Source organism: Klebsiella planticola ATCC 33531, assembly GCF_000735435.1.
GTDB classification, from domain to species: domain Bacteria; phylum Pseudomonadota; class Gammaproteobacteria; order Enterobacterales; family Enterobacteriaceae; genus Klebsiella; species Klebsiella planticola.
On the sequence record NZ_JMPP01000047.1, the window covers coordinates 1 to 57,276 of the forward strand.

56 protein-coding genes and 2 pseudogenes (1 of these 58 only partly in view) are annotated in these 57,276 nt (G+C 53.4%); 26 read left to right on the forward strand and 32 right to left on the reverse strand.

Annotation, left to right across the window (positions count from 1 at the left end; genetic code table 11):
- The 7 genes and pseudogenes from GRPL_RS07285 to GRPL_RS07260 all read right to left on the reverse strand — a co-directional run.
- The coding region (locus tag GRPL_RS07285) for a phosphohexomutase domain-containing protein (protein ID WP_032700086.1) at positions 1-660 on the reverse strand (660 nt) is incomplete at its 3' end.
- Between the two features lie 105 nt (positions 661-765).
- The gene (gene glgP / locus GRPL_RS07280; protein WP_032700088.1) at positions 766-3,213 is read right to left on the reverse strand and encodes a glycogen phosphorylase; all 2,448 of its coding nucleotides are present in this window, start codon (positions 3,211-3,213) and stop codon (positions 766-768) included.
- Positions 3,214-3,231: 18 nt separating this feature from the next.
- Positions 3,232-4,665, reverse strand: coding sequence for a glycogen synthase GlgA (gene glgA, locus GRPL_RS07275; protein ID WP_032700090.1), 1,434 nt, complete (start codon positions 4,663-4,665; stop codon positions 3,232-3,234).
- Between the two features lie 89 nt (positions 4,666-4,754).
- Positions 4,755-6,038: a glucose-1-phosphate adenylyltransferase gene (gene glgC, locus GRPL_RS07270; RefSeq protein ID WP_032695945.1), complete on the reverse strand. Its 1,284-nt coding sequence runs from the start codon at positions 6,036-6,038 to the stop codon at positions 4,755-4,757.
- Positions 6,039-6,167: 129 nt separating this feature from the next.
- Positions 6,168-8,360: a 1,4-alpha-glucan branching enzyme gene (gene glgB, locus GRPL_RS07265; protein WP_032700092.1), complete on the reverse strand. Its 2,193-nt coding sequence runs from the start codon at positions 8,358-8,360 to the stop codon at positions 6,168-6,170.
- 600 nt (positions 8,361-8,960) lie between these two features.
- Positions 8,961-9,268: pseudogene (tnpA, locus tag GRPL_RS28595) on the reverse strand (IS200/IS605 family transposase); the annotation flags it as partial.
- A 235-nt stretch (positions 9,269-9,503) separates the two neighbouring features.
- Complete coding sequence (locus GRPL_RS07260; RefSeq protein WP_032695943.1) at positions 9,504-9,740, reverse strand: tautomerase family protein; 237 nt, start codon at positions 9,738-9,740, stop codon at positions 9,504-9,506.
- 61 nt (positions 9,741-9,801) lie between these two features.
- On the opposite strand from GRPL_RS07260, the gene GRPL_RS07255 reads away from it, so the two are divergent.
- Positions 9,802-10,260, forward strand: coding sequence for a winged helix-turn-helix transcriptional regulator (locus GRPL_RS07255; protein ID WP_032695942.1), 459 nt, complete (start codon positions 9,802-9,804; stop codon positions 10,258-10,260).
- 126 nt (positions 10,261-10,386) lie between these two features.
- On the opposite strand, the gene gstA is transcribed toward GRPL_RS07255, so the two are convergent.
- Positions 10,387-10,992, reverse strand: coding sequence for a glutathione transferase GstA (gstA, locus tag GRPL_RS07250; RefSeq protein ID WP_032700093.1), 606 nt, complete (start codon positions 10,990-10,992; stop codon positions 10,387-10,389).
- 128 nt (positions 10,993-11,120) lie between these two features.
- Between gstA and GRPL_RS07245 the strand changes: the two genes are divergently transcribed.
- Positions 11,121-11,996, forward strand: coding sequence for a LysR family transcriptional regulator (locus GRPL_RS07245; RefSeq protein WP_032700095.1), 876 nt, complete (start codon positions 11,121-11,123; stop codon positions 11,994-11,996).
- A 139-nt stretch (positions 11,997-12,135) separates the two neighbouring features.
- Here GRPL_RS07245 and GRPL_RS28300 read toward each other — a convergent pair whose 3' ends face one another.
- The 4 genes from GRPL_RS28300 to GRPL_RS07225 form a co-directional block, all read right to left on the reverse strand.
- Complete coding sequence (locus GRPL_RS28300; RefSeq protein ID WP_032700096.1) at positions 12,136-12,360, reverse strand: hypothetical protein; 225 nt, start codon at positions 12,358-12,360, stop codon at positions 12,136-12,138.
- Positions 12,361-12,615: 255 nt separating this feature from the next.
- Positions 12,616-13,155: an ester cyclase gene (locus tag GRPL_RS07235; RefSeq protein ID WP_032695941.1), complete on the reverse strand. Its 540-nt coding sequence runs from the start codon at positions 13,153-13,155 to the stop codon at positions 12,616-12,618.
- Positions 13,156-13,231: 76 nt separating this feature from the next.
- A complete protein-coding gene (locus GRPL_RS07230; protein ID WP_032700097.1) occupies positions 13,232-13,951 on the reverse strand; it encodes an SDR family oxidoreductase in 720 nt (239 codons plus the stop codon).
- 4 nt (positions 13,952-13,955) lie between these two features.
- Entirely contained in the window at positions 13,956-15,065 is a 1,110-nt protein-coding gene (locus GRPL_RS07225) for an alkene reductase (protein WP_032700099.1), read from the reverse strand.
- A gap of 100 nt (positions 15,066-15,165) precedes the next feature.
- Between GRPL_RS07225 and GRPL_RS07220 the strand changes: the two genes are divergently transcribed.
- Positions 15,166-16,077 (forward strand): LysR family transcriptional regulator, encoded by a 912-nt coding sequence (locus GRPL_RS07220; RefSeq protein WP_032700101.1) that lies wholly within the window; start codon positions 15,166-15,168, stop codon positions 16,075-16,077.
- 156 nt (positions 16,078-16,233) lie between these two features.
- Here GRPL_RS07220 and brnQ read toward each other — a convergent pair whose 3' ends face one another.
- From brnQ to GRPL_RS07200, 4 genes are all read right to left on the reverse strand, one after another.
- Entirely contained in the window at positions 16,234-17,403 is a 1,170-nt protein-coding gene (gene brnQ / locus GRPL_RS07215) for a branched-chain amino acid transport system II carrier protein (protein ID WP_032695937.1), read from the reverse strand.
- 83 nt (positions 17,404-17,486) lie between these two features.
- Positions 17,487-18,293 (reverse strand): PhzF family phenazine biosynthesis protein, encoded by an 807-nt coding sequence (locus GRPL_RS07210; RefSeq protein ID WP_032695936.1) that lies wholly within the window; start codon positions 18,291-18,293, stop codon positions 17,487-17,489.
- Positions 18,280-18,936, reverse strand: a complete 657-nt coding sequence (locus tag GRPL_RS07205) for a helix-turn-helix transcriptional regulator (RefSeq protein WP_032695935.1) — start codon at positions 18,934-18,936, stop codon at positions 18,280-18,282. The genes GRPL_RS07210 and GRPL_RS07205 overlap by 14 nt, the downstream gene beginning before the upstream one ends.
- Positions 18,937-18,949: 13 nt before the next feature.
- Complete coding sequence (locus tag GRPL_RS07200) at positions 18,950-19,312, reverse strand: RidA family protein (protein ID WP_032700102.1); 363 nt, start codon at positions 19,310-19,312, stop codon at positions 18,950-18,952.
- 376 nt (positions 19,313-19,688) lie between these two features.
- Between GRPL_RS07200 and GRPL_RS0125850 the strand changes: the two genes are divergently transcribed.
- Together GRPL_RS0125850 and GRPL_RS07195 are read left to right on the forward strand one after the other, a co-directional pair.
- On the forward strand, positions 19,689-20,141 hold the full coding sequence (locus GRPL_RS0125850; RefSeq protein WP_102047545.1) for a GNAT family N-acetyltransferase: 453 nt from the start codon (positions 19,689-19,691) through the stop codon (positions 20,139-20,141).
- A 37-nt stretch (positions 20,142-20,178) separates the two neighbouring features.
- The gene (locus tag GRPL_RS07195) at positions 20,179-21,270 is read left to right on the forward strand and encodes a helix-turn-helix domain-containing protein (protein WP_228134582.1); all 1,092 of its coding nucleotides are present in this window, start codon (positions 20,179-20,181) and stop codon (positions 21,268-21,270) included.
- Here GRPL_RS07195 and GRPL_RS27070 read toward each other — a convergent pair.
- Positions 21,212-22,273: an alpha/beta hydrolase family protein gene (locus GRPL_RS27070; RefSeq protein ID WP_077267085.1), complete on the reverse strand. Its 1,062-nt coding sequence runs from the start codon at positions 22,271-22,273 to the stop codon at positions 21,212-21,214. The two genes, GRPL_RS07195 and GRPL_RS27070, sit on opposite strands and share 59 nt — an antisense overlap.
- Before the next feature lie 247 nt (positions 22,274-22,520).
- Positions 22,521-22,862: a TonB family protein gene (locus GRPL_RS07190; protein ID WP_032700104.1), complete on the reverse strand. Its 342-nt coding sequence runs from the start codon at positions 22,860-22,862 to the stop codon at positions 22,521-22,523.
- 261 nt (positions 22,863-23,123) lie between these two features.
- Between GRPL_RS07190 and GRPL_RS28305 the strand changes: the two genes are divergently transcribed.
- Entirely contained in the window at positions 23,124-23,444 is a 321-nt protein-coding gene (locus GRPL_RS28305; RefSeq protein ID WP_064385402.1) for a hypothetical protein, read from the forward strand.
- An 81-nt stretch (positions 23,445-23,525) separates the two neighbouring features.
- Here the strand turns inward: GRPL_RS28305 and GRPL_RS07185 are convergent, their stop codons facing one another.
- Positions 23,526-24,413: a LysR family transcriptional regulator gene (locus GRPL_RS07185; protein WP_032700105.1), complete on the reverse strand. Its 888-nt coding sequence runs from the start codon at positions 24,411-24,413 to the stop codon at positions 23,526-23,528.
- A gap of 159 nt (positions 24,414-24,572) precedes the next feature.
- On the opposite strand from GRPL_RS07185, the gene GRPL_RS07180 reads away from it, so the two are divergent.
- From GRPL_RS07180 to GRPL_RS07170, 3 genes are all read left to right on the forward strand, one after another.
- Positions 24,573-25,154: an isochorismatase family protein gene (locus GRPL_RS07180; RefSeq protein ID WP_032700107.1), complete on the forward strand. Its 582-nt coding sequence runs from the start codon at positions 24,573-24,575 to the stop codon at positions 25,152-25,154.
- 80 nt (positions 25,155-25,234) lie between these two features.
- A complete protein-coding gene (locus GRPL_RS07175; protein WP_032700109.1) occupies positions 25,235-25,987 on the forward strand; it encodes a pirin family protein in 753 nt (250 codons plus the stop codon).
- A gap of 278 nt (positions 25,988-26,265) precedes the next feature.
- The gene (locus GRPL_RS07170) at positions 26,266-27,321 is read left to right on the forward strand and encodes an alkene reductase (protein ID WP_032700111.1); all 1,056 of its coding nucleotides are present in this window, start codon (positions 26,266-26,268) and stop codon (positions 27,319-27,321) included.
- A gap of 426 nt (positions 27,322-27,747) precedes the next feature.
- On the opposite strand, the gene GRPL_RS07165 is transcribed toward GRPL_RS07170, so the two are convergent.
- Both GRPL_RS07165 and GRPL_RS07160 read right to left on the reverse strand, forming a co-directional pair.
- Positions 27,748-28,365 (reverse strand): LysE family translocator, encoded by a 618-nt coding sequence (locus GRPL_RS07165; protein WP_032695925.1) that lies wholly within the window; start codon positions 28,363-28,365, stop codon positions 27,748-27,750.
- A gap of 285 nt (positions 28,366-28,650) precedes the next feature.
- Entirely contained in the window at positions 28,651-29,568 is a 918-nt protein-coding gene (locus tag GRPL_RS07160; RefSeq protein ID WP_032700112.1) for a LysR family transcriptional regulator, read from the reverse strand.
- Positions 29,569-29,671: 103 nt separating this feature from the next.
- On the opposite strand from GRPL_RS07160, the gene GRPL_RS07155 reads away from it, so the two are divergent.
- The 7 genes and pseudogenes from GRPL_RS07155 (at position 29,672) to GRPL_RS07130 (ending at position 37,193) form a co-directional block, all read left to right on the forward strand.
- A complete protein-coding gene (locus GRPL_RS07155) occupies positions 29,672-30,880 on the forward strand; it encodes an MFS transporter (RefSeq protein WP_032700114.1) in 1,209 nt (402 codons plus the stop codon).
- A gap of 445 nt (positions 30,881-31,325) precedes the next feature.
- Entirely contained in the window at positions 31,326-31,883 is a 558-nt protein-coding gene (locus GRPL_RS07150; protein ID WP_032700116.1) for a winged helix-turn-helix transcriptional regulator, read from the forward strand.
- Positions 31,867-32,910, forward strand: coding sequence for an HlyD family secretion protein (locus GRPL_RS07145; RefSeq protein WP_032695921.1), 1,044 nt, complete (start codon positions 31,867-31,869; stop codon positions 32,908-32,910). The genes GRPL_RS07150 and GRPL_RS07145 overlap by 17 nt, the downstream gene beginning before the upstream one ends.
- Positions 32,907-34,469, forward strand: a complete 1,563-nt coding sequence (locus tag GRPL_RS07140) for a DHA2 family efflux MFS transporter permease subunit (protein WP_032700118.1) — start codon at positions 32,907-32,909, stop codon at positions 34,467-34,469. Before GRPL_RS07145 ends, GRPL_RS07140 begins: the two co-directional genes overlap by 4 nt.
- 19 nt (positions 34,470-34,488) lie before the next feature.
- Positions 34,489-35,763 carry a beta-ketoacyl-ACP synthase II gene (gene fabF, locus GRPL_RS07135; RefSeq protein WP_032700120.1) on the forward strand — a complete coding sequence of 425 codons (1,275 nt, stop codon included), beginning with the start codon at positions 34,489-34,491 and terminating at the stop codon, positions 35,761-35,763.
- Between the two features lie 129 nt (positions 35,764-35,892).
- Positions 35,893-36,084 (forward strand): annotated as a pseudogene (locus tag GRPL_RS28600) (chloride channel protein); the annotation flags it as partial.
- Between the two features lie 158 nt (positions 36,085-36,242).
- Positions 36,243-37,193 (forward strand): AraC family transcriptional regulator, encoded by a 951-nt coding sequence (locus GRPL_RS07130; protein ID WP_032700121.1) that lies wholly within the window; start codon positions 36,243-36,245, stop codon positions 37,191-37,193.
- Between the two features lie 48 nt (positions 37,194-37,241).
- Here the strand turns inward: GRPL_RS07130 and GRPL_RS07125 are convergent, their stop codons facing one another.
- A complete protein-coding gene (locus GRPL_RS07125; RefSeq protein WP_032700123.1) occupies positions 37,242-38,297 on the reverse strand; it encodes an NAD(P)-dependent alcohol dehydrogenase in 1,056 nt (351 codons plus the stop codon).
- A 580-nt stretch (positions 38,298-38,877) separates the two neighbouring features.
- The gene (locus GRPL_RS07120; RefSeq protein ID WP_223306670.1) at positions 38,878-39,903 is read right to left on the reverse strand and encodes an alpha/beta hydrolase; all 1,026 of its coding nucleotides are present in this window, start codon (positions 39,901-39,903) and stop codon (positions 38,878-38,880) included.
- 273 nt (positions 39,904-40,176) lie between these two features.
- On the opposite strand from GRPL_RS07120, the gene GRPL_RS07115 reads away from it, so the two are divergent.
- The 9 genes from GRPL_RS07115 (at position 40,177) to GRPL_RS07075 (ending at position 48,036) form a co-directional block, all read left to right on the forward strand.
- Positions 40,177-41,343: an aldo/keto reductase gene (locus tag GRPL_RS07115; protein ID WP_210434732.1), complete on the forward strand. Its 1,167-nt coding sequence runs from the start codon at positions 40,177-40,179 to the stop codon at positions 41,341-41,343.
- Between the two features lie 14 nt (positions 41,344-41,357).
- Positions 41,358-42,038, forward strand: a complete 681-nt coding sequence (locus GRPL_RS07110) for a heavy metal response regulator transcription factor (RefSeq protein WP_032695915.1) — start codon at positions 41,358-41,360, stop codon at positions 42,036-42,038.
- A 15-nt stretch (positions 42,039-42,053) separates the two neighbouring features.
- On the forward strand, positions 42,054-43,523 hold the full coding sequence (locus tag GRPL_RS07105) for a heavy metal sensor histidine kinase (protein ID WP_032700125.1): 1,470 nt from the start codon (positions 42,054-42,056) through the stop codon (positions 43,521-43,523).
- Positions 43,524-43,587: 64 nt separating this feature from the next.
- Positions 43,588-44,244, forward strand: coding sequence for a flavodoxin (locus GRPL_RS07100; RefSeq protein WP_080718640.1), 657 nt, complete (start codon positions 43,588-43,590; stop codon positions 44,242-44,244).
- Between the two features lie 51 nt (positions 44,245-44,295).
- Positions 44,296-44,943, forward strand: coding sequence for a DUF4405 domain-containing protein (locus GRPL_RS07095; RefSeq protein WP_050500326.1), 648 nt, complete (start codon positions 44,296-44,298; stop codon positions 44,941-44,943).
- A gap of 108 nt (positions 44,944-45,051) precedes the next feature.
- Complete coding sequence (locus GRPL_RS07090) at positions 45,052-45,531, forward strand: (R)-mandelonitrile lyase (RefSeq protein ID WP_032688029.1); 480 nt, start codon at positions 45,052-45,054, stop codon at positions 45,529-45,531.
- Positions 45,509-46,270 (forward strand): carboxymuconolactone decarboxylase family protein, encoded by a 762-nt coding sequence (locus GRPL_RS07085; protein ID WP_032700128.1) that lies wholly within the window; start codon positions 45,509-45,511, stop codon positions 46,268-46,270. Before GRPL_RS07090 ends, GRPL_RS07085 begins: the two co-directional genes overlap by 23 nt.
- Before the next feature lie 9 nt (positions 46,271-46,279).
- Complete coding sequence (locus GRPL_RS07080; RefSeq protein WP_032700129.1) at positions 46,280-46,864, forward strand: flavodoxin; 585 nt, start codon at positions 46,280-46,282, stop codon at positions 46,862-46,864.
- Positions 46,865-46,971: 107 nt separating this feature from the next.
- Complete coding sequence (locus GRPL_RS07075) at positions 46,972-48,036, forward strand: alpha/beta hydrolase (RefSeq protein WP_032700130.1); 1,065 nt, start codon at positions 46,972-46,974, stop codon at positions 48,034-48,036.
- Positions 48,037-48,225: 189 nt separating this feature from the next.
- Here the strand turns inward: GRPL_RS07075 and GRPL_RS07070 are convergent, their stop codons facing one another.
- The 4 genes from GRPL_RS07070 to GRPL_RS07055 form a co-directional block, all read right to left on the reverse strand.
- A complete protein-coding gene (locus tag GRPL_RS07070) occupies positions 48,226-49,053 on the reverse strand; it encodes an aminoglycoside phosphotransferase family protein (protein ID WP_032700131.1) in 828 nt (275 codons plus the stop codon).
- 242 nt (positions 49,054-49,295) lie between these two features.
- Complete coding sequence (locus GRPL_RS07065; RefSeq protein ID WP_032700132.1) at positions 49,296-50,159, reverse strand: efflux RND transporter periplasmic adaptor subunit; 864 nt, start codon at positions 50,157-50,159, stop codon at positions 49,296-49,298.
- Positions 50,156-50,371 (reverse strand): DUF1656 domain-containing protein, encoded by a 216-nt coding sequence (locus GRPL_RS07060; RefSeq protein WP_004850424.1) that lies wholly within the window; start codon positions 50,369-50,371, stop codon positions 50,156-50,158. Before GRPL_RS07060 ends, GRPL_RS07065 begins: the two co-directional genes overlap by 4 nt.
- Positions 50,361-52,400: an FUSC family protein gene (locus GRPL_RS07055; RefSeq protein WP_032700134.1), complete on the reverse strand. Its 2,040-nt coding sequence runs from the start codon at positions 52,398-52,400 to the stop codon at positions 50,361-50,363. The genes GRPL_RS07060 and GRPL_RS07055 overlap by 11 nt, the downstream gene beginning before the upstream one ends.
- 77 nt (positions 52,401-52,477) lie before the next feature.
- Between GRPL_RS07055 and GRPL_RS07050 the strand changes: the two genes are divergently transcribed.
- On the forward strand, positions 52,478-53,272 hold the full coding sequence (locus tag GRPL_RS07050) for an AraC family transcriptional regulator (protein WP_032688040.1): 795 nt from the start codon (positions 52,478-52,480) through the stop codon (positions 53,270-53,272).
- Positions 53,273-53,468: 196 nt separating this feature from the next.
- On the opposite strand, the gene GRPL_RS07045 is transcribed toward GRPL_RS07050, so the two are convergent.
- The 5 genes from GRPL_RS07045 to GRPL_RS07025 form a co-directional block, all read right to left on the reverse strand.
- Positions 53,469-54,488, reverse strand: coding sequence for an NADP-dependent oxidoreductase (locus tag GRPL_RS07045; protein WP_032700136.1), 1,020 nt, complete (start codon positions 54,486-54,488; stop codon positions 53,469-53,471).
- A complete protein-coding gene (locus GRPL_RS07040) occupies positions 54,485-54,895 on the reverse strand; it encodes a hypothetical protein (RefSeq protein ID WP_032700137.1) in 411 nt (136 codons plus the stop codon). The genes GRPL_RS07045 and GRPL_RS07040 overlap by 4 nt, the downstream gene beginning before the upstream one ends.
- Positions 54,896-54,897: 2 nt before the next feature.
- Positions 54,898-55,716 (reverse strand): oxidoreductase, encoded by an 819-nt coding sequence (locus GRPL_RS07035; protein ID WP_032700172.1) that lies wholly within the window; start codon positions 55,714-55,716, stop codon positions 54,898-54,900.
- A gap of 132 nt (positions 55,717-55,848) precedes the next feature.
- Positions 55,849-56,631, reverse strand: coding sequence for an SDR family NAD(P)-dependent oxidoreductase (locus tag GRPL_RS07030; protein WP_032700139.1), 783 nt, complete (start codon positions 56,629-56,631; stop codon positions 55,849-55,851).
- A 72-nt stretch (positions 56,632-56,703) separates the two neighbouring features.
- Positions 56,704-57,276, reverse strand: partial view of an alkene reductase gene (locus GRPL_RS07025; protein ID WP_032700141.1) — the 3' portion only. The gene runs 513 nt beyond the window's last position; only the last 573 of its 1,086 coding nucleotides appear in the window; the start codon falls outside the window, past its right edge; its stop codon occupies positions 56,704-56,706.

Below are 57,276 nucleotides of genomic sequence, written 5' to 3' on the forward strand. Positions count from 1 at the left end.
ATCGACGATATCCGCCAGTCCTTCAATAAACGGCTGCACCAGATCCTGCTCTTTGACATGACCGGATGCCAGTGCCGCGTCGAGGGAGAGGCGCCTGACGCCCTGCAGACCCGAGGCCAGCAGTTCGTTAGCGCGATTCTCGACCACTTTGGTGACGTTGGTATCCGCCGGACCGCCGTTCGGCGGGTTGTACTTGATACCGCCATCTTCCGGCGGGTTATGCGACGGCGTAATCACGATGCCGTCCGCCAGCGGACCGCCTTTTTTGTTGTGCACCAGGATGGCATTGGAAATGGCCGGCGTCGGGGTAAAACCGTTGTTTTCCTGCACGATAACATCAACGCCGTTGGCTGCCAGCACTTCAAGAACCGAAATAAAGGCCGGTTCGGAGAGCGCGTGGGTATCTTTACCTACGTAGCAGGGACCGGTAATCCCGTTCTTCGCGCGGTCTTCCGCAATCGCCTGAGCGATCGCCAGAATATGCTGCTCATTGAAGTTATGGCGCCCTGCGCTGCCACGATGGCCAGAGGTGCCAAACTTCACCGCATGCTCCGCGTTGCCCGCTTCCGGCTTCAGTACGTAGTACTGCGCGGTCAGCTGAGCGACGTTAATCAAATCACTCTGTTGCGCAGGCTCCCCTGCGCGTTTACTGTCCGTCATTTTTCTCTCCTGTCATATCCGTCAGGCTTATTAATGTGTTTCTGCTGGGTCGCTCACCGATGGTGCCCCCCTTTCCCCCGGCGCTCCCGGAGGCGTGAATGTGGCCTAGAGCTGCGTTTTGTCGATATACCAGATCTTTTGCGCATACTCCCGCACCGTACGGTCCGATGAGAAATAGCCCATGTTGGTAATGTTGTGCATTGTTTTGGCGGTCCACTCTTCCGGGGTTCGGTAGAGCGCATCCACCCTGTCCTGACAGTCAACATAGCTGCGGTAATCGGCCAGAACCTGATAGTGGTCGCCAAAGTTAATCAGCGAATCCAGCAGACCGCGATAGCGGTCCGGCTCCTGTGGGCTGAACACCCCGGTCCCCATCTGGGTCAGCGCCTGGCGCAACTCTTCATCATGGTCGTAGTAATCATGCGGCTGGTAGCCGTTGCTGCGCAGCGCCTCAACCTGTTCAGCGGTATTACCGAAGATAAAGATATTCTCCTCCCCCACGTGCTCCAGCATTTCAACGTTGGCGCCGTCCAGCGTGCCAATGGTCAGCGCGCCATTGAGGGCGAATTTCATGTTACTGGTCCCGGAGGCTTCGGTCCCTGCCAGCGAAATCTGCTCAGAAAGATCCGCGGCCGGAATGATGGTCTGCGCCAGACTGACGCTGTAGTTGGGAATGAACACCACTTTTAACTTGTCGCCGATCTGCGGATCGCTGTTGATGACTTTGGCTACATCGTTAATCAGATGGATTATCTGTTTTGCCGTGTGGTAAGCGGATGCGGCTTTGCCGGCGAAAATCACCACTCGCGGCACCCAGTCGGCCTGCGGGTCAGCCTTGATACGGTTATAGCGGGTGATCACGTGCAGCACATTCATCAGCTGGCGTTTGTATTCGTGAATGCGCTTAATTTGCACATCAAACAGCGCCTTCGGATTAACCACCACCCCCAGCTGGCGGGCAATATAATCGGCCAGCCGCTGTTTATTCGCCAGTTTGGCTTCGCTGACGGCCTGGTTAACCAGCGGATAATCCTGATATTCCCCCAGTTCACTCAGCTGGCTTAAATCTGTGCGCCAGGTCTGGCCAATATAACGGTCCAGAACCCCGGAAAGGGACGGATTAGCGGCCGCCAGCCAGCGGCGCGGCGTGACACCGTTGGTGACGTTGGTGAAGCGTCGCGGAAAGATTTTGGCGAAATCGGCAAATAGCGACTCCACCATCAGCCGGGAGTGCAGTTCCGACACGCCGTTAACCTTGTGACTGACCACTACCGCCAGCCAGGCCATCCGCACGCGGCGACCGTTGGACTCATCGATAATCGAGGTCCGGCTCAGCAACGCCATATCATCGGGATAGTGCTCCTGCATCGTTTTCAGAAAATAGTCATTAATCTCGAAGATAATCTGCAAATGGCGCGGCAGGATTTTCCCCAGCATATCGACCGGCCAGGTCTCCAGCGCTTCGCTCATCAGGGTATGGTTGGTGTAGGAGAAGACCCGACAGGTCACCTCAAACGCGTCATCCCAGCTGAAGCGGTGTTCGTCAATCAGCAGACGCATCAGCTCCGGGATCGACAGCACCGGATGGGTGTCATTGAGGTGGATAGCAATTTTATCCGCCAGGTTGTCATAGGTTTGATACAGCTGGTAATGACGGGTGAGGATGTCCTGTACCGTCGCCGAAACAAGGAAATACTCCTGACGCAGGCGCAATTCACGCCCGGAATAGGTCGAGTCGTCCGGGTAAAGCACGCGGGAAACGTTCTCAGAGTGGTTCTTATCCTCCACGGCGGCGAAATAGTCCCCCTGGTTAAATTTACCGAGATTAATTTCACTGCTGGCCTGGGCACTCCACAAACGCAGGGTGTTGGTGGCATCGGTATCATAACCCGGGATAATCTGATCGTAGGCCACGGCAATAATTTCTTCGGTTTCCAGCCAGCGTGAGTTTTTGCCCTCATGTTGAACACGTCCGCCAAAGCGCACGGTATAGCGGGTTTTATGGCGCTCGAATTCCCACGGGTTACCGTACTCCAGCCAGTAGTCCGGTGACTCCATCTGCTGGCCGTCGATGATGTTTTGCTTGAACATGCCGTAGTCGTAGCGGATACCATAGCCGCGGCCTGGCAGCCCCAGTGTGGCCAGGGAATCGAGAAAACAGGCCGCCAGACGACCGAGACCGCCGTTGCCCAGCCCCGGATCGTTCTCCTCATCAATCAGCTCTTCCAGATCCAGCCCCATCCCTGCCAGAGCCGTTTTCACATCCTCATAGATGCCCAGCGACAGTAAGGCATTAGAGAGGGTACGGCCGATGAGAAACTCCATCGACAGATAATAAACCTGCCGGGCCTGCTGCGAGATCCTCGCCCGATGCGCCCGCAGCCAACGTTCTACCAGCCGATCGCGCACGGCGAACAGCGTGGCGTTGAGCCATTCATGCTTATTGGCAAGTGACGGATCTTTACCAAGAATAAACATGAGCTTATAAGCGATAGCATGCTGTAGCGCTTCTTCATTCAGACTGGGTGAAATATAACTTAAGCGTGGTTCCATTTTTCTTATCCGTAGCAATTAAATAATACGCTGATACAACTGGTGGAAAGACTTAGCGGCAATTTGCCAGCTAAAATCCATGCTCATTGCCTGACGTTGCACGTACCGCCACAGCGATGGACGGGACCACAGGACAAAGGCCCGGTGGATGGCATGTAATAGTGATTCAGTCTCGCCGTCGGTAAACACAAATCCGCTCGCGATCCCGTCAGCAAGGTTTTCGAGCGAACAGTCGGCGACGGTATCCGCCAGTCCGCCGGTGCGACGAACCAGCGGCAATGTGCCGTAGCGAAGGCCATAGAGCTGGGTCAGACCGCAGGGTTCAAAACGGCTGGGCACCAGGATGACGTCGGCGCCGCCAATCATCTGATGCGACAGCGCCTCGTCGTAACCGATCCGGATACTCACCTGCCCGGGGTATTGCGCCGCAGCGGCAAGAAAACGGGCCTGCAAATCCGGGTCGCCGGATCCCAGTAGCGCCAGCTGCCCTCCCTGCGCAATGATTCCCGGCAGTGCGCCAAGGAGCAGATCCAGCCCCTTCTGGCTGGTGAGCCGGCTCACGACGGTGAACAACAGCGCCCGGCCGTCCTCCTTCAGCCCCAGCGTCGTCTGCAGCTGCTGCTTGTTCTTCGCTTTCTCAGCCAGCGAGTTCCGATCGTAAGGCGCAGCCAGCAGCGGATCGCGGCGCGGATCCCAGATGCTTTCGTCGACGCCGTTAAGGATCCCCGACAGTCGCCCTTCCCGCTGACGTTGCCGCAGCAACTCTTCCAGACCGAACGCGTACTGCGGTTCGGTAATTTCACGGGCATACGTCGGGCTGACGGTGGTGATATGGTCAGCGAAATAGAGGCCCGCCTTAAGGAAGGAGATCTGTCCTTTAAACTCCACCCCATGCATCTGGAAGAATGACCACGGTAAAGCGATCTCCGCCATATGCCGGGCGAGGAACAACCCCTGATAGGCAATGTTGTGCACCGTAAACACTGACCTGGCGGGGTTGCCGCGGGCGGCCAGATAAGCCGGCGTGAGGCCCGCATGCCAGTCATGGGCGTGGACGATTTCAGGCCGCCAGAACGGATCCAGACCGCCAGCAAGCTCGGCCGCGACCCAACTCAACAGCGCGAAACGCAGGACGTTATCGGGATAGTCCTGCATCTGCGGGTCATGATAAGGATTACCCGGCCGGTCATAGAGATGCGGGGCATCAATCAGATAGATGCCCACGCCGTTAAAGTCGCCAAACAGCAGCGTCATCGGCCCGGCGAAGGTCTCCCTGCGGGCCACCACCTGCGGTTCCCCGACTCCGTCGCGGATCGCGGGAAACCCCGGCAGCAGCACGCGGGTATCCACGCCCTCGGCTATTTGCGCCGCCGGGAGAGCACCGGTCACATCAGCCAGCCCCCCCGTTTTCAACAGAGGGAACATCTCCGCTCCTACATGTAAAACTCGCATGGATGCTCCTTAATTATTCAGGCATGAAGGCGACGCGATGCCAATGACGGCAATCACAGCTGCGGCAGCTTTTATTTCCGCCAACGGCTTCATAGTTCAAGTCGGTTCAGCATTTCCTGGGTAACGAGGATGATCCCCTCTTCCGAACGATAAAAACGCTGCGCATCCTCAACGGCATTTTCGCCAATCACCATTCCCTCCGGAATAACACATCCCCTGTCGATCACGCAGCGTCTTATCCGGCAGGAGCGACCGACCCAGACGCCCGGTAATAAAACCGACGAATCAATATTACAAAACGAGTTAATGCGAACTTTGGAGAATAAAACCGACTGCACCACCACCGAGCCAGAAATAATACAGCCGCCGGAGACCAGAGAATTCATGGTCATGCCATGACTGCCGGAACGGTCCTGAACAAATTTAGCGCTGGGTAGCGACTCGACATAAGTCCGGATAGGCCAGTTACGATCATAAACATCCAGTTCAGGTACCACAGAGGCTAAATCCAGATTCGCTTTCCAGTACGCCTCCAGTGTTCCGACATCGCGCCAGTATGGCTCGGCATTATTATCGGACTGTACGCAGGAGCGCGGGAACGGATGCGCATACGCTTCACCTGCCGTCGTTATTTTGGGAATAATATCTTTGCCAAAATCATGGCTGGAGCCTTCATCCCGATCGTCTTCTGCCAGCAGCTGGTAGAGATATTCCGCATCAAACACATAAATGCCCATACTGGCAAGCGAGCGGGTTTCATCGCCAGGCATGGTGGGTGGATTAGCCGGTTTTTCAACAAATTCAATGATTTTGTCATTCTCATCCACGGCCATGACGCCAAACGCGTTTGCCTCTTCAACCGGGACCGGCATGCAGGCCACGGTGCAGCGCGCCCCTTTTTCAACGTGATCAAGCAGCATCCGCGAATAATCTTGTTTATAGATATGGTCCCCGGCCAGAATAACGACATATTCCGCATCATAGCGGCGGATAATATCCAGATTCTGGGTCACAGCATCCGCCGTCCCCCGATACCAGTTCTCCCCATGCACCCGCTGCTGTGCCGGTAATAAATCCACGAACTCATTCATTTCTTCGTTAAAGAATGCCCAACCGCGTTGAATATGCTGCACCAGTGAATGCGACTGATATTGTGTAATAACCCCAATACGTCTTATTCCTGAGTTAATACAATTTGATAAGGCAAAATCAATAATTCTGAATTTACCGCCAAAATGCACCGCAGGTTTTGCGCGAATAGTGGTCAGGTCTTTTAATCGGGTTCCGCGCCCGCCGGCGAGGATCAGGGCCACGGATTTAAGCGGTAACTGGCGCGACAGCATTACGTTGTCAGTATATTCAATTTTACTCATAATTATGTCCTGCTATTTAATAAAAGCCATAAAAGAAAATAATGAAGAAAAAGCCTCACTCTTCTGCAAATAAATTCAGAAGTGATCACCTCCGGTAATAAATAAACTGCAATAGATCGACTGCGTGTTTTATTGACCAGCAGACTCCCGCACCAGCCAGATTGTCGCCAGCGGCGGCAGCGTCACCGACAGCGAATGCTCCCGACCGTGGCTGGCGATCGCCTCGCTTGCCACGCCGCCGCCGTTGCCGGTATTGCTCCCGTGGTAGTGCATCGAGTCGGTGTTCAGCTCTTCACGCCAGCGCCCCGGCTGATTAACCCCGAAGCGATAGCCGTGACGCGGCACCGGCGTGAAGTTGCTGGCAACGATTATCTCGTTCCCGGCTTTATCGCGACGGACAAAGATAAATACCGACCGTTCGTGATCATCGACAACCAGCCACTCAAAGCCGTACGGGTCAAAATCCAGTTCGTGCAGCGCCTTATGATGACGATAGGTATGGTTCAGATCGCGCACCAGACGCTGCACCCCGTGATGCCAGTTGTCGTCCCCTTCCAGCAGATGCCAGTCGAGGCTGGCGTCGTGGTTCCACTCCCGTCCCTGGGCGAATTCATTGCCCATAAACAGCAGTTTTTTCCCCGGGAAGGCGAACATCCAGCCGTAGTAGGCGCGCAGGTTGGCGAACTTCTGCCAGGCATCGCCGGGCATGCGGTCGAGAAGCGATTTTTTACCGTGGACCACTTCATCATGCGACAGCGGCAGGACGAAGTTTTCGGTGTAGTTGTAGAGTATCCCGAAGGTCATCTTGTCGTGATGATGCCGACGATGGACCGGGTCGAGTTGCATATAGTCGAGGGTGTCGTGCATCCAGCCGAGGTTCCATTTGAACCAGAAGCCGAGGCCGCCCGTCGACGCAGGGCGCGAAACACCGGCAAAATCGGTGGACTCCTCCGCCATCGTCACTGCCCCCGGCGTCTGCTCGCCCAGCACCCGGTTGGTATTGCGCAGGAACTCGATCGCTTCGAGATTTTCCCGGCCGCCGTACTCGTTGGGCACCCACTCACCCTGCTTGCGGCTGTAGTCGCGGTAGATCATCGACGCCACCGCATCCACCCGCAGCGCATCGATGCCGAAGCGCTCGATCCAGTACAGCGCGTTCCCTACCAGGAAGTTGCTGACTTCACGGCGGCCGTAGTTATAGATCAGCGTGTTCCAGTCCTGGTGATAGCCTTCGCGCGGGTCGCTGTGTTCATACAGCGCGGTGCCGTCAAACAACGCCAGGGCGAAGTCATCGGCCGGGAAGTGGCCCGGCACCCAGTCGAGGATCACGTTCAGGCCCGCGGCGTGCGCGGCATGGAGGAAGTAGCGGAAATCTTCCCGGGTACCAAAGCGGCGGGTCGGCGCGTACAGCCCGGTGGGCTGATAGCCCCAGCTGCCGTCAAACGGATGTTCGTTAATCGGCAGCAGCTCGAGATGGGTGAAGCCCATCCACTTCGCGTAGGGCACCAGCCGATCGGCCAGTTCGCGGTAGCTCAGCCAGAAATGGTTGTCGGTATGACGACGCCAGGAGCCGAGGTGGACTTCATAAATCGAAATCGGTGCATCAAACTGGTTGGCCTGCTTACGGGCCGGCGGTTGCTCCACTTTCTCCGGCAGGCCGCAGATCAGCGAGGCGGTTTCCGGGCGCATCTGCGCTTCAAAAGCATAAGGGTCGGATTTCACCCGCAGGTGCCCGTGGGCGTCAATCAGCTCGAACTTATACAGCTGGCCGTTGTGCGCGCCGGGAACAAACAGCTCCCAGATGCCAGACTCTTTGCGCAGGCGCATCGGGTGGCGACGGCCGTCCCAGTAGTTAAACTGACCGACCACCGACACCCGACGGGCGTTCGGCGCCCAGACGGAAAAGCGCGTCCCGGTCACCCCGTCCATGGTGTCGGCATGGGCGCCCAGGGTTTCGTAGGGCCGTAGATGGGTTCCTTCGGCGAGCAGCCAGGCATCAAGCTCCTGCAGCACCGGGCCAAAGCGATAAGGGTCGTCAATCAGGTTTTGCTGGCCGTGCCAGGTGACCGCCAGTTGGTAACGAAAAGCATTTTTTCGCCGCGGCAGAACGCCGCTAAAGAATCCGCGTGAATCGAGGCATTCGAGCTTGCCAGCTTTACGCCCGGTTTTCGGCTCAATCACCCATACCTCGGTGGCATCGGGTAATAATGCGCGCACTTCCAGACCAGCAGCGGTTGAGTGCATGCCAAGCACAGAGAATGGATCGGAACAATGACCTGCGAGCAGTGCTGAAATCGCACTTTTTTCATTATAATCAGACATGTCAGTCACCCTACTATCATCCTGCGGAAAGAATTAAAACGCTTCTTTCTGCTTTATTGATCCGGTAATATTCCGCTGCAATGCTGCGCATCGAAATATCAACACGTTATTCCAGAGCCTTAAGACATGTCGGTCGTCCACAAATATAGAGCGATTAACCTCCTGAAAAGTGAATTAAATGGGCCGTACGCTTTTTGTATTATCTGACTCCAGAATAATTACTCCTAATTTTCTTTCTGTGAGTAAGTACTCATTTCTTTATGAATTGAAAAACTTATTTTTAAGTTATTATCAGAGGGGCAGCACCCTTAATGGCAACACCACTCGAATCTCATACAAAAAAATGAAAACAGGCCGCCTGAGTAGAATAAAAAACCTTTTAACCGCGCATTCAATAGCATTTATAACTGGTTGATGGGGCGTGCGGATACTCTGGAAACGGAAAGAACTCTATGCTAGAATTTTTTCGGATTTTTTTGACGGCCTCTCAGTATACTCAGTACTCAGGCAGTTCGCGGAAAGCCCCTTCCTTTTAAGCACGGGATGCAAAGCGGAGCCTCCGACAGGACGCCAGTGAAGGCGATTTGGCTCTTCAATTTATTATTTGCTCATCATAAAGGGCACACTTCCAACGCAGTAAGGCGGTGGCCAGAGCGCGTCTGATTTCCACACGGGTTTATGCCATTCGGGTCGTGTCATTTGATCTTGCGACGGCTAACCCCCTTTCAAGCTGTTAGCTTGCTGATAGCCGCTTTTGGGGAGGAGTTAATCAGCAGATGCGCGTGATCTCGCTCGCCATCCATTTCAACCAGCTCAACATCAAAATCAGCGCCCACACTGGCAAAGTATTTGCGTAGCTTTTCGATGGCATCCAGATTAAATATATTCCGTCGATATTGGGTAACAAACCGCGCGGTCGGGAATGTAAAGAATCAGAGAGCAGTATGGCGTTTTTTTTGCACTGGGATTATGCGCTTTGTTTTTTTATGCATTTGGCCTGTTGGTTTTATTAATAGCTGAAACCGTCAACCGAAAGAAAGTAAAAAAGGAGCGGACATGGATATAGTCCGCGAATTGATCGCAATTTAAATCTTTATATTGAATGTCGCAGTGGTGATTTTAGTAAAAACGACGACATGTGAGTCAGGACTGCTGTGGTGGTGCAAATTTTGCAGCAATCATTTGAGATGTGGGTTGCATTCCCCCCAGACTCCACTGCTCAGGCTCATGCTCATCAATCCGGATCCATACCGAACGCCGAAACTCCGGATCACCTTTCCCCTCAATTTCAACAATGAGGTCAGTCATACGACGTAACAGCTCATTTTTTTGTTCCGAACTCATAATTCCTTTAATGGTTTGCACATTTACGAAAGGCATATTATTCTCCTTAAATATCTGGGTCTAAAAATCATACTTATGGTAGAAGGCAAAAGAACACATGTCAAAAGATAATTCATTACCCTACTTGTCACCTGAGCTTTGCGGGCTAGCAGCGGCGGCGGAACTACTTGGAGATCAATGGGTGTTGTTGATCCTAAGGGAGGTTTTTTACGGGGTTACTCGCTTTGAAGCGATGCGTTCTCATACAAAAATGACGAAGCAGACATTGGCAAACCGATTAAAAAAAATGACTGAGCTCGATTTACTTTGCAAAATCCCCTATCAAGAAGAAGGCTCACGTGAGCGCTATGAGTATGTACTCACGCCAAAAAGCCGCAGTTTGGCGCCGATCCTTTTTTCCATAATGGAATGGGGGCATAAAAACCTATTGCACGATGAGCCGCATATTTCTTTAGTTGATAAGGAGAAAGGGGAATTAGTATACAGCGCTTTTATCTCAGCAACGGGGGCAGTTGTTGATGCTAAAAATATCCAGATAGTTCCTTTTAGACGTTAATTGCCACTAAGAACCTTTTTTAATGAGTTCTATCGCCAACACGCTAAACCCTCCTGATGTCCGCTCCTGGCACGGAGCGAACTTTCCCCTTTGCAGACGTTAAACGGTATTCAGCGGTTACCTACCCTACTGAGACGCTTCAGCCAGTAATGCGGCCTGTACAGCAGGACGGGCGTTAATTATATCCCGATATGCCGATAGCGCTGGCCAGCATTCCAGTTGGATTGAGAACAATTTACACCAGCCCAGCACAGTGAAAAGGTAGGCGTCAGCCACGCTAAAGGATGGACCAGTCAGATAGGTTTTTTCATTAAGGGTCGTCTGCAGGAAATCGAACCGTCGGAATAGCTTGTCACGAAAAATCGCTCTGATCTCTTCGGGCAGCGCAGGGTTGAACAACGGTGCCGAGCCGGCGTGTATTTCACTGGTGATAAAGTTAAGCCATTCCTGCAGCCGCAACCGCTCCCAGCTGCCCGCACGCGGCGCCAGGCCATGTTGTGGTTTAAGATCGGCGAGATACTGCACAATCGCCGGCCCCTCAGTGAGTATCTGCCCATCATCCAGCTCAAGTGCAGCAACATAACCTTTAGGGTTAATAGTGCGGAAGTCGCGACCATCAGCGGTGATCTTGCTGCTGTTGTTGACTTTAACCAGTTCAAACTCAAGTTCCAGTTCGCGCAGCACGATGTGCGGCGATAAGGAACAGGTATCCGGGGCGTAATAGAGTTTCATTTTGTCTCCGTTAATGTATAAAGGCGTCGGGCAACGTCCTGGCGATCATCAACTCACTGTATTTGACGCGGATAACACTGTAAAATTAATAGTACAGAAACAAACTATTAGCTGAGCTACTGATAATCATGATGAATCTTTTACACTGGCGCCTGGTGGTGGCCGTGGCCGATGCCGGCAACATCTCGCGCGCCGCAGAGGAGATAGGAATGACTCAGTCCGGTGCCAGCCAGGCCATCGCCCAGCTAGAGGCTTCCCTTGGATTTCCGGTATTTACCCGTGAGCGACGATATATTGGTATGACCGCGCTGGGTGCTCAGGTTGTTGAACATGCGAGAAACATGCTTTCGCAGCTGAGTGCCATCCGCGAACTGGCTGATAAGGGCCGCAATATAAATCGCGGGCACATTCGCCTCGCCAGTTTTCCATCCGTGACGTCTACATTGTTGCCCGGCCTGCTGCGCGACGTTAAGCGCCTGCATCCGGGTATTGAGGTCATCCTCCTGGAAGGTTCGGACGAGGAAGTCGAGGAGTGGCTTGCCGCAGACACCGTTGAACTTGGGGTGGTCATGAATCCCGGCCCCGGGCGTGCAGAGCTTGTAATAGGACAGGATGCATGGGTCGCGGTCATACCCGCCAGTCATCGGCTGGCACAGCATGCCAGGACTGATGGCATAACGCTGGCGGCGCTGGCAGACCAGCCCTTTATTCTGGCGACAGGCGGATGTGTCGTTAATGGAAAAAGCCTGATGGAAAAGGCAGGGTTCCCCCTCTCTGATATACGGGTGACAGTACGCGACTGGATTAGCGCCTGTAAGCTGGTCGGGGAAGAGATGGGCGTCGCCCTTGTACCTGAATCTGCCCTGCCGGAAACGTTGCGCAACCTCTGCGTAGTGCCTGTGACACCCGCTATACACCGTGAATTTGGGCTGGTTTGTTCGTCATCCGGAACCTCTTCTGATGCAACGCAGGCGCTACTTAATGCACTACGTAAACGAGGATGAACCATCAAGAGTTAATCATTTCGCCTTGCTAAACGACCGCTCCTGGCACTCAGGTATCTACACAACAGCGACCAGCGAGGCTCAGCCAGTCAGCCTGGTCAGTCATATATTTCCGTGCAGTCGTACCTGCCTGTGGCCTCTATCTCAGTACAAACTGCATCAAATGAACAAAGATATACACTGTCGCAGCCACCTGGATTGTCAGGAAACCCCATCTGAGATAGCGCCATTCATAGCGTTCTCTGGCATCAGCGGCTTCAATAGCGGGGTCAGAACGTTTTCTTTTCCTGCTCCTGAATTCATTGATTACCCATAGAATGAGAATAAAGATAATGATGGTTTTCTGAAGAATGGGATTATCCACAAAGAGAGACTCCGGCCCGCTCGCTGATACAGGCAGAATAGATGAGCCACCTTCACGCTGCCACCACTAAATGAAAGGATAAAATTAATTTTCGTCCTGATGTGACCTGCTCCCCGTTGATTAATACATCGTGATATCAGCAATGTCCGCTCCTGGCACGGAGCCGACCATCAGATTCGGCCCCGTTCAGTTCATCAACTTTATCAGTCAGTCTGCCTGGCTCCCGGGCAGCATGGTCCTTCCTGAGCCGTCATTTTATAACACGCCCAGTTGTTTCATCAGAGTCAGGTTATCTTCAAGATGCCAGTTGGCGATGATTTTATTATTTCTGACCTGATAGATATCCGTCGCGATAAAATCAACCTGCTGGCCCTTACCTTTCAGTTTGCCGAAGGTTCCCGTGAAATGTCCGCGGAAATGCAGATGTGATACGACTCGATCGCCTGCAACAATCATCTGCTCAACCTCGCAACTCAGATCCGGGACAGCGGTACGGAAGGCGCGAGAGGCCAGAAGTGCGCCTTCCGGTCCCTGTTTGCGGCCCTCAGGCGGCGTCTTATCGACAAAATTATCGGCCAACGCCTCACGGGCCAGGGCTTCATCACCCGTATTCCAGAATGTCGCGTAACGTCTCGCGACGGTTTCAAGCGCAGCCTCGCGAGCTGATAACAGGTTGTTTTCCGCAATCAATTCATGGGGTTTCACCAGCTCAAGCGGTGCAGAAAACGCAGCGCTGGCCACGGATAGCAGCATAAGCGCCGCCAGCCGGGAAAGATAAATCGTCAACTTTTTCATAAAAAAGTCCTGTGTGTTGCCTCAAAGAAACAGGTGACCCGGGCACATTCAACCGCTTGCGGGTAAAACGTGAGGATTAGTGAATCAGCGCGCCGCCTTCGATATCCAGCAGGGTTCCGGTGACAAAGGGATTGTCCATCACGAACAGATAGCCTTTTGCGATGTCCTCTGCCCGCCCGAAGGCTTTTGCCGGCAAATTTTCAGCGGCAGACGCAAGCAATTTTTCGCGGGCAGCGGGATCCATGCCTGCGTAGGCCTCGGTATCCGTCAGCCCCGGACTCACCGCGTTGACCCGCAGCGGAGAAAGCTCCTTCGCCAGCACCTTAACGGCTGACTCCAGGGCCGCGTTCATGGTGGTCTTGACGATAGCGCCCGCGACAGTGCGGCGGGAAACAAAGCCGCTGGTCAGCGTCAGGGTACCCCGGGCCTTAATATTTTTACTCAGATGCCTCGCGACATGGATACTGCCCCAGAATTTGGTATCGAAAGCCAGTCGGGCCTCGTTAAGATTCAGTGAAGCGAGCGCCCCGCCGGGTGCCTGCGATCCCGCCGTCACAATAACGTTATCTACCTCTCCGAGCGTCTGGCTAAGCTGAATCACCTCCTCCTCTTTGCTGATATCAAGGACGACAGTATCCACAGATGCGCTTTTCTGGCTCAGTAACTGTCTGGCCCGCGCCAGCTTTTCACTGTCCCGTCCGGCAAGGATCAGGCTTTCTCCCTGTTCAGCCAGAGCACTAGCCACAGCAAAGCCAATGCCGGAAGTCCCGCCAATGATTAATGTTTTTTTCACCATCACTTTATGCCTCGTCGGTTTTGTAGCACGGATAATCGGTATAGCCTGCGCTGCTTCCGCCAAAAAGCGTGGCGGGATTGCTTACCGTCGTTAATGGAAGGTTATTCCTGAGCCGGTACGGCAGGTCAGGGTTGGCAATGAACGGGCGGCCAAAGGCAAACAGGTCGGCCAGCCCCGCCTTCAGTAGTTTGTCCACTTTGTCCTGGGTATAATTTCCGGCGACAATGAGAGTGCCGCTAAAGGTGGCGCGTAATGCTTCACGAAAATCAGCAGGAACCTGAGGCGCATCGTCCCAGTCAGCCTCTGCCAGATGGATATAAGCGATACCTTTCTTTTCGCACCATGCAGCCAGCGCGAGGATCGCGTCAATCACCTGCGGGTCGTTCATTCCGCGCTGGGTGATGAACGGGGAAAGGCGTATGCCCGTGCGCGTCGCGCCGATGGCGTCGCTGATGGCTTCCAGCACCTCCTGCGCAAAACGGATCCGGTTAGCCAGGCTGCCGCCATACTCATCGGTACGTTGGTTCGATGTCCGGCGAAGAAACTGATCGATCAGATAACCGTTACCGCCGTGCACCTCAATACCATCAAAACCGGCGCTGATGGCGTTTAACGCGGCCTGCCGGTAATCAGCAATTATCTGCTGAATATCGGCATGCTCAAGTGCCCGCGGCTCCGGACAGTCGACCATATGTCCTTCCCCCTGCTCATCAACAACCCATACCTGAGCATCCGGCGCGAGCGCAGAGGGCGCGACAGGTTTGCCATCTGCATGGAAACCCGCATATGACATGCGCCCAACATGCCAGAGCTGGGAAAAGATAATGCCTCCTGCGTGGTGAACGGCTTCTGTGCTCAGCCGCCATCCTGCAACCTGTTCAGCGGAGTGCAGACCGGGTGTCCAGGAGTACCCCTGCCCCTGAGGTGAAATCTGCGTAGCTTCCGTAATGATCAAACCCGCGCTGGCGCGCTGCTGGTAGTACGCCGCCATAAGTGCTGAAGGCACGTTTCCCGGCTGTAACGCCCGCGCCCGGGTCATTGGCGCCATCACGATCCGGTTTTTCAGGCTGAGAGTCTTCAGCTGGTAGCTATCAAAAAGTGTACGATTTTCCATTTTCTATCCCCCGTAATGAATTGTTGAAAATACTTTACGTGGTGAGAGATATTTTGATAATGGCATTAAAATATGATTGTCTTTTCAGGATTACTGAATAATGGGAAAGCTTGAAGATATGGCTCTGCTGGTTGCAGTGGTGGAGGCAGGCGGGCTTTCAGCCGCTGGTCGCCATATGGGACTCTCGCCGGCCACCATGACCGCCAGGCTGAAGGCGATTGAAGAGCGTTATCAGACCCGTCTATTCCACCGCTCCACTCGCGCCATTACCATGACTCGTGCCGGTGAGGAGTTCTATCACGCTGCACTGCGCGTACTGGATGAAATGAACCATGCTGAGTCGCTACTTACGCAAAAAGAAGGGGTGCTCAGCGGTAATATCCGCATTTCGGCCCCCTCCGATTTTGGCCGACAGTATCTCAGCCCGGCCCTGCTCGATTTTTCCCGGCTGCATCCGGCAGTGAAAAGCTCGGTATACCTGGGCGAAAGCGTCAAAGATCTGGTAGCCAATCGTCTGGACATGAGCATTCGTTTCGGAAACCTGCCCGACAGCAGCCTGGTCGTCAGAAATATCCGCCCGAATCATAGGGTTCTGGTCGCCTCAGCCCACTATCTCCGGGCGGCAGGCACACCAGGTTCCATTGATGATTTACACAACCACCGATGCCTGGCGCTGGAACTGCGCGGAAGGGTCATGAACGAATGGCGTTTTGAGCACGACGGTAAACAGAGCACATTGCGCTTTACCCCAGCCATGGTATGCGACGATGGCGCGCTACTCCGCCAGTGGGTGCTGGCGGATGCGGGTATTGCCAGTAAGTCATGGTGGGATGTAAAGCGTGATGTGGAGCAAGGCAGACTGCAACTGTTGTTTGCTGAAAGTTTTATTGGGTTTAGCCGCCTTGATAAAAAAAATGTCGGGCTGCAATTTGTCTACCCGCAGCGACGGCTGCAGCCGCTGCCGGTTACCGCCTTCACCCAGTTCTTTATCGACTGGCTGGAAAATGAGTAGAAATCGACGGCCTGCTCCCCGTATTTTAATTCACCGTTACGTTACCTGGCTCGAAGCGCAGAGAAAGCAAGGCCATAAGATCCGCTATGAGCGAGGAGCGGAAGCTGAAGTTCACGTGCTAACTGAAGGACAACTTCCGAAGTCGCGGCTGTTCATTTAGGATTTTACGAACAGACTCATTATCCCCACTCCCAGGGCGCTATAGAAAAGCAACTGATACAGATTAGTCGGCACTTCTATCCATTTTCGAACGATGCCCAGCGCAACCACGACCAGCGCAGCAGGATAAATGGCGCACAGCACGGGAACCGCCATTTCGGTGAGAGAGTTCAGTCCCAGCACGGCAAGTGCTGCTGACACCATCAGGGATAGCGTCACCAGCAGCCCATAAGACGCGCCGGTCGTCTGGTTGAAATAGCGCGCCGTTCCGGTCGTCAGACCAATAGCCGTGACCAGACAGGCCAGGGTAATGATCGCCGCCAACAGCACCTGACCATAAACGCCAAAAACAGTTTCGACATAGGCGCTCATCACCTGCATACCGTTCATTGCGCCCTGCACCGGACTATGGGACCCCATCGACAGATAGCAGATATAAATCACAGCCAGACCCGCGGCAGCGATAAAGGCTGCGGCGGTGGAATGAGTGAAGATACCCCGCGGATGGTTGACCCCCCGCTCCTTGAGCGTATGAGTGATAATGGCGCCGAAGCATAGCGCACTGATCACATCCAGGGTCTGATAACCGTTGACGAATCCTGTACCGAACGCGCGAGTTTCATACGCGGCTGTTGCTGTTGTGAGTTCGCCAATAGGGTGTAACCAGGCACACACGCCGATAAAAATCAGGGCACTTATTTTAATCGGCGAAAGGAAGAAACCGACAATTTCCAGTAGTTTTCCCGGTTTTGCCAGCGTCGCGCCAGCAAGGCCAAAGAAAGCGGCGGAAAATATCATCTTCTGCATCAGGGAGCTACCCGTGCCGTCGGTGATGACTTCGTAGCTAATCGTCGCGGTGCGCGGCGTGCCAAAGAACACCCCCAGCGTTAAAAAGCAAATGCCAATAAAAATCAAGCCCGGCCATTTGCCTAAGGGTTTCGTTAATTCCGCAATATCACCGCCATTAATGGCAAGGGAAATAATCGCCAGCGCCGGGAATAAAACCGCTGTGATAATAAAGCCAAAGCCTGCATTAAAGGCGTTTGCGCCCGCCTGCATGCCGACCAGCGGCGGGAAAATAATATTGCCTGCGCCCAAAAAAAGCGCAAGTGTCATCCCGCCAAGAGCCATTGTCTCTGGCAATGAAAGTCTGGTGTTTGCTGTCATTATTAACTCTTATTATATAAATATCATACTCTGGAAGGTGTGGTCATTATCTGCCCGGTCACCGTTCCGGTCATACATCGTCATTACAACTGGAATATCCCTTCGATGGTCATGCGTGCGAAACCGTGCAGTTCCACGCGCCCGTCATCGCGAACCACACAGCGCAACGCCCCTTTACGCTTCCCGCCTTGTTGAGCGGTCAGAACATTTTTCCCCGTACGCGCCGCCCAGAACGGGGCGAGGAAGGTGTGTGCCGATCCCGTGACCGGATCTTCGTTCACGCCGACCTGCGGGCCGAACCAACGGGACACAAAATCAAACTGGTTATCAGCGGCGGTCACGATCACGCCACGGGTGTCGAATACAGCCAGCTTGTTGAAGTCAGGATTAAGCCCGTCGATGATAGTTTTGTCATCGACCAGTACAATCAGATCGTCCGATTTCCACACCCCTGTAACGCCGCCGGTAATGCCAAGGGCTTCCAGAAGTCCATCAGGCGTATCAATCTTCGTGGCCGATTTAGCCGGGAAGTCCATGCACAGCTCATCCCCGTTCTTACTCACCGTCAACAGGCCGCTACGGGTGTGGAAGCCGATAGTCTCTTGTTGGTAACCAAGCTTGTTGAACAGCACCCAGGATGCTGCGAGAGTGGCATGACCGCACAAATCCACTTCAACCGCAGGCGTACACCAGCGCAGTTGATACCCCTCCTCGACCGGCACAAAAAAAGCGGTTTCAGAAAGATTATTCTCCGTGGCGATGGCTTGCAGAACATCATCAGGCAGCCACTCAGTTAACGGGCAAACGCCCGCCGGGTTGCCGCCAAAAGGTTGAGTGGTGAAAGCATCAACCTGATAAAAAGGAATTACTGCGGTGTCAGGCTTTGTCATTTAATTTATCCAGATAGTTGTAAACGGTGTACCGGGTGACACCCAGCGCTTTAGCGACGTGATTAACGCTGCCTTTAATCTTGAAAAAGCCCTGAGCATGTATTTCAGAAATAACCCGCTTTCTGAAATCGATTTTACTTTCTGAACCCGTAGGTCTGAATTTCGAAATAACCTCATCCAGGGATTTATCCTGAATATCACCCAGCGGATTTTCTGGTGTTTCAGCCGCGGCGGCCGGATGGAGTAAATAGTCCAGATCGCGTTTGAGTTTTAACACCACGTCCATATCGACGTTAATGCAGAAAGCGACTAACGGCACGCCGTCATCGCTGTAATAAATCGTCGATGCGCTATTCAACGTGGTGCCAGAGAGTGTGGTGGTGGTATATCCACTGAATACCTGACTGGGAACACGCTTCGAGGCATCCAGTAAGCCTAAGAATCCCGTGTCATTTTCCGGGCCGGACAACAGCGCATCACCGGCTTTCCTGCCGCTGACGTGTCCATTAATGATGTTTATCACGGACGCTTCGGGACGGGTAAGGTCATGCAGCACCGCTTCTGTGTTTAAGGGAAGCGTGGTTCTCAATGCTTCAAGCGAAGCCGTCAGAATAGTGATTAAACGTTCACGTTCGTCTTTCATTTTGCTCTCCCCATCAGACTACGGCCTGGACTTCTATTTCGACGTCTAAATCAAAAGCAAGGCGGCTGGTGACAACGCTCCTTGCGGGGAAACCTTCCGGGAAGAACGCGCTGTAAGCGGCATTGAATTCGCTAAAGTGCTCCATGCTGCTTAGCCAAACCTGGACTTTCACAATGTTGTTCAGCGTGGTATGCGCTCGCGCCAGAGTTTCCCGGATGGCATGCATGATATGCCGGGTCTGCTGGGCGACAGAGCCATACAACGGCTCACCTTCGGGGCTCATGGCGACGTGCCCGGAAAGAAAAACAAACCCGTTCACCCTCACGGCGTCTGAAAAGGGAAACGGTTTGGTCGTGGGGTAGCGTACGATAGACATGTGTCAGATTTGCCCTAAAGAAAGTTGAGTAGCACGGTAGCATGACTTCATTTGCAATTAAACAAAATTATCATTTTAAACATTTGTTGATTTTATCACGGTCATTTATCTCCCCTCGCTGAGCATCGACAGATATTTTGTTGACGGGACTGGACATGCCCTGAACCCTGTTTGAGTACTCTAAGTCCGGGCATGCCCGCCTCTGGCACGAAGCGGACGAGTTAACTGAGTGGAAGGTGCGCTCTGAGCGAGGGGCAGATCAGACGTTGCCGCAACGGGAGATTTCGCTCCCGGATGTTAAGTCGCTGGAGTGGGACTGCAGCTTTTGCCGTCAAAATCCTTTATGCTGTGCCAAACTCCTGTACAGGGTATGACCATGATAATAGTAGAGAAAGCAGACCCGTTAGATGCAGAATCTCATCGGTTAATCGAAATGCTGTCATCAGAACTTGCCGCTATTACCGGTGATAATGGCAAAAGCCATTTTGCCATTGACGCAATAAATGGCGACAATTCATTATGGGTCCTGGCAAGGAATACTCGTGGCAATGCGATAGGATGTGGCGCTATCAGGCCAGTAACACAACATATAGCTGAGCTTAAGAGGATGTTTTCAGACCGAAGCGAGCCTGGTGTTGGCCATGCTTTACTCCGTTTTCTGGAAACATCGGCAAGGGAGATGGGATACAGCGAACTCTGGCTAGAAACCCGGCTCATCAATCATAAGGCTGTCCGTTTTTACGAAAAAAATGGATATGTCCGTATTGAAAATTATGGTCCCTACATAGGCAGGAAAGAGGCCGTTTGTTTCTCAAAGGCATTGCATTAATGGCGTCCTATGTCCGCTTATGGTTGAAGGAGACAGATTGCCTTCATGGGTGCAAATATTCCTCGTGAATTTTTATGATGGTACTGTGGTTATGTTTTCTGTTCCCTTCCCTGTTATTACTTTGTTTGCACTATTGTTTTTAATAGTCGTTGCGCTATTTCCTGAAAAAAATCGCCACAGCGGTACCCTGCGTTTTCTTATCGCCTGCACAGTCCTTCTTTCTGTAAGCACGCTGCGCTGGGAATACGAGTCATCCATGCTCAGGAATATTCAATCCGTCCTGGCAATACTTCTGCCCCCTCTCGCATGGCATAGTTTCATCTCAATGACTGAAACCAGTAAGCAACGTCGCTGGCTAGTGCTGCTTTTACCCCCGACCATTGCATTTTTGATCAGGATAGTTTGGCCGGTTGCGACTGATTTCATCCTGTTTATCCTGTTTATGGGATACGGATATGGTCTCTTTCGTATTGCATGGCAGGGGGAGCATCACTTCACGCTGAACCGACTGGCGGAGTCAGCACATACGGTAAAGATGGCTTTTTTCGCCGGCAGCTTTCTGTGTCTATCTGCGCTGACAGATCTTGCGATTATATTTGACTTCAACATCACCGGTGGAAAACAGGCCCCGGGTATGATTGTCATTTTCCAGATGGCGCTGCTTCCTCTCATCGCCGCGGCGATTGTCAGCGCGGGAAGGACAACGGTATCAGGAAATGATAACCGGGAAGAAACGCCCCCCGAAAGTGTTGTGAGATCCTCAGGAGAGTTTGAGGCGATTTATCGCAGACTCGAGAAACAAGTCCGTGAAACACAGATTTATCTTAATCCCGATCTGACGCTGAGTATTCTGGCCAGAAAAACAGGCATACCCGCGCGACATCTTTCAAGCGCCGTGAATTCTGTGAGTCAGTGCAATGTATCGCAGTGGATCAATGGCTTCAGGATTGAACGGGCAAAGGAGCTGCTGTTAAACCCCCTGCTGCCCGTGACGGATATAATGTTGGAGTCGGGATTCACCACTAAATCAAATTTTAATCGTGAATTTCTGCGCGTTTGTGGTGTGTCACCTACTTTGTTCCGGCAGAAGATGCAGTGTAATCAAGCGAAGAATTCAGGAACTCACTGATCTTACGAACCAGATTTTGATGAATACTCGATCTCTTTGCATGGGGGCCATCCTGGCAAACAACTTCATCGCCAGGTGATTCTTCGTTCAGGAGATTTTCAGCACCGGGTTTACAAAGCTGCATGAAACTGAAATGTGTTGCGCCTTCGACGATCTCATATTGCCTCCAGCCTGGGTTCATTTTGGCAGCCAGATACCCAGACTCCTGTCCTGCAGGTAATTCTGCCAATCTGTCCGCCTGTGCGGCTAAAATCAGGACTGGAATGTTAATAGCATTCAGACTCTGAGGGGTAAACCCCGGCGCTAATCCTGAGTCAAGAGAGACGACAGCCCGGATCCTTGCATCCCTGTTATTTGCGGATATTTTTTCCACGGAAAGCGCGTCATTAATGCCCAGCTTTTCTGTTAACCGGCAGTCGCCGCGTTTGGGATGGTTTTGACAATCGTTGATAAACAAGGAAGGGTTAAATCGCGCACCCGCTAGCGACATGACTGTCCATCCGCCCAGAGAATGCCCTAAAGCCGCAATACGCTCCTTGTCCGTTGCCCCGAAAAGTGCCGGGGAGTCGATGACGAAATCAATAACCCGGGAAATATCGTGCGGACGTCGCCACAGCTTTTTAGCCTCTGGAGGATTCTGATCAAATGTAGTCGTGCCTGGATGATCCGGGGCGGCAACAATATATCCCTCTGCGGCCATCGCCGCAGCAATCCAGGACAGATTCCGCCAGTTGCCATTGTATCCGTGCGAAATAACCAGGAGAGGATGTGCTCCAGGTAATGGTGGCGCATCGGGGTTCACCATAACGCCAACAAAAGCGGGATTACTTCCTGTATTCACTGCTCTTCCCTCAGAAGAGGCTGGATACCACACCGTCACATTTAGAGTTTCCGACTTTGGGTCTGATAACTTTATCTGACGAAAGCCTGGAGATGCCTGTACTTGTATGCCGTAAAAGTAAAAGAAGACAGACAATAAACAAAAAACGCGTATGCACATCATAATATTCCTGTGGAGATGAATTTGTGCAACTTGTATATATCAGGTTCGGTATCCGGGCGTCCTGGAACACGATTGAGGTCGTGAATTTGTTTTTTTACAGCATTTTACATGTACATCTCTTACATCAGAGTGTCTGAGTGTCACTCCCTATGCATTAAGCGTAGTTGCTATGTAGTCGCTAAATTGAGATATCCGTCTTGGGGATGCGGACGTTTTCCTGGACGGGTTATGTTGTCAGCAACAGGTGCTAGCGTCTGGTGGGGCGAATCATGACCACTATTCTGTGATCTTTTCCCGGTTTCCCTTTTTCATAGCGCCATTCATTTTTCATGATACTGATGACTTTATGTTCAAACTCCGGAGTAGTTGTCGATTCAAGGATTTGTGTATTCTGAACTCTTCCGTTTGCATCAACATCAAACTGTATCCGCAGGGCACCCGGCAGTAGCTTTCCGTTCTTATCGTGAGTGGTGATAGCTGTAATTGCAGAGGAAGTGCTGCCAGAGGGTGTGCTGTCGCTGGCCTGTGTACCAAAGCAGACAGCCAGAAGAAATGGCAGGATGAGAGTGAGGAGTCTGATAGATTTCATAAAGCGTCCATGTCTTAAAATTAACCATATGATAGATATCCTTAATGGTTAAGTACACAGCCAAACAACCCAATGAAGATGGAACAAAGAGGCAGCGAGATAGTCAGCGCCTGCATAGCTGTATCGACGCAATTCGCCTTGCTTTTAAGGGCGGCCTGCAGGATTTGCTGCTGACTCATCAGTCATATTGTTCTTCACCCCATACCGCTATCCGTTTCGCTGCTAACATCAGGCTTAAAAAAATTGCGAAGAACTCTTTGCATGACTGATACCGCAGCAAATGAGATAGCGCCACACTTACCCTTACTCTTTGAAAATGAAGCCAATGGGATTCTTCAGGATCCGATCGGTGCGGGGATCGTGCTGTATGTTTGTCACATGGGTCTGGCTCTCACCGGCACTGGCTTTTACTCCTTTGCTGGCGCGCTTATCTTCTTTGGTCCAGGCTGGAACTTCCTGTACCTGCCCTTGTTACAACAACATTCAGTTCTGCTGAAAAAGGTCTGGCTCAGGCTGCGAAACCGATCTGCCAGCGATATCGGCTCTGGCAGATCGGTTTGGTCTGCTTCCAGGTCAAGCTGAATGCAAAAGCGATGATGGTGGGTTCAATCAGCGGTAAATCACCCACTGTAACGAGTATGACCGGGAGCAACACAACGCGCGTCAGTCCGCCTTCTCGCTCAGCTTCTCACGCATAAACTCAATAAAAACCTGCGTTTTCGCAGGGAGCAGTCGCGTTTCAGTCAGAGCATAAACCGTGACCGCTTCAGCCTTCCAGTCAGGCAATACCCGGGTCAGTTTATTATCCGCAACGTCTTCCCCGACAATTTTGTCAGGCAAAATCGCAATACCTGCTCCCATTGAGGCAAAACGACGCATCATACCAATGCTGTTCATCTGAAAGCGCCCGGAAGTTCTGATGCTAATCCGGCTTTCTTCGCGATATAAGTGCCAGTGACCGGGCTTATCCTGCCGCATACCAATACATTCATGATCCGTCAGCTCATCAGGGTTACCGGGATTGCCATTCTGAACTAAATAGTCGGGGGATGCGTAAAGGCTGCGTGAAAGCGACCCGAGCTTGCGTGCAATGAGGCCGGAATCGGGCAGACTCCCCATGCGAACTGCCAGATCATAGGGCTCCGACACCAAATCAACATTTCTCGGCGTTAAATCAAAATCGAAGCTGATACCCGGATAGCAGTCCGAGAACGCTTTAATCAGCGGCGCGAGAATCACCACCGCAAAATCGGCCGGCAAAGAGACTCGCAGCATACCCTGCGGCTGAGCCAGGAGAGAACCCAGCTGCTCATGCGCCAGACGTGCTTCATCAATGATGCGCCGGCTTCGTTCGTAATAAATCTGACCGGCTTCGGTCAGTTCAATCTTGCGCGTCGTCCGGTGTAACAGCCTGAGGCCGATAAACTTTTCAAGCTCATTTATTTTACGCGACAGCGTGGAATTTGGCATGCCCAGAGCCTGAGCTGCGCCACGAAAACTGCGCGCTTTGACAACTTCGACAAAGTAGGACATGTGGTTAAGAAGTTCCATGTTTATTGTGCCATGAATGGAATATTCAATTCTGATTTTAGCTATTTATCCCAAAAATTAACAGGATATACTTTAAATATTCGCAGGGGAAAACCTGCATAACCCCTGACAAATACTATATACGTCAGTCAGTTAACCAAAACCCACAGGATTAATTTTATGAGCTTTGAAAAATTCACCTCTGACAATGCCGCCATGCTGTTGATTGACCATCAGGTCGGCACCATGGGCTGGGCTAAATCCATGGCGTTTGACGAACTTAAACGCAATGCGCTAATGCTGGCTAAATCTGCCGCCATTCTGGATATGCCGGTGGTTCTTACCTCAAGCATGGAAGAATATGCGCAGGGGCCGCTGCTTGCAGAACTGAAAACTATTCTGCCAGAAGAATTTGAAGCACGAATCAAACGCATGGGCATTGTTAATGCCATGGACGATGAGAACTTTGCCGCCGCGGTTAACGCTACCGGCAGAAAGAAACTGATTATTGCAGGCGTAACTAACGATGTCTGTACGGTCTACCCGGCGCTGTCGCTGGTTGCAGCCGGGTTTGACGTACAGGTTGTTGCGGACGCCGGTGCCTCACCAACCAAAATGGCTGATGACATTGCGCTACGCCGTATGGACAAAAATGGCATTACCCTGACGACAACTAACCAGCTAATTGCTGAGCTGGCAGGAAGCTGGGCAACACCTCAGGGGGAGAAATTAGTCCAGGTATTAATGGAATCCTTTCAGTAATGAATAAGCCAGCAGCCTCGTGCGGCAGCGCTTTACGCCTTCCGTGCGGGTCTGACTTCCCGGATAAGAGAATCACAACAATGCTTAAAATTGAAAACAGCAGAAAACAATCGCATGGCTCTGGCGGGTTCGGTATCGATATCCTCTGGCCGGGAATGGTACAGAATTCAGATGACAGTGGTATTGGGGCAATTGGCCGTATTGACCAGGCAAACGTAAAAGCGGGAACGGTCATTCCCATGCATCCTCATAAGGATGATGAAATTCTCACTTACATGCGTAAAGGCAGAATGCTGCATCTGGACACGGTCGGTAATGAGGAAGAGATTACAGATACCCGACTGATGCTCATGAACGCCGGACATACCTTCCAGCATGAGGAACGCATTCTGGGTGAAAAAGGTGAATCAATGCAGTGTCTGCAGATTTTCATTCGCCCCTCAGAAACCAACCTGACACCTCAGGTTCAGTTTCATGATTTCGGCACGCCTTACAGTGACAATAACTGGCGGCTGATTGCCGGCCCTGAAAACGCACCGTTAACTTTTCGTTCTCAGACGTGGGTACAGGACGCGCGGCTTGCTGAAGGCAGCGAGCTGACGCTGCCGGCGGTTCCGGTCAGTAGCGCGGTGCGCCTGTTATATGTCTTTGAGGGCGCAGCCCGGGTTGGTGAAATCGCCCTAAATACTGGTGAGAGCATGATTATCGAAGACGGCGACGTTCACACCGTCATCGCGTTGGATACCACTAATCTGGTGCTCTTCACCACTGATCCCGCGGCAAAAGTATTCCGTGGCGGTATGTTCAGTGGCAATATACGCCCGCACCGGTAAAGGTATTTATAAAATTTCACAGCAGCTCAGTCATTCTTTTCAATTGACAAGCAGAATACAGCACTTTGAATTTTTCACTCACCGACGTTGAGTGATGTTTATCACCCGGAATCCGGATATTACTTTTTAATTTTAATTCAATATTAAAAACATCATGTATTACTGAAATTTTTATGTATCCAGTCAGCATACTGAACACCTGCATTAATTTTTTGTTCTTTATTAATACCGCGCTGTTTTACCGACCTGACTTTTTATCAGACTACAGGAAAAGAAAAATGGATAAAATATTTACCCCGTTCAAACTCGGGCAGTTAACGCTGAATAACCGTCTGGTGATGGCCCCCATGACCCGTAGCCGTGCTGAATATGACGGTACGCCGGCTGACATTGCAGTTGAATACTACGCACAGCGCGCCGGGGTGGGCCTTATCGTTGCAGAAGGGACGCAGCCCAGCGATGACGGACAGGGTTACTTAATGACGCCCGGTATTTACACCGACGCACACGTGGCGGGCTGGAAACAAATCGCGTCAGCCGTTCACAATAAGGGCGGTCATCTGTTCATCCAGCTTATGCATACCGGCCGCATGAACCATCCTGACAATACGCCGCACCATCGTCAGGGCGTGGCGCCTTCCGCTATTGCCCCCGGCGTACAGATGTTTACTGCAACCGGCATGCAGGATATTCCGGTGCCACGCGAACTGACAACGGAAGAAATCCGCAGCACGGTTGCTGATTTCCGTTATGCGGCACGGCGTGCTGTTGAGGCTGGTGCCGACGGCGTGGAAATCCACGGCGCTAATGCCTATCTGATACACCAGTTTTTAGCACCAAGCGCCAACCAGCGCATCGATGAATATGGCGGCTCCATTGAGAACCGTGCCCGTTTTGCGCTGGAGGTGGCGGCAGCCATTGCAGAAGAGATTGGTGCAGACAAAACCGCGATCCGTCTTTCCCCGGGCAGCCAGATTTGGGGTATTAATGAAGGTGAGGAAGGCCCGGCGCTTTATCGTTACCTGGTTGCTGAATTGAATAAGCTCGGACTGAGCTACCTGCACATTATGCACATGGGCAATGAGGAACTGCTGAGTGAACTGCGGGCGTTATGGACGCAACCGCTGATCCTGAATCGCCCCGGGAAAAGCAGAGAAAACATCGGTGATGATATCCAGTCCGGTCTTGCCGAACTGGAATCTTACGGCCAGATGATTCTGGCTAACCCGGACTTTCCAGAGCGGGTGAAAACAGAGGCGTCGTTGAACAGCGCAGATCCGACGACCTACTATGGCGGTGGTGTCAAAGGATATACTGATTATGCCAAAATGTAGTCAATTTATTATGCCCTGAAAGGGCGTAGCAAGCCCCTTAAAAAGAAGTCTCTGCCAGTCGTGGGAGATTGAAAGCCAAACACAATAAGACAGAACCAAAACCAGATGATGACCACGCCCACAGGGCGTGGTTTTCAGTTGGCAATAAAAAAGGATATGTCTTTAGGCATATTTTTTACTATCACCGTCCAACGATATCGCGCTTGTCTTGCGGGGTGATGGTATTACTGACTCTTCATTAGCCCCACTACTTAAACTGTTTCCAGTTACCCACACTTATACTCACTCAATGAGTCACTCGAATATTGACGAGTCCGGCCGTTGAACTCACGGCACAAAGCGGACAGCTGTAGGACTTACTGTCTGCTTTGTGCGAGGGGCCGACCTTAATGTTGCACATCCATGGCTAGTTTGTAATCGTTTGAATTACTTTAACAGAAGCCGTATTCCCAGAAAGGCCATGACTCCCCCGCTTAATTTATCGATGAACTTACGGTATTTAATGTAAGTCTGACGCGGCCCGTCCGTTGATAATACGCATGCTACGACTGCATACCAGAGTACATCAATAGCGAAAGCCATTAAGGGCAGGATAATATACATGGCAGGCTGAATGTTTTTACTAAGCGCGGCGGAAAAAATACTGGCAAATACCAGAGCGGTATGCGGATTACTAATTTGCGTGAATACGCCAGTGAGAAAAGCTTTTGAGGCGCTGACTTCCTCTGTCACGGCAGAATCGATAAACTTGTTTGCAGGACGCCGAAAGATTTTTAACGCAAGCCATAACAGATATAAACCACCGGCAATCTTCAGGCCTGTGTAAAGCGATGGAACCAATGTCAGCAGGGTGTGAAGGCCCGCCAACGCGATGGCGGCAAAAATAAGCGCACCAAAACCCATTCCGGCCGCCACAGATAACGCCGTCCGTCTTGAACTGGACATGGCCGTGCGGGCAACAAGAAGAAAGCTGACTCCCGGGCTCATAGCGCCAAAAAGGATAGCAACGCCAATCGCAGAAAGCGCAATCAAATCATTTGTCATTCATCTTCTCCCTCATACTAAACGTCAGCCAGTGTCGAACCACACATCTCATGAATCGCTCCCAATTGTCACCATAGCACAACGTCAGCAACTTCCGCCTCTGGCAAAGAGCGGACTGGACATGGCGTTTAGTTCTGGCGTGTAGTCAATGTGGGTTTTCGTTTCATGGCAACGTCCCCTCTTCTTGAACAATAGCGTGGCATCGAGCCGTTGAGCTCACAGCGAAATACAGGCGCTGGAAATTCATTTTACCAACGGGACCCACTGTCGCGACTCAATGCCGCCTTATGTTGCTAAGGAGATATTGCTCAATTTCTGATGCATGAAGTCAATGAGCGCTCTTGTTTTAGCGGGCAAGTAACGCCGATCGGAATAAAGGGCGAACAATTGCAATGGGGCTGGCGATTGTTCAAACTCAATCTCGATTAACCGTCCATCGCTAATGTAGGGTTGGCAGGCTTGTTTCGATAGGATTGCAAAACCCACGCCTGCTACCGCAGCGCGTCCTGCCATCTCTCCGCTGTTTACCCGATAATGCCCTTTAACCTTAATTGTCTCGAATCCCCCCTTCATATTGACAAACTGCCAGGGGGCACCTTTCAGCGCACTTACCGTTGTAATGCAGGGTAATTCTTCAAATTGCCGAATATGAGAAGGGGTGCCATAGCGCTGAATGACGCAAGGGGCTGCAACAATGGTGCAAGGGATAGTCACCAGATGCCGGGCTATGTAGTCACTGTCATCCATCTGACCACGAGTAATAATGATAGCTAAATCCAGATCATCTCTCAGGGATTCGAGGCCTGACAAATTTGTAACACAGCTGATCTCCAGGTCCGGGTACTGACAGGCGAAATCGGCAATAACAGAACCCAACAATGCAGGACCTATTTCATTGGGAATACAGATGCGTAGTGGCCCCTTGAGCTGCATTTGCCGCAACGTTAGCTCGGTCTCAGTTTGCTCAAGCGCCTCCAGTAATGGCTTCGCGCGGATATAGAGCAGGTGCCCCGCCTGGGTGAGTTTCATATGTCGGGTGCTACGCTCAATAAGCTGAAGATTCAGTTTTTCTTCTAACTGAGAAATACAGCGACTCACGTTTGATGTCGGCATTGCAAGGACTCTTGCTGCCCCAACGAAACTTTCTCTTTCAACCACCGCGATGAACACTTTCAGTGTATTAAAATCAAGCGCTGAACGCATCAACTATCCCATATTTGATAATAATAAGTGCCATTTTTACCATCTAATGAACATCATTGATAGTGGTTAAACTCGGATATCTTTCAGCCACAGGTTGCTTACTATGCCACTGGTCACACAGACGTTTAATCATAAAACCCTCATGCGGATAGCCATTGTAATGGCTTTTGTCCAGTTCACTAATGCATTGGAATATATGGCGTTAACGCCCGTTTTTGCTTTTATGGCCGAGGGGTTTTCGGTTCCTGTATCATTTTCTGGCTATGTCTCTGGTATGTATACGCTGGGTGCGGTGCTTTCTGGGATCGTTGCTTTTTATTGCATCGATCTGTTTAATAAAAAACAATTCTTGTTCACGAATATGGTGCTATTGGGAGCACTAACATTTTTGTCCACCCTCACTACTCATTTTGACATTCTTCTGGCACTGCGATTTTGCGCAGGAGCGGTTGGTGGTACGACAATGGGTGTGGGTATGAGTATTTTAATAAATTATGCCCCGGCAAACTTACGTGGAAAAATGCTGGCAACGGTAATTGCGTCATTTTCGCTGGTCAGTATCGTCGGCATGCCAGCGATATTATTTTTATGCACGCACTATGGTTGGCATACTGCGCCAGGGTTAATCAGTTCGCTTTGTCTGTTATCTTTACCGTTGATAATATTTATTATCCCTAAGGATACGGCCCCATCAGGCGTGAAGAGGAATCTATCTATTGATGCTCAAACCTTACTTTTCGCCTCTTGTACTGCCCTTGTACAATTCAGTCCAATGCTGATCATTCCCATTTTGGCGCCCTTAATGACGCAGTATATGGGCGCACAACAAAACCTATTACCTTTATTGTTCTTAAGTGGCGGGATAGCCGGTTATCTGTTTACAAAAATAACAGGCATGCTGACATCGCGTTTATCTGCTCTGATGCTGGCAACAATTTCAACTCTGTTCCTGGTGGCAAGTTTGCTGATTCCGGCGATGGGTTATCATAATGTATTTCTATTTATAACCTTATTTCTTGGCGCTTCATACAGTCGGCTGGTTTGCGCGTCGTCGGTTGCTGTCCAGTATCCTGAGGATGAACAACGAGCCAGCTTTACTTCACTACAGACAGCCATGATGTACCTGATAACAACTCTCGCATTCTTTCTGTCTTCCTTATTACTACCGGACCAGGGAATAACAACGCAAAATCTAAACAGACTGCTGGTTGTCAGTGCATTAGCCGCCTCTGTATTTCCCGTAATGGTCATAATACTTCAAAAGAAACTGGCTAAACGCACTGTCCCGTCTGATCACTTCATCATTGATTAGCATAACGTCCGCTCCTGCCGCGGAGCGGACCGTCAGACTCTGCTCCGTTCGGTTTCAGGCTGTCTGCCCCCCTTCCCCATAGACGACATCCCGGCTTCCCCTGCCTTTTATGACACGGTCATTAACTAACACGCTAATAAATAATAAAAATACGACAGAATGAAGGGACCAGGCACAATGCGATTGTTTATTGGCATAACGTATGGCGCTCCGGCAATCAACCCCCTTAGCGCCCGCTCAAATCGCTTCCGTCACGCTCTTACCCACCCCGTCCCCTGCACCACCGTTTTGCGCTAAGCCGTGTCACCCCATATTGGTCTATCGCCTGTGTACCTTAACGCCTGCGCCATGAATCTGCTGAGAGATCGTTTTTTAAGTAACTTGCATTTTGATAGTTACTATGTCAATTTGCTCCTGAAAGCCACCTATCTATCCGGGCCAGTCCATGAAAAATGAACCGCTTTGCCACGCTCCCTGCCCCATCGCCCGTAGCCTTGGCCGCATCGGTGACAGCTGGAGCATAATGATCCTGCGCGACGCCTTCGCTGGCTTTACCCGCTTTGACGAGTTCCAGAAAAGCAGCAACGTCGCGCCGAATATTCTTTCACGCCGCCTGAAGGCGCTGGTAGACGACGGCCTGCTGGAGAAGGTTTGCTACAGCAGCACACCGCCGCGCTACGAATACCACCTCACGCAAAGCGGCCGCGACTTTCGCATGGTACTGCTGGCGCTGGCGGAATGGGGTAACCGCCACTTCTCACCCGAAGGCCGTCAGATGCAATTGGTGGAAAGTGAAACCCAGCGGCGCGTGGAACCGATCCTGGTCGATAAAGCGACCGGCGAAGAGATTATTCCGGGTAAATACACCATGGTGCCGGGACCCGCCGCTTCGCCGATGATGAAATACCGTCACGACTATCTGTTGCGCAAACGCGAAGGCGATAGCGGGCAAAAATTCCAACCCGAACCCTACCGGGATGCCAGCAATGAACCCGGCCAGTAAGAAAAGCGCCTTCGTCCTGGCGGCACTCGGCGTCGCCGCACTGGCGGCAGCGAGTTACGGCGCTTACTGGTGGCATACCGGGCGCTTTATCCAGACCACCGATGATGCCTATGTTGGCGGTGATATTAGCGCCATCTCCAGCAAAATCTCTGGCTATATCCAGCAGCTGGCGGTGCAGGACAATATGGCGGTGAAAAAAGGCGATCTGCTGATTCGCATCGACGACCGCGATTACCGCGCCGCACGGGCAAAAGCCGTCGGAGAAGTGGCGGCGCAGCAGGCCGCGCTGGCCGATATCATTGCCACCCGCCAGCTACAGCAGGCGACGATTGCCGCTTCTGCGGCCTCGTTACAGGCCGCCGCCGCGGCGGCCGAAAAATTGGCTAACGACAACCGGCGCTATAACGCCCTGGCCGCGTCGAGCGCGATTTCCGCACAAATCCGCGATAACGCCTCCGCCGATTACCGCCGGGCGCGCGCTGAGCAGGATAAAGCAAAAGCGGATAAAACCGCCGCCGAACGCCAGCTGGCGGTGCTGGATGCCCGCCAGCAACAAACCCTGGCCGCCCTGACCCAGGCCCAGGCTAACCTCGAGATGGCCACGCTGAACCTCAGCTATACCGAAATTCGCGCGCCGTTCGATGGCGTGATTGGCAACCGCCGCGCGTGGTCCGGTTCGTTCGTCAGCAGCGGCACGCAGCTGCTTTCGCTGGTTCCCGCGCACGGCCTGTGGATTGACGCCAACTTCAAGGAAAACCAGTTGGCGCATATGCGTGCCGGCCAACCGGTAACCATCGTGGCCGATGTGCTGCCGAACCGCACCTTTAAGGGCCATGTCACCAGCCTGGCACCGGCGACCGGCTCACGCTTCAGCATTCTTCCTGCGGAGAACGCGACGGGGAATTTTACTAAAATCGTTCAGCGCGTACCGGTTCGCATTGCGCTGGAAGGAGAAGGGGCAAAACTTGACGTACTGCGCCCAGGGCTATCGGTAGTCGTCACCGTGAACGAAAAGAGCCGCCGATGAGCACCGCTCAGGCGCTGTCCGTCCCGCAGGGTCTGTCGATGCCGATGACGCAGAAGATCTTCGCTTTCGCCAGCATGTGCGTGGGCATGTTTATCGCGCTGATCGATATCCAGATCGTGTCCGCCTCGCTGCGGGATATCGGCGGCGGCCTCTCGGCGGGCGACGATGAAACCGTCTGGGTACAAACCAGCTACCTGATCGCCGAGATCATTATTATCCCGCTTTCCGGCTGGCTGGCGCGGGTCATGTCGACGCGCTGGCTGTTTGCCGCTTCCGCGGCGGGCTTCACGCTGATGAGTCTGCTGTGCGGCTGGGCGTGGAACATTCAGAGTATGATCGCCTTCCGCGCTCTGCAGGGGCTGGCGGGCGGATCGATGATCCCGCTGGTTTTCACCACCGCCTTCGCCTTTTTCCAGGGTAAACAGCGGGTCATCGCCGCCGCGACGATCGGCGGCCTGGCCTCCCTGGCCCCCACGCTTGGCCCGACGGTGGGCGGCTGGATCACCGAAAACTTCAACTGGCACTGGCTGTTCTTTATCAACGTTATTCCGGGGATTTACATCGCGGTTGCCGTACCGCTGCTGGTGAAAGTCGATAGCGCTGACCCCTCGCTGCTGCGCGGTGCCGACTACCTCAGTATTCTGCTGCTGGCGTTATCGCTCGGCTGCCTGGAATATACCCTCGAAGAAGGCCCGCGCTGGGGCTGGTTTGACGACGCCACCCTGACGACGACCGCCTGGGTCGCCCTGCTGTGCGGCGTGGCGTTTATTATCCGCACCCTGCGCCATCCGCAGCCGGTCATGGATCTCCGGGCCCTGCAGGACCGAACCTTCAGCCTCGGCTGTTATTTCTCGTTTATGGCCGGCGTCGGCATCTTCGCCACCATCTATTTAACCCCCCTGTACCTCGGTAGCGTGCGCGGTTTCAGCGCCCTGGAAATTGGCCTGGCGGTATTTTCCACCGGCCTGTTCCAGGTGATGTCGATCCCGTTTTATTCGTGGCTCGCCAACCGCGTCGACCTGCGCTGGCTGCTGATGGCCGGGCTGATCGGCTTTGCGGTGTCGATGTACAGCTTTGTGCCGATAACCCACGACTGGGGTGCCGACCAGCTGCTGCTGCCACAGGCTTTTCGCGGACTGGCGCAGCAGTTTGCCGTCGCGCCTACCGTGACCCTGACGCTGGGCAGCTTGCCTCCCGCGCGCCTTAAGCTGGCCTCCGGGCTGTTTAATTTAATGCGCAATCTCGGCGGCGCCATCGGCATCGCCCTGTGCGGAACGGTGCTTAACGACAGGACCAATTTGCATTACAGCCGCCTGGCGGATCATCTGAATAACGCCAACCTGGCAATGAGCGATTTTGTTCAGCGCAGCGCGGCAAACCTTGTCGCTCAGGGGATCTCCCCGGATGCCGCTCATACGGCGGCGCTGAAAAATCTTTCCGCACTGACGCTGCGGGAGGCACGAACACAGGCATTTTCCGATGCTTTTTACCTCATCATGATCGGTTTTTTGATTGCCGCGCTGCTGGTTCCCTTAATGAAAAAGCCGCTGGCACACTGATATTACAGGAGAGTTGATTATGGGCGTTTCAGCTAAACGCATTGTCGTGACCGGGATGGGGATTGTCAGCCCTCTGGGCTGCGGCGTACAGCACGTCTGGCAGTCGCTGCTGGCAGGTAAGTCTGGTATTACCAGGCTTAGCGAGCAGATGGTCGAAGACATTCCCTGCAAAGTGGCCGGGCAGGTTCCGTCCATCGAACGCGATCCGCTGCACGGCTTCGATCCGCAGGCGACCATCCCGGCCAAGGAACGCAAAAAAATGGATCGTTTTATCGAGTTTGCGCTGGTTGCCGCGCGTGAGGCGCTAACGCAGGCCGGGTGGTCGCCGGCATCAGCGGCAGAACAAGATCGCACCGCAACGGTAATCGCCACCGGGATCGGCGGGTTCAGCGAGATCGCCCATGCGGTACATACAACGGACCAACGCGGGCCGCGTCGCCTGTCTCCGTTCACTATCCCCTCTTTTCTTGCCAACCTGGCCGCCGGACATGTGTCTATCGCCCACGGTTTCCGTGGCCCCATCGGCGCGCCGGTCACCGCCTGCGCGGCAGGCGCGCAGGCCATTGGCGATGCTGCACGGATGATCCGCAGTGGCGAGGCGGATATCGCCCTCTGCGGCGGCGCAGAAGCGGCAATTCATCGCGTTAGCCTTGCCGGGTTTGCCGCAGCAAGAGCGCTCTCCAGCGCATCCAATGACCAGCCGGAAGCGGCTTCCCGCCCCTTTGACCGCGACCGCGATGGTTTTGTGATGGGAGAAGGCGCCGGGCTTATCGTGATTGAGTCGCTGGAACACGCGCTGGCGCGCGGTGCCACCCCGCTGGCAGAGCTGGTCGGCTACGGCACCAGCGCCGATGCTTATCACCTGACCGCTGGCCCGGAAGACGGTAACGGCGCGCGTCGGGCCATGGAAATGGCCATTCGTCAGGCGGGGGTGACAGCAGAAGAGATTGACCATATCAACGCCCACGCCACCTCGACTCAGGTCGGAGACAAAGGCGAACTGGCGGCGATAAAAAGCCTGTTCGCCACGCATCCCGTCGCCATTACGTCAACGAAATCAGCAACCGGCCATCTGTTAGGCGCGGCCGGCGGGATTGAGGCCATCTTCACCATTCAGGCGCTGCGTGACCAGGTGGTACCGCCGACGCTGAACCTGCATCACCCCGATGAAGACGCGGAAGGCCTGAACCTGGTGGCGCGGGTGGCCCGCCCGCAGAAGATGCGTTATGCGCTGTCGAACGGTTTTGGCTTTGGCGGCGTCAACGCCAGCCTGCTGCTGAAACGTTGGGAATAATGGTTCCGCTCCCCTTCTGGCAATCGCCGGCGGGGGAGTTCCATCAAGGCAAAACGCGCATTGATACTCACGGTCTATTTCGGCTTGTTGATGCGTAAGTTTTCCCCGCGTCTTTCTCGAGGGCGTTACCGCCGCGTAGCATCGGCATCGACTGGCGGCGGGCCGTCGCCGGTTTTGGCGGGTAGCGGCGGGTACGGCTATGGCAGGAAGCACGTCGCCATAGCCGCCGTGGCGCCCCCTTCCACGCCGATGTCGGCGGGCGCCACCACACTTCATGCCCTGCTGCAGATGATGACCGTCGCCCTCGGATCCCCAGATGGGCCAGCGCGGTTTTAACCTTTAGTGTGAATCTCAACGCAGGGAACACAGTCCGTTTGCGCAGCCTGTTGGTAAATAATATCGTGGGTGCCGACGCAACCAATTGTTCATCTGCCTTGCTGCCGATTAAAGCATCCATCACTCAGTTGAGGAGCCAGACCATGCCTGATAATCATCCGGACTCACAGCATATACGCTGGCAACAGGAAATGGCGTCACGACGTGGTGAGATCAGGGAGAAAATCAGAGCCTATACCGGACGGCGTGAACAGATTCTTTGCCCCTTTCCCGGCGTGAGCGTTGTGGAATTACACCGCCCGATGCCCCCCTACGCTTGTCTCTACCAGCCCAGCGTGTCGCTGATTCTTCAGGGGGAGAAGCGCGTCAGTCTGGGCGAAAAAACCTATGCCTATAATGAATCCCACTTTCTTCTGACCGCCGTCAATTTGCCGACCGTCGCCGAAGTGATGCAAGCCAGCGCTGAACAACCGTTTATCTCGCTGCTGCTCCAGCTGGACTTATCTCTCGCCCGGGAAGTGATGATCGACATGAAACAGTACGGCAATGACGCGGAATACAGAGATGAGGGAATGTCGCTCGGGCCGGCAGACGGCCCGCTGCTTGATGCGCTGCTACGCTATCTGAACGTCAACGAACATCCTCAGGATAAAGGCTACATGGGTAACCTCATTCAGCGCGAAATACTGTATCGCATTCTCACCAGCCCGGCGGGCAGGACCTTAAGAGAAACCGTATTGACCGGCTCCAGCGGGCAACGGATATCCGTGGCCATGGACTGGCTACGCGATAACTATGCGCAGCCGTTAAAGGTCGAAGCGCTGGCGCGGATTGCCGGTATGGGCGTCTCCACGCTGCACCACCATTTTCGCCGCATGACGAACATGAGCCCACTGCAGTACCAGAAGCAGCTACGGCTTCTTGCAGCCAGACGGTTGTTATTGTCGCAAGATGCGGATGCCTCGACGGCGGCGATAAGCGTAGGGTATGAAAGCGTCAGCCAGTTCCACCGTGAGTACAAGCGTCAGTTTGGTATCACGCCGATCGGCGATAAAGCCCTGTCGCTGGCGGCCGGGACAGGGCGCCCCTACTGAAGATCAGCGTACAGGCTGACACCGGTTCGCCGATGTCAGCCGTCCTCATCAGGCCGACAGCGAGGCCATATCAATCACGAAACGGTACTTCACCTCTCCCCGCTCCATGCGTTCAAATGCCTGGTTAATCTGCTGTATCGGGATGATCTCGCACTCCGGGTAAACCCCTTTCTGCGCGCAGAAATTCAGCATCTCCTGGGTTTGCGCAATGCCGCCGGAAGGTGAGCCGGTAATGCGGCGGCGCCCCAGGATTAGCGGTAAGGTGCTGAAACCCTCCATATTCCCCAGATTGCCAACAATCACCAGCGCCCCTTCGATATCCAGCAATTGCACGTACGCAGAGAGATCGTGCCGGGTGGGGATCGTGTCAATAATCACGTCGAACGAGGAGCCTGCCCGCTGCATATCCTCTGCTGATGTCGACAGTAAAACATGTTTCGCCCCCAGCTCATGCGCCTCCTGAGCTTTTGCCGCGCTACGGGTAATCACGGTGACCGTAGCGCCCAGCGCCTCTGCCAGACGTACGGCAAGATGTCCCAGGCCACCGATGCCAATCACCCCGACGCGTGAGCCCGGCCCCACATTCCAGGTGCGCAGCGGGGAGTAAACGGTAATACCGGCGCACAGGAGCGGCGCGGCGCGGGAAGGATCGAGCGCTTCCGGCAGATTTAAGACAAACTCTTCTCGTACCACGATATGTTTCGCATAGCCGCCATAGGTTATCTCACCTGAAATGCGATCGCGGCCGTTGTAGGTCACCGTCGGAAATTCTCGGCACATTTGCTCTTCGTGTCGACGGCACTGATCGCACTCCTGGCAGCTGTCGACTATCGTCCCGACGGCCACCATTTGCCCGACCTGATAGCGGCTCACTTCACTGCCAACCTCAGTCACCCGGCCAATAATTTCGTGCCCGGGAACGCAGGGGTAAACGGTCGCCCCCCACTCTTTCCAGTCATCCCGGGTTTGATGCAGATCGCTGTGGCACACCCCGGACCACAGGATCTCAATCGCCACATCATTCCTGCGCAAGGCGCGTCGTTCAAAGCTGAAGGGAACCAGCGGAGTGGTGGCATTAAGTGCGGCATAACCCATCGTTTTCATAGCTGCTCCTGTTGTGCATTAACCTTGCTGAACTGTAGCGGCCAGATGCACAACCCGGTGAGCCCGATCCTGCCTGATGACTGCCTATTACTCTTGAGCCGTGAATATCCGTTCGCGGGAAGATATCGCCGGGCTTATCTCCTGCGACGATATGCAGGGACCTGGCTGAATAGCGCCGTTGGCGGGCGCGTATGGCGCTTCACGCGCAATGTGGCCGGGAACATCGCAGGGAATAAGAGCGGGAGGAAAGGCGTTGGCCAAGTGGCTTTTTTTAACCCCACTCAATGGTAACGGGCGCTGTGAACTCATTTGATCCTCCGCCTGAAAGGCATATGAAGTGAATGATTCACTCGCTCGAGAACCAGCCTGTCACCTCAGGCTCATCGTTTTCATTCCCTGCTCCGGATCAGGTCTATGAATTCCATTCATAGCGCCTATTTAATCAGCGTAATTATCTTTAACCGCATCTTCGTTAATCTGGGGATATCGGCTGAAGACACAATATGAAATACAGCAGGAAAGTAGCTACCGCTGATGAGAGTACCCCAGCCTGCGCGGCTGGGGCGTCATCGGAGGCTAACTAAATATGCTTATCGAAGAAGACGTCTAATTTTTGCATTGCCTGGTCAACGTATTTAGGCACCCAATACGTTTCAATATGGGTAGCGCCATCGATCAGGAACAGTTCTTTATCCTTCGTACCGCTGGCTTTCGCAAACGCATCTTCAGTCATATAGAGCGTATCGGCTTTTGTACCGGCAATCATCAGCAGCGGTTTATTGATGAGATTGATATGGTCCGTTACGTCAAAGCTCATCAAATCCAGAAGGCTGCTGGTGGTGTATTTAAACGTGGAGTTCGGGTGTGCGTGGGTTTTCCAGTAGTACTCGTAGCCCTGGCGATACAAGGCAAAAGGTAATTTAGCAATCTGTTCATCAGTCAGGTTGGCATCGCCGGAGTAAAGCACTTCGCCTCCGGCTGCTTCCTGAGCGCGAGCGTCAGAAGCCTGCTGAAGCCGCTGCTGGATAGTCTCCAGCTGTGAATCCTGCATACCGTTGCGGCGCACAAGACCTGAATTAAACATGCTGATAGTTGCAATCGATTTGAACCGTTTGTCCGTCTCGGCGGCAACCAGTGAATACCCGCCGCCACCGCAAATGCCAAGCAGGCCAAGGCGGGAAGTATCAACCCCGGGATACTGGCTGATGTAATCCGCCATACCGTGGATATCCTCGATACGATTTGCCGGTTTATCCACGCTGCGAGGCATCCCACCGCTGGCGCCCTGATACGCGGCGTCGGCGGTAATCGTGATGTAGCCCTGCTCAGCGAGACGCTGGGCATACAACCCGGCGACCTGTTCTTTTACACCGCCATTAGGATGCGCGACTACCACGGCAGGGTATTTTTTGGCGGGATCGTAGTTAGCTGGCGTATAGACGTTGGCAGCAATCTGGATGCCGTGCAGATCGTATTTCACCGGATGAATATTGACCTTGCCTTTGACGTTCTCAGTAATGGCACCGTCATAGGCCAGTGTGAATGGATTTTTCTTGTAATCAGCCGCATTGACTGAGGTCACTCCGGCCATTGCCGTGAGTAGCATGGCACTGATAAGCGTGAATTTCATGGTCTCTCCCGATGAGTGTCGGCCTGGTTATACAGGCTCGCGAAATTAAATATGCAGCCTCAGGTTAGGGAGAACAGGCTGTCAGCTGCGTGACCGAGAAATAACATTTTTGTCAGGAAGCGGCCGGGATGGGGAAGTGTTCCTGACAGCGCTGTCAGGTAAGCGTCAGCTTTATGTTGGCTAGCAAGGAGCAGAATGATCTCGCTTAAAGGAGATTCATGTTCAATTTTCTGAGAAACGGAGCGATCAATGAAAAGCCAGAATGCCCCAACAATGCCAGAGCGGCGCAAGCTATTAGTCGCCGGGGCGGGTATTGCCGCCGCCTCGCTGATACCCCACGTATCGGCGGCGAGCCAATCCTCTCAGGTCGATACATCCAGACAAACCAGCCAACGCAATGCTGCTCCGGGTAAGCGTAAACTCGGGAAGCTGGAAGTTTCTGCCGTCGGTCTGGGCGTGCAGAACATGAGTCGCAAATACGACACGTCCGTTCCCTGGCGTCCCGAGATGATCAATGTTATCCACCGGGCATTTGATGAAGGTGTGACGTTCTTCGATGCCGCCGAAGCCTACGGCCCGTTTGAAGTCGAAAAAATTCTCGGAGAAGGCGTCGCCCCGTTCAGGGACAAAATCGTTATCGCCACCAAGTTTGGCTGGAACATTGACCAGCAGACGGGTAAGCGTCTGCCGGGCCTTAACAGCAGGCCGGAGCATATCAGGCAGGTCGTCGACAATATGCTCAAACGCCTGCGTACCGATCGCATCGACTTACTGTATCAACACCGTGTTGATCCGCAGATCCCGATCGAAGATGTCGCCGGTGTGGTGAAAGATTTAATGGTTCAAGGAAAAGTCCTGCACTGGGGTCTGTCTGAAATGGGTATCAACACGTTGAGACGCGCCCACGCAGCATTACCCGTGACCGCCGTACAAAGTGAATACTCCATGCTCTGGCGCGGCCCTGAGAAACAGGTGCTTCCGGTGTGTGAAGAGCTGGGCATTGGGTTCGTGCCATGGAGTCCACTCGGCGTGCAATTTTTAACCGGCTGGATTGATGAGAATACCCGGTTCGCTACCGGTGATTTCCGCGCGACAGAAACGCGCTTCTCGCCTGATAACCTGCCACACAACTTACCGCTGGTTGAACTACTGAAATCCTGGGCAATAAGAAAAAATGCCGCGCCGGGACAGATTGCGCTGGCATGGCTCCTGGCCCGTAAACCCTGGATAGTTCCCATCCCTGGCACCACCAATAAAGACCATCTGCGGCAAAACACAGCGGCTAGCGGCGTGTCGCTGACCGCCACGGAGATGACCGAGCTCACTCGCTCACTGGATACCATCACTATCCAGGGTCAACGTCTGCCGGATGCCGTGCAGGTTTATTCAGATGTTGAAGCACCGTTGCAAAGTTAAGAGGAAATCCCGTTATGCGCCTGTTGTTAGTCGAAGATGAAGAAAAAACGTCAACCTATCTCAACCGTGCGCTGGGTGAGTCCGGATTTACGGTCGATATCTCCGCCGATGGCGCGGAAGGCCTTCATTACGCGCTGGAGTTCGATTATGACGCCATCATTCTTGATGTGATGCTGCCGGGGATGGATGGCTACCGGGTACTCGAGGGGGTGCGAGCCGTCAAACAGACGCCGGTGCTGATGCTCTCGGCACGGGGATCGGTCGATGAACGGGTCAAAGGGCTTCGCCTTGGCGCTGATGATTATCTCCCGAAACCCTTTTCGCTTATTGAACTGGTGGCGCGTATTCAGGCCCTGGTGCGGCGCCGGGCTGTGGATGGCGCAGACATCACCCAGTTGCACATTCACGATCTACATCTCGACTTACTGGCTCGCCGGGTATTTCGCGCCGGAACGCGACTGGAACTGACCGCGAAAGAGTTTTCCCTGTTGAGCCTTCTCTCCCGCCATCAGGGAGAAATTCTGTCAAAGATGATGATTGCTGAGCAGATATGGGACATGAATTTTGACAGCGATGCCAACGTGGTTGAAGTCGCCATTAAACGTCTGCGCGCCAAAGTGGATGCCCCGTTCGACATTAAGCTGCTTCATACCGTCCGTGGCATGGGGTACGTCCTTGAAGTCCGCGCTGAATAAATGAAGGGGATAAGCATGCTTAAGCGCTCCATCTCAGTCCACCTGGCGCTGATGTTTGCCCTGTCCGCGCTGCTGATTGTTTCCGTTATCGGTATCCTGCTAAGAAGTTCCCTGCATGACTCTCTGCAAAAGCAGATGCACAATGAGCTGTTGTTCCGGGAATCATTAATGAGTCCATGGATCACCGCCCGCACCTCGGCTGACGGCTGGTCGACGCTGGCCAGTAAATTTACTCTGTTAACCAATTCTGAAGGTGAGCGCGTTCGCTACTGGATAGTGAGCGATGACCCGCGCTTTAGTATAGGGGGAACGCCGCCGCTGGGAGTGCAGTGGTCCGTTTTACAAGAGGGGTTTAATCGCGTGCCCGGCGCATCGGAAGGCGCATGTTCACTGTTCCTGTTAGTCAAAACCATCCCCGCCAACGGTGAAAGGCCGGAGCTGCGCTACGTGGTTGCCATCGACTCCACGCCGTATATGGGAACACTCAATGCGTTCACACGTACGCTGCTGATTATTGCCGCCCTGGGCGTACTGATTGTCGCGTTGCTGGGATACGTCGTTTCAAGGATTGGTCTGCGCCCGGTGGGGATGCTCAGTAAACAGGCACAACATCTCGCGCCGGTGGACCATGGCCAACGCCTGAATACCCGCGCATTGCCCGAAGAGCTACAGCAGTTAGCCTCATCTTTTAACGGCGTATTAGCGCGTCAGGAAGTCGCCTGGCGACAGCTTGAAAGCTTTAACGCCGATGTCGCCCATGAACTCCGCACACCGCTGACGAACCTGATTGGTCAGACGCAACTGGGGCTCTCACGCCGACGCTCGCCTGATGAGCTGGAAGAGTTACTGGGTTCAAATCTCGAGGAGCTGGAGCGAATGACGTCTATCGTGAACGACATGCTGTTCCTGTCCCATGCCCATGCGGGTGAACATGCTTCCCAGCTTACGCAGGTGTCCCTGCGAGAAGAAACCCTGAAAACCGCGGAGTATGTTGAGCCCTCTTTTGCAGAAAAACAGCTTTCTCTGGATGTTGAGGGCGATGTCACCGCGCACATCGACCGGCGGCTGTTCCACCGCTCGCTGGCCAATTTACTGGAAAACAGCGCAAGACACTCACCCTCCACTAGCACGGTTACGGTGCGCCTAAGCGAAAAAAACAATCAAGCCTGTGTGGCAGTTTCTAACCCTGGCGATGCGATAGCACCAGAGCACTTACATCGGCTTTTTGAACGGTTTTATCGTGTCGACACCTCCCGGGCCAGGAGTGATACCCATCATGGGCTGGGCCTGTCGATCGTGCGTGCCGTTGCCATTATGCACCGGGGAGATGTCTTTGCCCGCAGTGAAGGTGGCATCAATACCTTTGGGCTGACGTTTGCTAAACAGCCTGACGCTATCCGAACAGAGGGACTGATTTCAGAGACAAAATCGGGACGCCAACGCGCTAAACCTGCTGACGAAATTGTCAGAGAGCCGTCAGTCTGATGTCAGGCTACTTGCGCCAGAATCACCGCTCAGACTCACCACTGCTGATTGAAGGAAGGAAACAGTGAGAATAAACAAGTTATTTAGCGGGTTTCTGGCGATAATTGTCACGGGGCTTCTGGGACAGCCCGCGTTCGCAGCAGAGAATTCATCCGCTCAGTCCCGCACGCTGATTATCTACTTTTCACAACCCGAGGAAATGAAACCTGATGCGGCGGATGGTTTTTCCGGGGCCAGCGTATTACAAAAAAATACCCCAGAGACCGGCAGCACGCAGTTTATTGCGCAGCTGGTTCAGAAACAGACTCACGGCGACCTGTTTCACCTTGAAACAACCAGCGCCTACCCTCGCCAACATGATGCGCTTTTACGCGTTGCCGAAAAGGAGCAGCAAACTCAAGCCAGGCCCGCGCTAAAAACGCCGCTCCCCGCTCTCAGCGATTACGACACCATTTACGTCGGCTATCCCATCTGGTGGTATACCATGCCAATGGTGATATATAGCCTTTTTGAGCAAAATGATTTTGCCGGTAAAACGGTCATCCCCTTTACCACCCATGGTGGCAGCCGGTTAGCCGACTCCCTACGAGAAATTGCCCGCATGCAGCCGCAGGCCAAATTAGTCACTCGCGCGCTCTCGATCTCGCGCAACGATATTTCAGATCCTGACGTACCCGCGCAAGTTGAGCAATGGGTAAAACAAGTCCAGCCGCAGCGTTAAGCCATCGACATGAAGAAAATTTATATTTTTCAGGTGATGCAGGATACGCTAATGACGTTACTTCTGCTGGTGCTGATGGGGTTTCATCTTCAGGATGAAATCGTGCATGAATGGGCGGGGATTATTTTTTCACTGCTCATCATGTTGCATTTATATCTTAACAGACATCGCTTGTGGTCATTGTCGGCGAAAATGCCTTTAACCATGCGGATAATTAACAGAGTCATTAATGCTGTGACATTCGCTGTTATCCTGACCGCTATTGTCTCTGGCATGATGCTGTCCCGACATATCCTTCTGGACCTGCCGTTCCACAACCCGGCAAGCTGGGTCAGAAAAGTACACATGACGTCGGTCCACTGGGGAATGCTCATTCTGGCGCTGCATATCGGGTTGCACTGGAAAATGCTGGCAACCTTTTTCTGTCGGATCCTGAACATCGCCAACGACTCACGCTTTGCAAATGTCATTATGCCGGGGATTTTTTCGCTCATCGCACTACTGGGTTTATACTGGCTTCTGAATCTGAACTATCTCGACTATTTGTTGATGAAGGTTGATTTCTCCTTTTTCGATTACGACGAATCCCCCCTTCTGTTTTATTTACGCTATCTGGCTATTATTATTTTATTTTCATTAATGACACGCTTTTTGCTTTGGTGCCTTATTTTTAGACAGTACAAAGCGCTGTCACCATAATTGGGGTTAAACTGACAGAATTGTCAGGGGGTCGTCAGCCTGACGACATGTCACCCTTATTACAATCATTGCAGGCCATCCCCCTCATTGTAGATAAGGACGCTTTGCATGATCGGACATTTACGTTACCTCGGGCTGTTACTGCCCCTCTTCACCTTTTCATCCTCGGCAGCGGAGCAAAATCCCGCTGTCCAAATCGCCCCCGCCGGAAGCCAGAATGCGGTGTATGGGCCAGCGGAGAATTTTACCGGTCGCGTCAGGGTTGATCCTCTTTTCAAACCTGATAACGAAATTAGCGTTTCCGGGGCTTATGTCACCTTTGAACCGGGAGCCCGCTCCGCCTGGCATACGCATCCGGCAGGTCAGCGGCTGATCGTGACCTCGGGTGTTGGGCTCACCCAACAAGCAGGTCAGCCGGTGCAGGTCATCCGCACGGGTGACGTTGTCTCTTGCCCGGCGGGCGTTAAACACTGGCACGGGGCTGCCCCTGGCAGTGCAATGACGCATCTGGCGATTACCGGGATTGTGGATGGCAAAAGCGTTAACTGGATGGAGAAAGTGACAGATGAACAATACCACGCCCATTAAGACATTAACGGCAGCGCTACTGCTGACCTTTGGTTTTGGTCTCACGGCACATGCTGCGCCCGTCAATAAAGGAGCCTCAGAAATGAACCAGCCATCAACCGTTTCAGATACGCTGTCAGCTCGCCAGCAGGCCATCCCGTTGATCGCGGCATCGATGGCCAGTAGTCAGATGGACAAGCTGAATGCGGCACTGAATCAGGGGCTTGACGCCGGGCTCACGATAAACGAAGCCAAAGAGATTCTCGCCCAGCTCTATGCCTACACCGGCTTCCCTCGTAGCCTGAATGCACTTAGCGAACTGATGAAGGTCGTCGAAGCACGCAAACAACGTGGCATCGAAGACGTTGAGGGTAAAGAGCCTGTCGCCCCCGTCCCCACCGGGGAGGAACTTCGCCGGGTCGGGACCGCGAACCAGACCAAAATCTCAGGCGCGCCCGTCCAGGGGCCGCTGTTTGATTTTGCGCCGGTCATTAATCAGTTTCTGCAAACGCATCTGTTCGGCGACATTTTCGCCCGCGATAACCTCGACTGGCAGAGCCGCGAGCTGGCAACAGTTGGCGCATTAGCGGCCACGCCGGGCGTTGAAGCCCAGCTGCTATCGCATACGCGAGCCAGCATGCGGGTCGGCCTGACCGCCGCGCAGCTGCGCCAGCTGGCACAGGTTCTGCGTGAGCATGGCGAAAGTGATGCGGCTACGCGAGCGGAAAAGGCGCTGCAACAGGCGCTCGCAAACCATTAGGAGTTGGCTATGGAGCATGATCCCCACCGCAGAATGTTAATCACCGCACTTGCCGGGCTGACGCTGGCGAACGTCTCCCTGGCATCGGCAGCCACCGGAAACGCGAACGTGCAGGGTAAAAGCCGTGTTCTGGTGGCGTACTTTTCCCGCAGCGGAAATACACGGGTGATTGCCGGCGTCATTCACCGCCACCTGAATACCGATCTGTTTGAAATTGAACCGGCTACGCCTTATCCGGAAGACTATTTCCAGACCGTGGAACAGGCGAAAAATGAGCGTGAGCGAGGCGTAAAACCCGCCTTAAAAAATCGCGTCGCAGATATCTCACGCTACGAGACCGTGTATTTAGGTTTTCCCATCTGGGGGACCAGCGTGCCGCCTGTAGTGCAGGCATTTCTCAGCAGCCATAACCTTGCGGGCAAATTACTGATCCCCTTCATTACTCACGGCGGCTACGGTAAAGGAGACAGCGACGACATCCTTACCAGCCTGGCCCCAACAGCCCGTCGGGAAAAACCGCTGGTCATTGAATGCGACCAGGAGCGAAGAACCACAGAAACGGTCAACAGCTGGTTAGAAACCCTACGCGGCTAATCGTCCGCATTTATGAGTCGGACAAATAGGGGCAATCAAGGCTGCTAAATAATTCACTCCGGCCATTCAGATATGATTGAACGGCAAACATAACCGAGGATGTCATTTTGAAGACAATAGTAAAAACGCTGGCCATCTGCGTGATGGCGAGTGGCCTGGTGGCTCAGTCGGTATACGCCGGGCCGCTGGTCATTCAGGAACAGGGAAGCTTTTCTGCTGGTGGCACTATCATCACCGCTCCAGGAACATTTGACGCGAAAAAGCCGCTGGATTCAGCTGGCCAAACCTATCATGGCGATCATGCCTCCGTGTTCTACCAAATTCCGGAGAATCCGCATAAATACCCTATTGTCATGCTGCACGGCGCAGGTCAGTTCTCCCGCACCTGGGAAAGCACCCCGGATGGTCGTGAAGGGTTCCAGAACATATTCCTGCGTCGTGGATTCTCAACTTATCTTGTCGATCAGCCGCGTCGGGGCAGCGCCGGGCGCACGACTGTAGAAGGTACGGTTACGCCAAAACCGGATGAACAGATGTGGTTTAATCAGTTCCGCGTTGGCGTGTGGCCAGAGTATTTTAAAGGCGTTCAGTTCTCTCACGACAAAGAAGCCCTGAATCAGTATTTCCGTCAGATGACCCCGAATACCGGGCCGTTTGATATCAACGTTATCTCTGATGCAATGTCCGCCGTCGTGGATAAATCCGGCCCGGCTATCCTCTTCACCCACTCTCAGGGTGGCGGGCCGGGCTGGTACACGGCGATGAAAAACGACAAGGTCAAAGCTATTGTCGCCTTCGAGCCTGGCAGCAGCTTTGTCTTCCCGGAAAAAGAACTCCCTGTCCCTATGCCAAGTGCGTTCGACACGCTGAAGGGTGACCCTGTGCCGATGCAACAGTTTATGGCGCTGACTAAAATCCCGATTCTGATTATTTACGGCGATAACATCCCGGATAAACCTGTCGCCATGCCCGCGCAGGACAGCTGGCGCGTACGCCTGGCGATGGCTCGTGAGTGGCGTGACGTGGTGAACAAGCATGGCGGGGATGTCACTGTGACGCATCTGCCTGAGACAGGTATCAAAGGTAATACCCACTTCCCGTTCTCTGACCTCAACAATGTGCAGATTGCTGATTTAGTGAGTCAGTTCCTGAAGGAAAAAGATCTGCAATAACAAGAGGGGGTATTGAGCCTTTATTATTGAGGGCTCAATACACACATCAGAATTAAAAAATGGACAACTTTTGGTGGAAAGGTGTTGAACGTGACGGCCGACCTTGAGCAAAGAGCGGGCTTTCAGATTGTCATTGAACAGCAAATGAGAAGTGGGATGGTGACTCAGCTGCCCGGCGTTGCCAGCATCTCATACGCTCAGTTCAGCAATAGCCAACTCAGCAATTTCAACCTGGACTGAAATACGATCATTGCATTCGAGCGACCATGCCGCTGAGAGCCCGCACCATGCAATTATCCACTGCAGAAGTCGCTCTCTATTGATTCCCGACATCTCTGTGACGATCTCAAGTCGCTGTTTAAAAATACCCGGTACTCTTGCAACATAATGCTCAGGATTACCAAGATCCGGATTGGTGAAAATATTAGCAAAGTCGAATCCTCGTTCGCCTTGTAGCCCTTTGGGATCAATGGCCAGCCAACCAGATGATGCGAAATCAAGCACGTTATCGTGATGCAAGTCACCATGTAATACAACGACGTCTTGCGCAGAGGAGAGCAGTTCCTGGGAGATCTCTGCGCACTGCGCCAGAATACCTCCATGCGCAAGGGCTGCGGGTTTTAGCGAAGAAAACCAGCGATGGAGAGGTGTAAGGTTTGGCAAGGGTTTATCTGACTTGCGGTGAAGCCTGTTCGCAGTTGCACACAAAATATGACAGGCTTCATTGTCTTGACCATTTCTGGACATCGTTGACAGTGCTGCCGTTCCCGTAGCGCGAGCGAGTAGAATAGCTTCTTTTTCATAAGCAAGAACCTGCGCTGCACCGTTACCTTCCCACCATGCCATCAGTGAGTTCCCGGTTTGCTCATCCGCATCATCAGTCACTTTCAGCATAGCCTTAATACCCTGCGTTGCTGTTTTTACCGGGAGCAAGGTTGATGTATGCGTTATAAATTTCTCGCCATCCGGAATGAGTAACCAACGATTTAACCAAAAACTTAACGTGTCTGTATCCATCGATATTCCTTTAAAATCCTTATTGCCGCCGGGCGTGCTGAGGCATACATCCGAACTATATTAACCTATGGATCCCGATATTCCCTGAAGTTGTACTGTGGATTGAGAACGTCCATTTCTGGCACAAAGCAGGGACCTGGCAAGCTGCTGTATCAGAGCGGTTGCTCACGCTCTATTTATCGCGGCTGGAGTCACGCAAACCGCTCTTCCGCAATGCCCGCCGTCAGGACGGTTAAAAACTTTTAAGGCATAATGGAAACGCTGGCGGATAATCCTGCCACCAGTTCAATTCCCTCCGGTATCTTATCTAACTGGATACGTACAGGTACTCGCTGCGCGAGTCGCACCCAGCTGAAGGTGGGATTGACATCCGGCAGCCCAAGCCCGCCCGTCTCGTCATTGCTATCATCGATTCCCCGGCCGATACTCTCCACATGCCCCGTGATGGGCGGCTCGAACCCCATCAGCGAAATTTGTGCGGCGTTCCCGATACGAATATGACGCAGTTTGGTCTCTTCAAAATAACCTACCACCCAGAAACTGTGCGCATCGACAACGGCGACCTTTGTCTCTCCCACCGTGGCGTAGTCGCCTGGGCGAAGTCGAAGATGCGTGACGTAGCCGGCAACCGGTGCGCGCACGGTAGCATGAGATAAATTAAGCTGCGCCAGTTCCAGCGCAGCCAGCGCCCCCTGATAATTGGCCGCCGCGACGCGTGCTGCACTGCCTGTTTGCTGGATGTCCTCGCCGGAGATGACCCCTTTAATGAGCGCTCGTCGCCTGGCCGCATCCTGGCGCATCAGCATCTCATGACGTTTTGCTTCAACGTCGGCCTGCGCGCTGAGCACGGCCAGCTTCAGCCAGCGCGGGTCGATAGCATAAAGCACGTCGCCCTGGTTAACCCACTGATTATCCCGGACAGCCACGCGGCTCACCGGCCCGGAAACATCCGGCGCAATCTGCACCACATCTGCCCTAACCCGTCCATCGCGAGTCCAGGGCGTCTGCGCATACTGTTTCCAGAAAATAAACGCCACGCAAGTCGCCACCGCCACTGCGATTAACGTCAGCGCGTAACGACCGAGCAAAGAGAGTAAAGGTTTCATGCGAATAACCCCAGTGTGGTCAGGCCCTGCAAAAGCAGGAAAAAGGTCACGATATAGGTTGAGACATCAAGCAACGGGCGTAAGGGCAAACGCCGGTAAAGTCTGCTGAACGAAAAAAGCGGCACGAGTAACAGCGTACAGACCAGAGCGATAAGCGCGGTCAGCAGCAGCCCGGGGATAAAAACACCGCCGATATTGATGTCATTTATCATGGGTAGGTTCCTTGTTCTGCGTCCGTAGCGCGCAGTGCAGATCAACCAGCCGGTCGACAAACTGGCATGACTGTTCATTTGTCGCGGGCAAGCAGAGAGCTGCCATTACGGCAAGACGCTCGCGTAAGACGGCGGTTTCCGTTGTACCGGTCAGATGATAAAGCACATCGTTGATCTCGCTGCCTGCGGGCGTATCGCAACGGCGCAAGCGCATCACACAGAGACCAATGCGCAGAAAGTGTACCAGGCTCTCAAGCGCCCGTGCGGATGACGGCCCGCTGCGCGGCAAGCGTGGCAGCAACAGCGCGGCCCGGTCGATCATCAGATTGGTCCAGTGCGTTTCATCGCCTTTAAACACGCCGTTCACGCTGCGGCGAATATCGCGTTGGCAAAGTTTTAGCAGACGGTTTATCGCCGCGTCCGCCTGCACGGTTTGCAGCAGACTCATGCCGATAACCGCAAAGCCGGTCGCGAAAAACAGAGCGATAGCGGTGTTGGCCGCGTCGGCGAAGTCGCCGCTGTAGCGTGCGCCCAGCTCGCATAGCACAGGCAGCGTCAGGGTAATCCCCATCGCCATAAAAGTCGTGGGCGGCCGCGCCTGCAGTGACCCGGCAAGCAGATAGACCGGGGCAAGCGCCGCCACCAGCACCGGGAAATCGCTGAGCGGGGGAAGCAGCGCGAAGCTGTAGATAAGGCTTATCAATACGCCCCAGACGGAACCGATAATGTATTTGACAATATGCGGGGCCGGCGTATCGAAACTGCCAAACAGCGTGCAGCAAACCCCAAGAATCGAGACCGCCGTGCCGCCATCGGGCCAGGCGGAGTAAATCCATAGCAGACAGCCGCCCAGAATGATGACAAAAGCGCCCAGCGCCGTTCGGGCGGCACTGAGGGCATCGCGATGGAAAACATACCCTTTCGCCGCATGATCTTCTGCCTGAATGGGGGCGGATTTGGCGTGATGGATGGCATCCGAAAGACGCTCACACTGTTGCAGGAGGGTCATCAACTCAACGATATAGCGTAAGAAATTCACCCGCAGCGCCTCCTCAAACGTCAGTGCCTGCGCAGCGTGCCGCTGTGCTAACTGCGCGCTGCGTTGTTGAAGCGCATCCGCTGTTTTTTTGCGTTTCCCGGTATTGTCACAGGTCAGCCAGGCCTGAACATCATCCAGCAGCGTCTGTATATCGGCGGGCATCTCCGCGATCGCCTGTAAACGATCGCATAATTCGCCGTTGACAATAACTAACCGCGCCAGCCTGTCATGGAGCGCTTTCCTGGCCTGGCGGACCGGAACCGAAAGCGCAAAATCATACGGGATGTGGTGGCTGACGCCCTGCAGGAACTGTAGCGCCAGCGCCAGATGCAGCGGTTCTGACTGCGCGTTGGACTTGCCCGCCAGAGTGTCGGCAATCCGCTGACGCGTGGCCTGCAGCGTCTGCGCTAATTTGCTGTTAAACAGCCCTGATATCCGGGTAGGCAAAATATACCGGTGAATCAGCGCGGCGCAGACGATGCCGATGGTGATCTCCTGTAGCCGAATGATGGCGATGTTAAACACCGTGCCGGGGTCAGAGACGGCAGGAAAACCAATCAGGCTTGCGGTATAACCGGCCAGTACAAAGGCATAGGCGCGGGGCGTGCGTTCAAGCAGGGATAAATAGAGGCAGAAGCTGATCCAGCCTGCCAGAATCACGCTGCATAAAATCGGCGTATTCACAAACGTGGGCACAATCAACACCGTGGCCCCCGCGCCGGCCACGGTCCCTGCCAGGCGATATAGACTCCTGCTCAAAGACGCGCCCACCGAGGTTTGCGAAACGATATAGACGGTGATGATGGCCCATGAGGGCCGTTCAAGGCCAATCGCCAGAGCAATGTAATACGCGAGCATCGCGGCGACAAAACTCCTGACGGAATAGAGCAGCGCATGGGCGTCGCTCAGCAGCGCGGGTGAGGCTATGCGGTCTGACCAACGGCTTATCGCGTGCAAAGCACGACTATGATGGGGAGTGAATTTGCTCATGCCGGGAATTATTCCCGCTTTGCGCTTGTCCTTAAATACTCTATTCTGTCAAAAAATACCTAAATGTTGCCAATGAGATGCCATCCAGACTTGCCCATACCCTGTTTGATCCCGATAGCACGCCGAGCCCGGCCGTCGCGCGGCATATTGATTTCGTTGATTATGCAGCAGAAGTGCCGGTTCATACGCACCGCAAGGGGCAACTGATTGTTGCCCTGTATGGGGCAGTGATTTGTCGCGCGGAAAACGATATCTGGATAGTGCCGCCAGATTGCGCGGTGTGGATCCCCGGCGGGATCCCCCATAGCGCCAAAGCGACCTGGAATGCGCATCTCAACTATTTGTTTATTGAACCCGGCGCCGCCGCGCTGCCGGAAAAATGTTGCACGCTGGCAATTTCTCCGCTGATTAAACAGTTAGTTGACCGCTTAACGAATGAGGGGGTTGATTACGTAGCGGAGAGCCATGCTGGCAGGCTGATCAGAGTGACGCTCGATGAACTGGCCACCATGCCGCAGCAGCAATTGAGTCTGCCGGTTTCGGCACACCCTAAGATCCGCGCCATGGCTGATGCGCTGGTCAGCCACCCGGAGGATCGCAGCACGTTTAAAGCCTGGGCGAAACGGCTGGCGCTCAGCGAGCGTTCATTAGCACGCCTGATGCTGCGCGAAACCGGGCTGACCTTCGGGCGCTGGCGTCAGCAACTGCATTTGATTATTGCCCTCCGGGAGCTGGCAAGTGGGGTATCGGTGCAAAATGTCGCGGCTAATCTGGGGTATGAGTCGGTAAATGCGTTTATCACCATGTTCAGAAAAACGATGGGTAGCACGCCCGCGCACTATTTTGCCGGTCGAAGAACGGCAGCTCCCTGAGTGACGCGCAGGCTGGATACGGCGGTGCCATGTCCGCATCTGGCACGGAGCGGACGAGCTGGCTGGGCTGGAGGTCCGCTATGAGCGAGGAGCGGATATGCCGCCCCTCTTCCATGAGGCAGCGGATTTAGTTCCTGAGGCAACAGACTTCAGCAATTGTCTATTTATCGTGGGCAGACGCAAACAGCAGTTGTTGTTATTCTTGTATCTTAACGACAACTTTGCCCTTCGCATGTCCCCCAGCAAGATAGTCAAGAGCATCCTTTGTCGCTGCAAAGGGAAAAACCTTGTCGATCACAGGGATGATGTGTTCCGCTTCTGTGAGTTTGCTTATTTGAGTTAATTGAGCGCCATCAGGTCGAACGAAGAGAAATGAATAGGTCAGGCCCCGTTTTTTCGTAAGACGTATAATCTTACGGCTCATCAGCCCGAACACAAAACGCAGTAAGAAGTTCAATCCCCGGGCCTGTGCGAACGCGGCATCTAACGGCCCGATGAGAGAAATAATCTTTCCGCCAGGTTTAAGAATTTGAGTGGACTTTTCAATCACATCCCCCCTGAGGGTACCCAGAACAATATCGTAGCCACTCAGCACGTTATCGAACGCCTGCTTTTTATAATCAATCACCTCATCGGCCCCAAGACGGCTTACCCAGTCAACATTCTCTGTACTCGTTGTCGTTCCCACGTTTGCGCCCAGGTGCTTCGCCAGCTGGATGGCAAAGCTGCCAATGCCTCCGGAACCAGCGGGTATAAAAACGTTCTGACCAGGCCTGAGCCCGGCACGTTCTGTCAGCGCCTGCCAGGACGTGAGGCTCACCATCGGTAACGAAGCCGCTTCTACGAAACTCAGATTTGCGGGTTTCAGGGCCGCAGCGTTTTCAGGGACTCGTGCAAATTCGGCAAGGGAGCCTGTTCCCGTATCGAAAATACTGGCAAAAATTTCGTCACCCGGGATAAAACGGGTTACACGAGCCCCCACTGCAACGACGACCCCGGCCAAATCACTGCCCAGCGTCGCAGGGAGTTTAAAATGCAATACCGGCTTAAACATTCCGGTTGGGATCATGTTGTCAATCGGATTAAGGCCAACCGCATGTACCTTCACCAGGATTTCATCAGCGCCGGGGGAAGGAAAATCCACGACATCGAATCCCAGCTCAGGGGATTTACCATAACGTTTAAACGTAAAGGCTTCCATCGTTCTGCTTTTCATTTGTTCTTTATCCTTTGGTATTTGCCAGTAACATTTTTCGCAGGGGCCCTGTTGCTGAGTAAAAAGGCGGCGCCCAGCAACAGCTCGATTAACACGGCAAAAAGGATCTGCCCGCTGACATGCCCTTCGCGCCATTCAGCGATGCCCAGCACGGCTGAAATAATCGCTATCGTGCTGATACCCGCGGCCAGAGCATAACGGGTCGGGGAAGGCCCGGCATTTCTGGCCAGGAAACACATAACGCTTATTCCTGCAAAGAATGCGGCCGCGCGGCGACAAATAACGTCGGTACCCGGTGTTGGCTCAATGCCCCATTGCGTTAAAAGCTGCTCCGGGAAAAACATCCATACCGTGGCCAGGATGAAAAACAACACTGCAGTCAGAACAGCCAGTTGAGAAAATTTCATTTTTACTCCTTTGCATCCAGCTGAAGACTTTTACGCACGACCTTATCCAGGAATGAAGCAGGCGCGAACCTGAGGAGAAAATTCAATTTACCGGCCAGCGTTCCCGCCGTGTAGCGCACTTTTGGATGTAAAGCCTGAGCGGCTTTAACCACCACCTCACCTACTATCTCAGGGCTTTCCGCTTCGGCCATTGCCTTGCTAAGCACTTTCGCCAGCTTAGCCCGGATCAGGTCATACTCTTCAAGCCTGGCGTCCGGCTCTATAGTATTGGCTTCAAACTGTGTTTTCATGTAAGCAGGTTCGATGACAGAAACCCGGATACCCTGCGTGCGTAATTCATGATCCAGTGCCCCCGTATACCCCTCGACCGCATACTTACTGGCAGCATAAAGTGCCACATACGGAAACGGAACGACCCCAAGTATCGAGCCGATGTTAATAATGCGCCCACTGCCCTGGCGGCGCATGTGAGGGATCACCGCCCGGGTCAACCTGACGATGCCCAAAAAGTTGGTGTCGAACATATGCCTGGCCTGTTCGACAGAACTTTCTTCCGCCGCCGCCGGAGCGATCCCAAAGCCTGCATTATTCACCAGAAGATCTATCCGCCCCTCCAGACGCAGCAACTCCTCAATGGCGGCCCCGACAGAAGCGTCGTCCGTCACATCAAGCGCCAGTAACGGAAACGGATGCTTTCCCGCCAGGGCGCCACGCCGGCTTGTGCCATATACCGTATACCCCGCCGCTAAAAGTTTAATTGCCGACGCTTCGCCAATACCTGAGGACGCGCCGGTAACCAACGCTACTCGTTTTTTTGTCATGCTGAATAAGGCCTTCATGATTTGTTTGAGGTTTCTCATCGCTGCTGAGAGGAAACGCTATAAGGGATTTATATCGGGTTTACTTCTCTGCAGAACAGCCGGAAGACCGTTCTGCAGAGTGCACCTCATCGACTAAAGTGCTTTATATCGTGCGGCAGCTTCATCTTGCTTGATGTCAGAAAGCAGAGCCTGACGCGAAGCATCGAGGGTGTCCCAGCGTGAAGCATTATGTAACGGCGGGATGGTGACGAGCTCACGGCGATCAAAGCCAACCAGTGCGGCATCCACCAACTCGCCCACTTCCATGAATTTTGCCGAGTTACTGATATCGATACCCGCACGGTCCCAAATTTCTGTGTAAGTGCCGGCAGGGAGCACCGCCTGGATATAAATGCCCTTAGACGACAGCTCTACATTCATTCCCTGGGACAGGAAAAGCACAAAGGCTTTGGTTGCGCCGTAAACCGTCATGGCAAATTCCGGGGCCAGGCCTACGACGGAACTGATATTAACGATCGAGCCTTCACCCGCCTGCACAAACCGTGGCGCCACGGCACTGGCCAGTCTGGTCAGGGCAGTGACGTTAAGCGCGATAAGGCTTTCTATCGATTCAGGCGTCTGCTCTGTAAAACTGCCAGACTGCGCGATACCCGCGTTATTGATAAGAATGCCAATCTGCGTGTCTTCACGCAGGCGGGCTTCGACCTGGGCTAAATCACTCGCTTGCGTGAGGTCGGCAGGCAAAACATCGACAGAAATGCCATTTTCCTGTCGCAGACGATCGGCCAGTATTTCTAACTTCGCTTTGTCACGTGCAACCAGAACAAGGTCGTGACCCCGGCGGGCAAACCGTTCAGCGTAGACAGCACCAATACCCGTGGAGGCACCTGTAATGAGAACTGAAACTTTAGTCATGTTGATCTTCTTTAATAATGTGTAAACAGAATTCGCACTGCGCGATGTATGTAGAACCGTGACACCACAGATCTACTTGCTGGTCTCGGCAAGCGACGGATAATCGGTGTAGCCTTGCGCGCCACCGCCATAAAGTGTTTCAGGATTGAGTGGGGCCAGAGGCGCGCCCGTCTTCAGTCTTTCGACCAGATCCGGATTGGAGATGAACGGGCGACCAAACGCGAACAGATCGGCTTTGCCTTGCGCAAGTTGAGTGGACGCCAGTGCCAGGTCATAGCCATTGTTGCCGATCCAGGTGTTTTTAAAGCGCCGGCGTAGTGCGTCGTAATCGAACGGTGATACATCTCGCGGGCCGCCCGTAGCACCTTCAACCACATGGAGGTACACAATACCTAATGCATCGAGTTGTTCAGCGAGGTAGTCATATTGTGGCTGCGGATCACTGCACGAAATCGCATTAGCAGGTGAAACCGGTGAAATGCGTACGCCAGTGCGTTCTGCGCCGATCTCATCCTTTACGGCCGCCGTGACTTCCAGCAGCAGGCGCGCACGATTTTCGACAGAGCCGCCGTATTCATCATTACGCTGGTTTGCGCCATCTTTCAGGAATTGTTCCAGCAGATAACCATTTGCACCGTGGATCTC

Bases quoted from the DNA above. Each gene is read 5' to 3' on its own strand.
- glgP (WP_032700088.1), bottom strand. From the start codon at position 3,213: ATGGAACCACGCTTAAGTTATATTTCACCCAGTCTGAATGAAGAAGCG.
- glgA (WP_032700090.1), bottom strand. From the start codon at position 4,665: ATGCGAGTTTTACATGTAGGAGCGGAGATGTTCCCTCTGTTGAAAACG.
- glgC (WP_032695945.1), bottom strand. From the start codon at position 6,038: ATGAGTAAAATTGAATATACTGACAACGTAATGCTGTCGCGCCAGTTA.
- glgB (WP_032700092.1), bottom strand. From the start codon at position 8,360: ATGTCTGATTATAATGAAAAAAGTGCGATTTCAGCACTGCTCGCAGGT.
- GRPL_RS07260 (WP_032695943.1), bottom strand. From the start codon at position 9,740: ATGCCTTTCGTAAATGTGCAAACCATTAAAGGAATTATGAGTTCGGAA.
- GRPL_RS07255 (WP_032695942.1), top strand. From the start codon at position 9,802: ATGTCAAAAGATAATTCATTACCCTACTTGTCACCTGAGCTTTGCGGG.
- gstA (WP_032700093.1), bottom strand. From the start codon at position 10,992: ATGAAACTCTATTACGCCCCGGATACCTGTTCCTTATCGCCGCACATC.
- GRPL_RS07245 (WP_032700095.1), top strand. From the start codon at position 11,121: ATGATGAATCTTTTACACTGGCGCCTGGTGGTGGCCGTGGCCGATGCC.
- GRPL_RS07235 (WP_032695941.1), bottom strand. From the start codon at position 13,155: ATGAAAAAGTTGACGATTTATCTTTCCCGGCTGGCGGCGCTTATGCTG.
- GRPL_RS07230 (WP_032700097.1), bottom strand. From the start codon at position 13,951: ATGGTGAAAAAAACATTAATCATTGGCGGGACTTCCGGCATTGGCTTT.
- GRPL_RS07225 (WP_032700099.1), bottom strand. From the start codon at position 15,065: ATGGAAAATCGTACACTTTTTGATAGCTACCAGCTGAAGACTCTCAGC.
- GRPL_RS07220 (WP_032700101.1), top strand. From the start codon at position 15,166: ATGGGAAAGCTTGAAGATATGGCTCTGCTGGTTGCAGTGGTGGAGGCA.
- brnQ (WP_032695937.1), bottom strand. From the start codon at position 17,403: ATGACAGCAAACACCAGACTTTCATTGCCAGAGACAATGGCTCTTGGC.
- GRPL_RS07210 (WP_032695936.1), bottom strand. From the start codon at position 18,293: ATGACAAAGCCTGACACCGCAGTAATTCCTTTTTATCAGGTTGATGCT.
- GRPL_RS07205 (WP_032695935.1), bottom strand. From the start codon at position 18,936: ATGAAAGACGAACGTGAACGTTTAATCACTATTCTGACGGCTTCGCTT.
- GRPL_RS07200 (WP_032700102.1), bottom strand. From the start codon at position 19,312: ATGTCTATCGTACGCTACCCCACGACCAAACCGTTTCCCTTTTCAGAC.
- GRPL_RS0125850 (WP_102047545.1), top strand. From the start codon at position 19,689: ATGATAATAGTAGAGAAAGCAGACCCGTTAGATGCAGAATCTCATCGG.
- GRPL_RS27070 (WP_077267085.1), bottom strand. From the start codon at position 22,273: ATGATGTGCATACGCGTTTTTTGTTTATTGTCTGTCTTCTTTTACTTT.
- GRPL_RS07190 (WP_032700104.1), bottom strand. From the start codon at position 22,862: ATGAAATCTATCAGACTCCTCACTCTCATCCTGCCATTTCTTCTGGCT.
- GRPL_RS28305 (WP_064385402.1), top strand. From the start codon at position 23,124: ATGACTGATACCGCAGCAAATGAGATAGCGCCACACTTACCCTTACTC.
- GRPL_RS07185 (WP_032700105.1), bottom strand. From the start codon at position 24,413: ATGGAACTTCTTAACCACATGTCCTACTTTGTCGAAGTTGTCAAAGCG.
- GRPL_RS07180 (WP_032700107.1), top strand. From the start codon at position 24,573: ATGAGCTTTGAAAAATTCACCTCTGACAATGCCGCCATGCTGTTGATT.
- GRPL_RS07175 (WP_032700109.1), top strand. From the start codon at position 25,235: ATGCTTAAAATTGAAAACAGCAGAAAACAATCGCATGGCTCTGGCGGG.
- GRPL_RS07170 (WP_032700111.1), top strand. From the start codon at position 26,266: ATGGATAAAATATTTACCCCGTTCAAACTCGGGCAGTTAACGCTGAAT.
- GRPL_RS07165 (WP_032695925.1), bottom strand. From the start codon at position 28,365: ATGACAAATGATTTGATTGCGCTTTCTGCGATTGGCGTTGCTATCCTT.
- GRPL_RS07160 (WP_032700112.1), bottom strand. From the start codon at position 29,568: ATGCGTTCAGCGCTTGATTTTAATACACTGAAAGTGTTCATCGCGGTG.
- GRPL_RS07155 (WP_032700114.1), top strand. From the start codon at position 29,672: ATGCCACTGGTCACACAGACGTTTAATCATAAAACCCTCATGCGGATA.
- GRPL_RS07150 (WP_032700116.1), top strand. From the start codon at position 31,326: ATGAAAAATGAACCGCTTTGCCACGCTCCCTGCCCCATCGCCCGTAGC.
- GRPL_RS07145 (WP_032695921.1), top strand. From the start codon at position 31,867: ATGAACCCGGCCAGTAAGAAAAGCGCCTTCGTCCTGGCGGCACTCGGC.
- GRPL_RS07140 (WP_032700118.1), top strand. From the start codon at position 32,907: ATGAGCACCGCTCAGGCGCTGTCCGTCCCGCAGGGTCTGTCGATGCCG.
- fabF (WP_032700120.1), top strand. From the start codon at position 34,489: ATGGGCGTTTCAGCTAAACGCATTGTCGTGACCGGGATGGGGATTGTC.
- GRPL_RS07130 (WP_032700121.1), top strand. From the start codon at position 36,243: ATGCCTGATAATCATCCGGACTCACAGCATATACGCTGGCAACAGGAA.
- GRPL_RS07125 (WP_032700123.1), bottom strand. From the start codon at position 38,297: ATGAAAACGATGGGTTATGCCGCACTTAATGCCACCACTCCGCTGGTT.
- GRPL_RS07120 (WP_223306670.1), bottom strand. From the start codon at position 39,903: ATGCTACTCACGGCAATGGCCGGAGTGACCTCAGTCAATGCGGCTGAT.
- GRPL_RS07115 (WP_210434732.1), top strand. From the start codon at position 40,177: ATGAAAAGCCAGAATGCCCCAACAATGCCAGAGCGGCGCAAGCTATTA.
- GRPL_RS07110 (WP_032695915.1), top strand. From the start codon at position 41,358: ATGCGCCTGTTGTTAGTCGAAGATGAAGAAAAAACGTCAACCTATCTC.
- GRPL_RS07105 (WP_032700125.1), top strand. From the start codon at position 42,054: ATGCTTAAGCGCTCCATCTCAGTCCACCTGGCGCTGATGTTTGCCCTG.
- GRPL_RS07095 (WP_050500326.1), top strand. From the start codon at position 44,296: ATGACGTTACTTCTGCTGGTGCTGATGGGGTTTCATCTTCAGGATGAA.
- GRPL_RS07090 (WP_032688029.1), top strand. From the start codon at position 45,052: ATGATCGGACATTTACGTTACCTCGGGCTGTTACTGCCCCTCTTCACC.
- GRPL_RS07085 (WP_032700128.1), top strand. From the start codon at position 45,509: ATGAACAATACCACGCCCATTAAGACATTAACGGCAGCGCTACTGCTG.
- GRPL_RS07080 (WP_032700129.1), top strand. From the start codon at position 46,280: ATGGAGCATGATCCCCACCGCAGAATGTTAATCACCGCACTTGCCGGG.
- GRPL_RS07070 (WP_032700131.1), bottom strand. From the start codon at position 49,053: ATGGATACAGACACGTTAAGTTTTTGGTTAAATCGTTGGTTACTCATT.
- GRPL_RS07065 (WP_032700132.1), bottom strand. From the start codon at position 50,159: ATGAAACCTTTACTCTCTTTGCTCGGTCGTTACGCGCTGACGTTAATC.
- GRPL_RS07060 (WP_004850424.1), bottom strand. From the start codon at position 50,371: ATGATAAATGACATCAATATCGGCGGTGTTTTTATCCCCGGGCTGCTG.
- GRPL_RS07055 (WP_032700134.1), bottom strand. From the start codon at position 52,400: ATGAGCAAATTCACTCCCCATCATAGTCGTGCTTTGCACGCGATAAGC.
- GRPL_RS07050 (WP_032688040.1), top strand. From the start codon at position 52,478: ATGCCATCCAGACTTGCCCATACCCTGTTTGATCCCGATAGCACGCCG.
- GRPL_RS07045 (WP_032700136.1), bottom strand. From the start codon at position 54,488: ATGAAAAGCAGAACGATGGAAGCCTTTACGTTTAAACGTTATGGTAAA.
- GRPL_RS07040 (WP_032700137.1), bottom strand. From the start codon at position 54,895: ATGAAATTTTCTCAACTGGCTGTTCTGACTGCAGTGTTGTTTTTCATC.
- GRPL_RS07035 (WP_032700172.1), bottom strand. From the start codon at position 55,716: ATGACAAAAAAACGAGTAGCGTTGGTTACCGGCGCGTCCTCAGGTATT.
- GRPL_RS07030 (WP_032700139.1), bottom strand. From the start codon at position 56,631: ATGACTAAAGTTTCAGTTCTCATTACAGGTGCCTCCACGGGTATTGGT.